Source organism: Pseudomonas sp. WS 5412 (genome assembly GCF_012985615.1).
GTDB classification, from domain to species: Bacteria; Pseudomonadota; Gammaproteobacteria; order Pseudomonadales; family Pseudomonadaceae; genus Aquipseudomonas; species Aquipseudomonas shahriarae.
Window position 1 is genome coordinate 56760 of record NZ_JAARMB010000005.1, and the last position, 56306, is coordinate 113065.

Annotated in this window: 54 protein-coding genes and 1 other RNA gene (1 of these 55 only partly in view); 26 read left to right on the forward strand and 29 right to left on the reverse strand. The window is 61.1% G+C overall.

All coding sequences use genetic code 11. The features are described from left to right. Together argA and argE are read right to left on the reverse strand one after the other, a co-directional pair. Positions 1 to 75, reverse strand: the start of a protein-coding gene (gene argA, locus HBR94_RS08835; protein WP_032858930.1) for an amino-acid N-acetyltransferase. 1224 nt of this gene lie to the left of the window's left edge; only the first 75 of its 1299 coding nucleotides appear in the window; the start codon lies at positions 73 to 75; the stop codon falls past the left edge of the window. A gap of 135 nt (positions 76 to 210) precedes the next feature. Continuing rightward, positions 211 to 1359 (reverse strand): acetylornithine deacetylase, encoded by a 1149-nt coding sequence (argE, locus tag HBR94_RS08840; RefSeq protein WP_169960088.1) that lies wholly within the window; start codon positions 1357 to 1359, stop codon positions 211 to 213. Positions 1360 to 1519: 160 nt separating this feature from the next. Between argE and HBR94_RS08845 the strand changes: the two genes are divergently transcribed. Continuing rightward, entirely contained in the window at positions 1520 to 2887 is a 1368-nt protein-coding gene (locus tag HBR94_RS08845) for a CYTH domain-containing protein (RefSeq protein ID WP_057960932.1), read from the forward strand. Positions 2888 to 2981: 94 nt separating this feature from the next. Here the strand turns inward: HBR94_RS08845 and HBR94_RS08850 are convergent, their stop codons facing one another. Further along, positions 2982 to 3452 carry an Lrp/AsnC family transcriptional regulator gene (locus tag HBR94_RS08850; RefSeq protein WP_057440435.1) on the reverse strand — a complete coding sequence of 157 codons (471 nt, stop codon included), beginning with the start codon at positions 3450 to 3452 and terminating at the stop codon, positions 2982 to 2984. 127 nt (positions 3453 to 3579) lie between these two features. On the opposite strand from HBR94_RS08850, the gene HBR94_RS08855 reads away from it, so the two are divergent. The 6 genes from HBR94_RS08855 (at position 3580) to HBR94_RS08880 (ending at position 8895) form a co-directional block, all read left to right on the forward strand. After that, the gene (locus HBR94_RS08855; protein ID WP_057960933.1) at positions 3580 to 3915 is read left to right on the forward strand and encodes a hypothetical protein; all 336 of its coding nucleotides are present in this window, start codon (positions 3580 to 3582) and stop codon (positions 3913 to 3915) included. A gap of 84 nt (positions 3916 to 3999) precedes the next feature. Beyond that, positions 4000 to 5751, forward strand: coding sequence for a GspE/PulE family protein (locus HBR94_RS08860; RefSeq protein WP_115129239.1), 1752 nt, complete (start codon positions 4000 to 4002; stop codon positions 5749 to 5751). Positions 5752 to 5826: 75 nt separating this feature from the next. Then, positions 5827 to 6747, forward strand: coding sequence for an SPFH domain-containing protein (locus HBR94_RS08865; RefSeq protein WP_027608388.1), 921 nt, complete (start codon positions 5827 to 5829; stop codon positions 6745 to 6747). A gap of 10 nt (positions 6748 to 6757) precedes the next feature. Continuing rightward, complete coding sequence (locus HBR94_RS08870) at positions 6758 to 7204, forward strand: NfeD family protein (RefSeq protein WP_057440437.1); 447 nt, start codon at positions 6758 to 6760, stop codon at positions 7202 to 7204. Between the two features lie 69 nt (positions 7205 to 7273). After that, positions 7274 to 7591 (forward strand): DUF2388 domain-containing protein, encoded by a 318-nt coding sequence (locus HBR94_RS08875; protein WP_057440438.1) that lies wholly within the window; start codon positions 7274 to 7276, stop codon positions 7589 to 7591. A gap of 164 nt (positions 7592 to 7755) precedes the next feature. After that, complete coding sequence (locus HBR94_RS08880) at positions 7756 to 8895, forward strand: DegT/DnrJ/EryC1/StrS aminotransferase family protein (RefSeq protein WP_170044524.1); 1140 nt, start codon at positions 7756 to 7758, stop codon at positions 8893 to 8895. A 42-nt stretch (positions 8896 to 8937) separates the two neighbouring features. On the opposite strand, the gene gcvH is transcribed toward HBR94_RS08880, so the two are convergent. From gcvH to HBR94_RS08925, 9 genes are all read right to left on the reverse strand, one after another. Beyond that, on the reverse strand, positions 8938 to 9321 hold the full coding sequence (gcvH, locus tag HBR94_RS08885; RefSeq protein WP_057440440.1) for a glycine cleavage system protein GcvH: 384 nt from the start codon (positions 9319 to 9321) through the stop codon (positions 8938 to 8940). A gap of 49 nt (positions 9322 to 9370) precedes the next feature. After that, the gene (gcvT, locus tag HBR94_RS08890) at positions 9371 to 10453 is read right to left on the reverse strand and encodes a glycine cleavage system aminomethyltransferase GcvT (protein WP_057960936.1); all 1083 of its coding nucleotides are present in this window, start codon (positions 10451 to 10453) and stop codon (positions 9371 to 9373) included. A 156-nt stretch (positions 10454 to 10609) separates the two neighbouring features. After that, a complete protein-coding gene (locus tag HBR94_RS08895; RefSeq protein ID WP_057960937.1) occupies positions 10610 to 12226 on the reverse strand; it encodes an iron ABC transporter permease in 1617 nt (538 codons plus the stop codon). Positions 12227 to 12418: 192 nt separating this feature from the next. Continuing rightward, positions 12419 to 13423, reverse strand: a complete 1005-nt coding sequence (locus tag HBR94_RS08900) for an extracellular solute-binding protein (protein WP_170044525.1) — start codon at positions 13421 to 13423, stop codon at positions 12419 to 12421. 127 nt (positions 13424 to 13550) lie between these two features. Beyond that, positions 13551 to 14768: a 2-octaprenyl-3-methyl-6-methoxy-1,4-benzoquinol hydroxylase gene (locus HBR94_RS08905; RefSeq protein ID WP_162947810.1), complete on the reverse strand. Its 1218-nt coding sequence runs from the start codon at positions 14766 to 14768 to the stop codon at positions 13551 to 13553. Positions 14769 to 14777: 9 nt separating this feature from the next. Then, positions 14778 to 15263, reverse strand: coding sequence for a DUF4442 domain-containing protein (locus tag HBR94_RS08910; protein ID WP_057444198.1), 486 nt, complete (start codon positions 15261 to 15263; stop codon positions 14778 to 14780). After that, positions 15256 to 16443 carry a 2-octaprenyl-6-methoxyphenyl hydroxylase gene (ubiH, locus tag HBR94_RS08915; RefSeq protein WP_170044526.1) on the reverse strand — a complete coding sequence of 396 codons (1188 nt, stop codon included), beginning with the start codon at positions 16441 to 16443 and terminating at the stop codon, positions 15256 to 15258. Before ubiH ends, HBR94_RS08910 begins: the two co-directional genes overlap by 8 nt. Continuing rightward, the gene (pepP, locus tag HBR94_RS08920) at positions 16440 to 17762 is read right to left on the reverse strand and encodes a Xaa-Pro aminopeptidase (RefSeq protein WP_115129244.1); all 1323 of its coding nucleotides are present in this window, start codon (positions 17760 to 17762) and stop codon (positions 16440 to 16442) included. Before pepP ends, ubiH begins: the two co-directional genes overlap by 4 nt. Before the next feature lie 20 nt (positions 17763 to 17782). Then, the gene (locus HBR94_RS08925) at positions 17783 to 18340 is read right to left on the reverse strand and encodes a YecA family protein (RefSeq protein ID WP_057440443.1); all 558 of its coding nucleotides are present in this window, start codon (positions 18338 to 18340) and stop codon (positions 17783 to 17785) included. Between the two features lie 137 nt (positions 18341 to 18477). Here HBR94_RS08925 and HBR94_RS08930 point away from each other — a divergent pair, with 137 nt between their 5' ends. The 4 genes from HBR94_RS08930 (at position 18478) to HBR94_RS08945 (ending at position 19903) form a co-directional block, all read left to right on the forward strand. After that, positions 18478 to 18687 (forward strand): TIGR02449 family protein, encoded by a 210-nt coding sequence (locus HBR94_RS08930; RefSeq protein ID WP_057440444.1) that lies wholly within the window; start codon positions 18478 to 18480, stop codon positions 18685 to 18687. Beyond that, on the forward strand, positions 18684 to 19001 hold the full coding sequence (locus tag HBR94_RS08935; protein WP_010207385.1) for a cell division protein ZapA: 318 nt from the start codon (positions 18684 to 18686) through the stop codon (positions 18999 to 19001). The genes HBR94_RS08930 and HBR94_RS08935 overlap by 4 nt, the downstream gene beginning before the upstream one ends. A gap of 30 nt (positions 19002 to 19031) precedes the next feature. After that, positions 19032 to 19210, forward strand: a non-coding RNA gene (gene ssrS / locus HBR94_RS08940) — 6S RNA. A gap of 57 nt (positions 19211 to 19267) precedes the next feature. Then, a complete protein-coding gene (locus HBR94_RS08945; protein ID WP_170044527.1) occupies positions 19268 to 19903 on the forward strand; it encodes a 5-formyltetrahydrofolate cyclo-ligase in 636 nt (211 codons plus the stop codon). A 2-nt stretch (positions 19904 to 19905) separates the two neighbouring features. Here HBR94_RS08945 and HBR94_RS08950 read toward each other — a convergent pair whose 3' ends face one another. Then, positions 19906 to 20055 (reverse strand): hypothetical protein, encoded by a 150-nt coding sequence (locus HBR94_RS08950; protein WP_143110453.1) that lies wholly within the window; start codon positions 20053 to 20055, stop codon positions 19906 to 19908. Positions 20056 to 20250: 195 nt separating this feature from the next. Between HBR94_RS08950 and HBR94_RS08955 the strand changes: the two genes are divergently transcribed. From HBR94_RS08955 to HBR94_RS08975, 5 genes are all read left to right on the forward strand, one after another. Further along, positions 20251 to 20700 (forward strand): EVE domain-containing protein, encoded by a 450-nt coding sequence (locus HBR94_RS08955; protein WP_057960942.1) that lies wholly within the window; start codon positions 20251 to 20253, stop codon positions 20698 to 20700. Between the two features lie 86 nt (positions 20701 to 20786). Continuing rightward, entirely contained in the window at positions 20787 to 21752 is a 966-nt protein-coding gene (locus HBR94_RS08960; RefSeq protein WP_057440447.1) for an HlyD family efflux transporter periplasmic adaptor subunit, read from the forward strand. After that, the gene (gene rbbA / locus HBR94_RS08965; RefSeq protein ID WP_057440448.1) at positions 21749 to 24466 is read left to right on the forward strand and encodes a ribosome-associated ATPase/putative transporter RbbA; all 2718 of its coding nucleotides are present in this window, start codon (positions 21749 to 21751) and stop codon (positions 24464 to 24466) included. The genes HBR94_RS08960 and rbbA overlap by 4 nt, the downstream gene beginning before the upstream one ends. Then, complete coding sequence (locus HBR94_RS08970; RefSeq protein ID WP_170044528.1) at positions 24466 to 25584, forward strand: ABC transporter permease; 1119 nt, start codon at positions 24466 to 24468, stop codon at positions 25582 to 25584. The genes rbbA and HBR94_RS08970 overlap by 1 nt, the downstream gene beginning before the upstream one ends. A gap of 145 nt (positions 25585 to 25729) precedes the next feature. After that, entirely contained in the window at positions 25730 to 26170 is a 441-nt protein-coding gene (locus HBR94_RS08975; RefSeq protein WP_170044529.1) for a hypothetical protein, read from the forward strand. A gap of 492 nt (positions 26171 to 26662) precedes the next feature. Here HBR94_RS08975 and HBR94_RS08980 read toward each other — a convergent pair whose 3' ends face one another. Beyond that, positions 26663 to 27070, reverse strand: coding sequence for a flagellar basal body-associated protein FliL (locus tag HBR94_RS08980; protein WP_029289542.1), 408 nt, complete (start codon positions 27068 to 27070; stop codon positions 26663 to 26665). A gap of 149 nt (positions 27071 to 27219) precedes the next feature. On the opposite strand from HBR94_RS08980, the gene HBR94_RS08985 reads away from it, so the two are divergent. Further along, positions 27220 to 28200, forward strand: a complete 981-nt coding sequence (locus HBR94_RS08985; protein ID WP_057440449.1) for an NADPH:quinone oxidoreductase family protein — start codon at positions 27220 to 27222, stop codon at positions 28198 to 28200. A gap of 288 nt (positions 28201 to 28488) precedes the next feature. After that, positions 28489 to 29826 carry a glycerol-3-phosphate transporter gene (glpT, locus tag HBR94_RS08990; RefSeq protein ID WP_057440450.1) on the forward strand — a complete coding sequence of 446 codons (1338 nt, stop codon included), beginning with the start codon at positions 28489 to 28491 and terminating at the stop codon, positions 29824 to 29826. Here the strand turns inward: glpT and HBR94_RS08995 are convergent. After that, positions 29810 to 30475, reverse strand: a complete 666-nt coding sequence (locus HBR94_RS08995) for a gamma-glutamylcyclotransferase (protein ID WP_057440451.1) — start codon at positions 30473 to 30475, stop codon at positions 29810 to 29812. The two genes, glpT and HBR94_RS08995, sit on opposite strands and share 17 nt — an antisense overlap. Before the next feature lie 396 nt (positions 30476 to 30871). Between HBR94_RS08995 and HBR94_RS09000 the strand changes: the two genes are divergently transcribed. Then, a complete protein-coding gene (locus HBR94_RS09000) occupies positions 30872 to 31348 on the forward strand; it encodes a sn-glycerol-3-phosphate transporter (protein ID WP_170044530.1) in 477 nt (158 codons plus the stop codon). A 152-nt stretch (positions 31349 to 31500) separates the two neighbouring features. Here HBR94_RS09000 and HBR94_RS09005 read toward each other — a convergent pair whose 3' ends face one another. From HBR94_RS09005 to HBR94_RS09025, 5 genes are all read right to left on the reverse strand, one after another. After that, entirely contained in the window at positions 31501 to 32469 is a 969-nt protein-coding gene (locus HBR94_RS09005; protein WP_057960948.1) for a CDP-6-deoxy-delta-3,4-glucoseen reductase, read from the reverse strand. Then, positions 32469 to 33935 carry a 4-hydroxy-3-polyprenylbenzoate decarboxylase gene (gene ubiD, locus HBR94_RS09010; protein ID WP_029289556.1) on the reverse strand — a complete coding sequence of 489 codons (1467 nt, stop codon included), beginning with the start codon at positions 33933 to 33935 and terminating at the stop codon, positions 32469 to 32471. Before ubiD ends, HBR94_RS09005 begins: the two co-directional genes overlap by 1 nt. Before the next feature lie 159 nt (positions 33936 to 34094). Further along, on the reverse strand, positions 34095 to 35354 hold the full coding sequence (rho, locus tag HBR94_RS09015) for a transcription termination factor Rho (RefSeq protein WP_003176825.1): 1260 nt from the start codon (positions 35352 to 35354) through the stop codon (positions 34095 to 34097). A gap of 232 nt (positions 35355 to 35586) precedes the next feature. Then, positions 35587 to 35916, reverse strand: a complete 330-nt coding sequence (gene trxA / locus HBR94_RS09020) for a thioredoxin TrxA (RefSeq protein WP_029289563.1) — start codon at positions 35914 to 35916, stop codon at positions 35587 to 35589. 120 nt (positions 35917 to 36036) lie between these two features. Further along, entirely contained in the window at positions 36037 to 36738 is a 702-nt protein-coding gene (locus HBR94_RS09025; RefSeq protein ID WP_057440453.1) for an FCD domain-containing protein, read from the reverse strand. A gap of 255 nt (positions 36739 to 36993) precedes the next feature. Here HBR94_RS09025 and HBR94_RS09030 point away from each other — a divergent pair, with 255 nt between their 5' ends. Genes HBR94_RS09030 through HBR94_RS09045 form a run of 4 tightly spaced genes read left to right on the forward strand, consistent with a single transcriptional unit; the run spans position 36994 to position 39833 of the window. Beyond that, on the forward strand, positions 36994 to 37779 hold the full coding sequence (locus HBR94_RS09030; protein WP_170044531.1) for a transporter substrate-binding domain-containing protein: 786 nt from the start codon (positions 36994 to 36996) through the stop codon (positions 37777 to 37779). A gap of 14 nt (positions 37780 to 37793) precedes the next feature. After that, positions 37794 to 38462: an amino acid ABC transporter permease gene (locus HBR94_RS09035; protein ID WP_057960951.1), complete on the forward strand. Its 669-nt coding sequence runs from the start codon at positions 37794 to 37796 to the stop codon at positions 38460 to 38462. Continuing rightward, on the forward strand, positions 38459 to 39109 hold the full coding sequence (locus HBR94_RS09040) for an amino acid ABC transporter permease (protein WP_057960952.1): 651 nt from the start codon (positions 38459 to 38461) through the stop codon (positions 39107 to 39109). Before HBR94_RS09035 ends, HBR94_RS09040 begins: the two co-directional genes overlap by 4 nt. Next, positions 39096 to 39833, forward strand: coding sequence for an amino acid ABC transporter ATP-binding protein (locus tag HBR94_RS09045; RefSeq protein ID WP_057440457.1), 738 nt, complete (start codon positions 39096 to 39098; stop codon positions 39831 to 39833). Before HBR94_RS09040 ends, HBR94_RS09045 begins: the two co-directional genes overlap by 14 nt. A 4-nt stretch (positions 39834 to 39837) precedes the next feature. Here HBR94_RS09045 and HBR94_RS09050 read toward each other — a convergent pair whose 3' ends face one another. The 4 genes from HBR94_RS09050 to HBR94_RS09065 all read right to left on the reverse strand — a co-directional run bounded on the left by HBR94_RS09050 (position 39838) and on the right by HBR94_RS09065 (position 44385). Continuing rightward, the gene (locus HBR94_RS09050) at positions 39838 to 40383 is read right to left on the reverse strand and encodes a hypothetical protein (protein WP_273871021.1); all 546 of its coding nucleotides are present in this window, start codon (positions 40381 to 40383) and stop codon (positions 39838 to 39840) included. After that, complete coding sequence (locus HBR94_RS09055) at positions 40373 to 42892, reverse strand: fimbria/pilus outer membrane usher protein (protein ID WP_170044535.1); 2520 nt, start codon at positions 42890 to 42892, stop codon at positions 40373 to 40375. Before HBR94_RS09055 ends, HBR94_RS09050 begins: the two co-directional genes overlap by 11 nt. Positions 42893 to 42899: 7 nt before the next feature. Then, on the reverse strand, positions 42900 to 43616 hold the full coding sequence (locus tag HBR94_RS09060) for a fimbria/pilus chaperone family protein (RefSeq protein WP_170044537.1): 717 nt from the start codon (positions 43614 to 43616) through the stop codon (positions 42900 to 42902). Positions 43617 to 43728: 112 nt separating this feature from the next. Further along, a complete protein-coding gene (locus HBR94_RS09065) occupies positions 43729 to 44385 on the reverse strand; it encodes a DUF1120 domain-containing protein (RefSeq protein ID WP_057440460.1) in 657 nt (218 codons plus the stop codon). A gap of 480 nt (positions 44386 to 44865) precedes the next feature. Between HBR94_RS09065 and ppx the strand changes: the two genes are divergently transcribed. Beyond that, positions 44866 to 46368, forward strand: coding sequence for an exopolyphosphatase (ppx, locus tag HBR94_RS09070; protein WP_170044539.1), 1503 nt, complete (start codon positions 44866 to 44868; stop codon positions 46366 to 46368). Positions 46369 to 46371: 3 nt separating this feature from the next. On the opposite strand, the gene HBR94_RS09075 is transcribed toward ppx, so the two are convergent. From HBR94_RS09075 to hemB, 3 genes are all read right to left on the reverse strand, one after another. After that, on the reverse strand, positions 46372 to 47874 hold the full coding sequence (locus HBR94_RS09075) for an amidase family protein (protein ID WP_262383375.1): 1503 nt from the start codon (positions 47872 to 47874) through the stop codon (positions 46372 to 46374). Between the two features lie 140 nt (positions 47875 to 48014). Beyond that, a complete protein-coding gene (gene ppk1 / locus HBR94_RS09080; protein WP_170044540.1) occupies positions 48015 to 50237 on the reverse strand; it encodes a polyphosphate kinase 1 in 2223 nt (740 codons plus the stop codon). A gap of 18 nt (positions 50238 to 50255) precedes the next feature. Continuing rightward, on the reverse strand, positions 50256 to 51269 hold the full coding sequence (gene hemB / locus HBR94_RS09085; protein ID WP_057960958.1) for a porphobilinogen synthase: 1014 nt from the start codon (positions 51267 to 51269) through the stop codon (positions 50256 to 50258). A gap of 218 nt (positions 51270 to 51487) precedes the next feature. Here hemB and HBR94_RS09090 point away from each other — a divergent pair, with 218 nt between their 5' ends. Next, positions 51488 to 52132, forward strand: coding sequence for a DedA family protein (locus tag HBR94_RS09090; protein ID WP_057960959.1), 645 nt, complete (start codon positions 51488 to 51490; stop codon positions 52130 to 52132). Here the strand turns inward: HBR94_RS09090 and HBR94_RS09095 are convergent. Next, positions 52113 to 53348 carry a sterol desaturase family protein gene (locus HBR94_RS09095; protein WP_170044542.1) on the reverse strand — a complete coding sequence of 412 codons (1236 nt, stop codon included), beginning with the start codon at positions 53346 to 53348 and terminating at the stop codon, positions 52113 to 52115. The two genes, HBR94_RS09090 and HBR94_RS09095, sit on opposite strands and share 20 nt — an antisense overlap. Before the next feature lie 114 nt (positions 53349 to 53462). On the opposite strand from HBR94_RS09095, the gene elbB reads away from it, so the two are divergent. Then, positions 53463 to 54128, forward strand: coding sequence for an isoprenoid biosynthesis glyoxalase ElbB (gene elbB / locus HBR94_RS09100; RefSeq protein WP_170044544.1), 666 nt, complete (start codon positions 53463 to 53465; stop codon positions 54126 to 54128). Between the two features lie 91 nt (positions 54129 to 54219). On the opposite strand, the gene HBR94_RS09105 is transcribed toward elbB, so the two are convergent. Beyond that, positions 54220 to 56118 carry an FTR1 family protein gene (locus HBR94_RS09105; protein ID WP_057960962.1) on the reverse strand — a complete coding sequence of 633 codons (1899 nt, stop codon included), beginning with the start codon at positions 56116 to 56118 and terminating at the stop codon, positions 54220 to 54222. Positions 56119 to 56306 lie beyond the last annotated feature (188 nt).

The following is a 56306-nucleotide window of genomic DNA, read 5'->3' on the forward strand; positions in this document are numbered from 1 at the left end:
GACCACAAAGGTGCAGTCACGGTGGGCATTGATGTAGGGCGAAGCGTGACGAAGCCAATTGACGTATTCGGGCATAAAACCTGGGCCTGTAATAAAAAGCAGCCAAAAAAGGATGAATCGCTAAACGCACAGCGGGCTGATGGTTATCGTCGGAACAGGCTTGGCGACACGCTCGCTCTCCTTTTAAGTACGGGATGCAATGGGGTTAATTTATGCAGGCTTGAGGCAGTAATGTTCAATCAATTCCCGCAATAGACGCACTGTAGGCGTCAAGCGTGACATTTCAAGGTACTCGCCCGGCTGGTGGGCGCAGGCGATGTCCCCAGGGCCGAGTACCAGGGTTTCACAACCAAGGCGCTGAAGATAAGGCGCTTCAGTGCCGAACGCTACTGCTTCGGCACGATGACCGGTCAATCGTTCCGCGACCCGCACCAGTTCGGCGTCTTCAGGCTGCTCGAAGGGCGGTACTTCGGGGAACAGCGGCGCGTAGTCGATCTGCACCTGATGGCGCTCGGCGATGGGCCGCAGTTTCTGGCGGATAGCCTCGCGTAACACCTGGGGATCCATTCCGGGCAAGGGCCGCAGGTCGAACTCCAGGGAGCACTGGCCGCAAATGCGGTTGGGGTTATCGCCACCGTGGATGCAGCCGAAATTCAAGGTCGGCTGGGGCACACTGAACTGTGGGTTGCGGTACTCCCGCTGCCAGGCCAGGCGCAGGCCGCGCAGCTCGCCCATGGCGTCATGCATGGCTTCGAGGGCGCTGTGGCCCAGGCTCGGGTCCGACGAATGGCCGCTGCGGCCGAGGATATCAATGCGTTCCATCATCACGCCTTTGTGCAGGCGGATCGGCTTGAGGCCTGTGGGCTCGCCAATCACCGCGGCACGCCCCAGCGGGCGTCCGGCTGCAGCCAGGGCGCGGGCGCCGGCCATGGAACTTTCTTCATCACAGGTGGCGAGAATCAGCAGCGGCTGCTTGAACGGTTGATCCAACAGCGGCAGGACCGCTTCGATGGCCAGCGCGAAAAACCCCTTCATGTCGCAGCTACCCAGCCCTACCCAACGGCCGTCGACTTCCGTCAGCTTCAGCGGATCGGTCTGCCACAGCGCTTCATCGTACGGCACCGTATCGCTATGCCCCGCCAGCACCAGGCCACCGGGGCCGCTGCCGAAGCTGGCCAACAGGTTGAATTTGCCGGGGCTGACTTGCTGGATATCGCAGGCAAAACCCAGGTCGCCAAGCCAGGTGGCAAGCAAGTCGATCACCGGGCGGTTGGTCTGGTCGAGAGACGCTTGGGTACAACTGACAGAGGGCGCGGCAATCAGGGCGGCAAATTGTTCTTTCATGGACGGTAAAGGCATGCGCTGTCTCTCAACTTCCACAGATGAAACCCATCATAGAACCATCTGCGCTGCACAATAAACCCGTTGCGGCACGTTGCCCGGCTCAGTCCTGTACACTGCACGACCTTGGCAGCCACCTATTCTCCCGGCTGCACTCCCGATCCTGGATGTTCCGGCCATGCAAAAAGAAACCGAAATCAAGCTCCGCGTCAGCCGCGAGACCCTCGCCGCGCTGCGTGAGCACCCGCTCCTGAAAAAACGCAACAAAAGTGGCTGGGAACGCCGTGAGTTGATGAACCAGTACTTCGACACCCCCGAGCGCGACCTGGCCCAGGCCAAGGTTGCCCTGCGCCTGCGCAAGGATGGCGACGAAGTGATCCAGACCCTCAAGACCCGCGGCCACAGCGTTGCCGGCTTGTCGGAGCGTAATGAATACGACTGGAAACTGGCCAAAGCCAAGCTCGACGTGAAGAAACTCGACGGCGAATGCTGGCCCGAGCAACTGGCCGAGCTGGACAAAAAGACCCTCAAGCCGATCTTCACCACCGACTTCGTGCGCGAACGTGCCGAGATCGCCTGGGGCCGTGGCAAGGCCAAGGTGGTGATCGAAGCCGCCCTGGACCTGGGCCATGTGATTGCCGGCAAGCAGAAGGAAGAAATCTGCGAGCTGGAGCTGGAGCTGCGCGAAGGCGAACCTGCCGCCCTGCTGGAACTGGCTGCCGAACTGGCCCAGACCCTGGCGCTGATGCCCTGCGATATCAGCAAGGCCGAGCGCGGTTATCGCCTGTTCGACGCCAACAGCTATTCCCTGAGCCTGCCGGCCCCGCAACTGCAACCAGAAATGCCCCTGGACGACGCCTTCGCCGCGCTGACCTGGCATTTGCTGGGCAGCAGCCAGCGCCTGGCCGAACAGTATCGTTTCAACGGTCACTGGCGCCTGTTGCAGGACTGGGTAGACAACCTCGCCGAAATGCGCGCCCTGATCGGCAGCCTTGGCCAGGCCGCGCCACGCCAATCCACCAGCGAACTGCGCAGCGCCCTCGACGCCCTGCTGGAAGACTGGCGCCCGCTGGTCCAGGCCGGTGAAGACGATGAAGACGTGCGCAAGGCCGCGCCGGAACAGTTCCTCGAAGAATTGACCGACGTGCGCTGGGGCCTGTTCTCACTGAACACGTCCCGCTGGCTGCTGGCCCGCACCTGGACCCTGGAGCGCAATGTGCGCGGCAACCGCCAAGGTGCGGCCCAGGTCGCCAACTGGCTGCCACGCCTGCTGGCCGACGAAGCCGTCGCCCTGCGCCTGCCGCGCTACCAGCAACAGCCGGAAGACCTGGCCGAGCAACTGCCGCGCATCGAGCGTCTGCAGGCCTGGCTGCACCATGCCCGTCACCTGCTGGAGGTTCCAGAACTGGATCGCTTGTACGGTGAACTGAACAAGTTGGCGGCACTGGCCAACCAGCCGATCACCGATGAGTCGCTGGATGCGCGGATGCATCAGGTGATTGCGGTGTATCAGAACCGTGCCTGGAAGACCTTGTTGCGCATGTAAGATTGCTTTCGCGGGCAAGCCCACACACATTTGACCGAGCTTTCTAAAGTAGACCGGTTTGAAGGTGGGCTTGCCCGCGATGACACCCGCCCTCTCACCGCAACACTGGCAGACTGGTAGTGGACTTGATCTCCGACAGTGCCACAATCGAGTTGACCTCCTGTATCCCCGGCACCATCGACAGTTTCTCGAAGAAGAAACGCTCATATGCCTCGATATCCGAGGTGACAATGCGCAGTAGAAAATCCACCGACCCCATCAGCACATAACACTCCAGCACTTGCGGGAACCCGCGAATCGCCTCGGTGAATTCCGTGAAGTTGGAACGCCCGTGGGCGTTGAGTTTGACCTCGGCAAAGATCTGCGTGTTAAGGCCGATTTTCTTGCGGTCGAGCAACGTCACCTGGCCTCGAATCACCCCCTCCTCCTTGAGCCGCTGGATCCGTCGCCAGCAGGGCGACTGCGACAGGCCGACCTGTTCGGCAATCTGCGCGCTGGAGAGCGACGCGTCTTCCTGGAGCAGCGCCAGAATCCGGCGGTCGTAGATATCCAACTCACTGTGCATAAAAATACCTTTCAATCCATATTCTGCGAATTGCCTGATTCATTTATAAGGCATATCACTCCAACATAGATAAGAAATACCCCACAGCCCATGTAAAAATTTCTCCAGTCAAACTCGGAGAACGGCCATGCATTCAGTCCCCGCCAGCCCAGCCACGCGCCTCGACGCCTGGGCAGTCAGCAACAGCCATTGCCAGGCGCGCTATCAGATCCTCGCCGAGGCTGAACCCGATGTGCTGTGTCGGATCCTCAATTACTTCGCCTTGCAGTTTTTGGTGCCACAACAGGTGAGCGTGACACGCGACGAAGACCTGCTGAACATCGACGTGGTGATGGATGGCCTGAGCTGGCACCGCGCCCAGGTGATCGGCGAAAAACTTCGTAACCTGATCAGCGTGTGCTCGCTCGAACTGCAACCCGTTGAATCCACGAGGCTGCAAACCGTACAGGCAGTGGCGCAGTAAAAAGCGGCAACAACCCTCGGGGCGACAGCAACCAGGACCGGACTAGCCTTGGCGCTACCACTTGAAACCGCCCAGGAAACCACCATGCCCGCTGCGCCAGAACTTCAGGATCGCAGGCTTTGCCTCGACGAACTGCTGCCCGCCCTCACCGCCCACGGCATGCTCGACAACGCCCTGGCCGAGCGCTTGCGGCGCACCCCGGGCAATGGCTTGCACCCGCTGGAATTGCTTGCCAACCAGTCACTGCCCGATCCCGCCCGGCCCGGCATGGCGCTGTCCCTGGAGCAACTGACGCAATGGCTCGCCAGTCATGTGGGGCAACCCTATCTGCGCATCGACCCGCTGAAAATCGACGTAGCAAGCATGGTGCCCCTGATGTCCCACGCCTTCGCCCAGCGCCACCATATCCTTGCCGTCGCCCTTGATCGCGACAGCGTGACGGTGGCCAGTGCCGAACCGTACCTGCGAGAGTGGGAGGCCGGCCTGGCCCACGTGTTGAAACGCTCGATCAAGCGCGTACTGGCCAACCCCCAGACGATCCGCAGTTGTACCCAGGAGTTCTTCCGGCTGGCCCGGTCGGTCAGCGGGGCCGACCAGACCACCCCCACGGCGGTCCCTGCCGAACAACTGCTGCACCTGGGTGCCGGCGACCAGGAGCCCGATGCCAACGATGCGCACATCGTCAACATTGTCGACTGGTTGCTGCAATTTGCCTTCGGCCAACGCGCCAGCGATATCCATATCGAACCCGGCGGCGACCAGGGCCGCGTGCGCTTCCGTATTGATGGGTTGCTGCACGATGTCTATCAGTTTCCGCCCCAGGTCACGACCGCCGTGGTCAGCCGCCTGAAAAGCCTCGGCCGGATGAATGTCGCCGAGAAGCGCAAACCCCAGGACGGCCGGGTCAAGACCAAAACGCCCACGGGTATCGAAGTGGAACTGCGCCTTGCGACCCTGCCCACGGCCTTCGGCGAGAAGCTGGTGATGCGGATTTTCGATCCCCAGGTACTGCTTCAGGACTTCCCGCAGTTGGGACTGTCGGCCGATGACCTGCAGCGCTGGCAACATATGACCGGCCAGGCCAACGGTATCATCCTGGTCACAGGCCCCACCGGATCAGGCAAGACCAGCACGCTCTATACCACCCTGCGGCAGCTGGCGACCCGCACGGTCAACCTGTGTACGGTGGAAGATCCGATCGAGATGGTGGAGCCCGCCTTCAACCAGATGCAGGTCCAGCACAATATCGACCTGACCTTTGCCAGCGGCATCCGCGCGCTGATGCGCCAGGATCCGGACATCATCATGATCGGCGAGATCCGCGACCTGGAAACCGCTGAAATGGCGATCCAGGCGGCATTGACCGGCCACCTGGTGCTGTCGACCCTGCACACCAACGACGCCCCCAGCGCGATCAGTCGCCTGCTGGAACTGGGCATCCCCCATTACTTGATCAAGGCCACATTAATTGGGGTCATGGCCCAGCGTCTGGTGCGCCGGTTGTGCCCGCACTGTAAAAGCCCGGTGGCACTGAACCAGGACGATTGGCGCAGCGCCACCCAGTCCTGCACGCCGCCCCCCGCCAGCGTATACCGGGCCAACGGATGCGCAGAGTGTCGGGAAAGTGGCTATCGTGGACGCATCGGGGTCTACGAGATCATGCTGATGAATGACGCGGCGAAGGCCCTGGTCAGCGCCGATACCGATCTGCAGGCATTGCGTCGCGAGGCGCTCAAGGGCGGCATGCACAGCCTGCGATTGTCGGGCGCCCACAAGGTTGCGGCGGGGCTGACCACCCTGGAAGAAGTGTTAAGGGTCACGCCTGCGAACGAGTAAACCGTTCTTATCTGCGACAAGCCCGTTACAATCGACAGACTTCGCGTTACCGCCACCACCAGACAAGGAATCGTTATGCAGATCGGAACAGTGCTTCTTCTCTTCGTAGGCTTGGCCATCGCCATCCTGTTCATGGGCTTCAAGGTCGTACCCCAGGGCTACCAGTGGACAGTGGAGCGCTTCGGCCGCTACACCAATACGCTCAAGCCGGGCCTGAATATCATCATTCCGGTGATGGACCGCATCGGTCGCAAGATCAACGTCATGGAAAGCGTGCTGGATATTCCACCTCAGGAAGTGATCACCGCCGATAACGCCACGGTGCAGATCGACGCAGTGTGTTTCTTCCAGGTGGTGAACACCGCCCAGGCGGCGTACGAGGTGAACAACCTCGAACATGCGATCCGCAACCTGCTGCAAACCAATATCCGTACGGTGCTCGGCTCCATGGAGCTGGACGCCATGCTCAGCCAGCGCGACGGCATCAACGAGAAGCTGCTGCGCACGGTCGATGAAGCCACTGCTCCCTGGGGCATCAAGATCACCCGTATCGAGATCAAGGACATCAGCCCGCCTGCCGACTTGATGGCTGCCATGTCCGGTCAGATGAAGGCCGAGCGGATCAAGCGTGCCCAGATCCTCGAAGCCGAAGGCCTGCGGGCTTCTGCAATCCTGACCGCTGAAGGCAAGAAACAGGCGCAGATCCTCGAGGCTGAAGGGGGTCGTCAGGCCGCGTTCCTCGAATCCGAAGCCCGTGAACGTCAGGCCGAGGCGGAAGCCCGCGCTACGCAGGTCGTGTCGGAAGCGATTGCCACCGGTAACGTGCAGGCCATCAACTACTTTGTCGCGCAGAAATACATTGATGCCCTGGGCAAGCTGGCTTCGGCCAACAACAGCAAAGTGATTCTGATGCCGCTGGAGGCCAGCCAGGTCATCGGTGCGGTGGGCGGCATCGGCGAAATCGTCAAGGCTACCTTCGACAACAAGAAAGCCTGAGGCCGGCACCATGTGGGAATTCCTGCAACACCTGTCGTTCTGGGATTGGCTGGCGCTGGGCACGGTGCTGTTGATTCTTGAAGTGTTTGGTGCCGGCGGTTATCTGCTGTGGATGGGGATCGCGGCGGCGGCCGTTGGCGTACTCAAGTTCCTGATTCCGGGGCTTGGGCTGGAACTGCAACTGCTGCTGTTTGCCGTGCTGTCCATACTGACGGCGGTGTACTGGTGGAAGCGCCAGCGCAGCAGTGCCAAGGCCAGCGACCAGCCAGGGCTGAATATGCGCGGATCGGAGCTGGTTGGCCGCACCTTTGTGGTGCATCAGGCAATTATCGACGGTCGGGGCAAGATCAAGGTCGGTGACGGCGTCTGGATGGTCACCGGCCCCGATGCGCCTGTAGGGGCTCAAGTACGGGTGATTGGTCAGGACGGCGTGATTTTACGGATCGAAACTGTTTAGTCAGTCATGGAACTAGGCTGGGTTATCTACAATCAAACCGTTCAGATAACCCAGTCGGAGTCACCCATCATGCGTCTCAAATATGCTGTCGCCACCCTCGCCGTGCTCTCTCTCCCAGTTGGATCGGCCATGGCCGATAGCTTCTGGCGTAATGTCATCTCATCGGGCGCCACCACCGGCTCCACGTACCTGACCTTCAAGGACCACAAGCTGGTAGTCGCCGCCCAGGACGACGCCGGTAGCTTCGTCGCCAGCGACGGCGGCATCCGTGGCCCTTACCTGGAAGCCGCCATGCAGAAAGTGCGTGCCGACAACCCCGGCCTGAAGGCCACTGACATGGAACTGGCCAACGCCATCCTGGCGAAGAACGCCATCGCCGCCGAGTAATACACGACACGCAAAAAAGCCGCTTATGAAGCGGCTTTTTTGCGCTCGTCGTTCGACGATTCGTTCACGGACGACAGGCTATATTCAGTTGCCCCGTGCGACGATACCGGGGTTGATATGAGCTTTTATTCTTAGTTCTTCTTAAAACGGATGCCTTCAACGTCATGAGCCAACTGCCCTTCCTGCCGTTTTCAAAACCTACCATTGATGAAGCCACCATCGCGGCGGTCGGTGATGTGTTGCGTTCCGGCTGGATCACCAGCGGGCCCAAGGTGCAGGCGTTCGAAGCGCAGCTGTCGGACTATTTTGGCGGCCGGCCGGTACGCACCTTCAACTCCGGTACCTGCACCATGGAGATTGCCTTGCGCATCGCCGGTGTCGGGCCGGGGGATGAAGTGATCACCACGCCGATTTCCTGGGTGGCAACGGCCAATGTGATTCTGGAGGTGGGCGCCACGCCGGTGTTTGCCGATATTGATCCGGTGACCCGCAATATCGACCTGGCCCGACTGGAAGCGGCTATTACGCCGCGCACCAAGGCGATCATTCCGGTGTACCTGGCCGGCCTGCCGCTGGACATGCCGATGCTTTACGCGCTGGCCAACAAGTACGGTCTGCGGATCATCGAGGATGCCGCCCAGGCGCTGGGCTCCCGTTGGGATGGCCAGCGCATTGGCGCCACCGGGGATTTTGTCTCGTTCAGTTTCCAGGCGAACAAGAACATCACCTGTTCCGAAGGCGGTTGCCTGGTTTTGAACAATGCTGAGGAAGCGCGCCTGGCGGAGAAGTACCGCCTGCAAGGCGTGACCCGCAGCGGGTTTGATGGCCTGGACGTGGATGTATTGGGCGGCAAGTTCAACATGACCGATATCGCCGCCGCCATTGGCCTGGGCCAGTTTGCCCATATCGAGCAGATAACTGCCCATCGCCAAGCGCTGGCCCGGCATTATTTCGAGTGTTTTGGCAGCGACTTCGAGACAACGTACGGCGCGCAATTACCGCCCGCGGACTTTGAAAACAGCAACTGGCACCTGTTCCAACTGGTACTGCCTGAGCGTGGGGATGGCCTGCCGGCCCGCGCCACGTTTATGGAGCGCATGCAGGCTCAGGGTGTGGGCATCGGCTATCACTACCCACCGATCCACTTGCTGAGTTTGTATCGGGCACAGGGATTCAGGGAAGGCATGTTCCCGGTAGCGGAAAAAGTCGGGCGTTTGATTGTGTCGTTGCCGATGTTTACGGCGATGACCAAGGCGGATGTGGAGCGTGCTGTCGCAGCGGTGAAGCAGGCGCTCAAGCCCTGACCTTTGCAGGAGCCGGCTTGCCGGCTCCTACAGGGGGCGGTGTTACTCGCCGATGGCGGCTTTATAGCCAGCGGCATCCAGCAGCTTGTCCAGTTCGGCGGCATTGCTTGGCTTGACCTTGAAGATCCAGGCTTCGTACGGCTTGTCATTGAGCGACTCAGGGGCATCGGCCAAGGCCTCGTTGACCGCAATCACTTCGCCCGACACTGGCGAATAAATATCCGAAGCAGCCTTCACCGACTCCACAACACCTGCTGCGTCGCCTGCAGCGAACACTTTGCCCACCTCAGCCAACTCAACAAAAACCACATCACCCAATGCTTCCTGGGCGTGATCGGAGATCCCGACGGTCACACTGCCGTCAGCTTCCAGGCGTGCCCATTCGTGGCTTTCGGCAAAACGTAGTGCGGCAGGGATATCGCTCATAGTCTGTGTCCTCAAAAAGAAATGTCAGCGGCCATTGGCCCGGAAAAGATTAGATCAAGGTTTTACCATGGCGCACGAAGGTCGGTTTGACCACTCGCACCGGGTACCACTTACCGCGAATTTCTACCTCGGCACGGTCGGCGGTTGCCATCGGTACACGCGCCAGGGCAATGGATTTGCTTAGCGTAGGAGAGAAACTACCACTGGTGATCTCTCCTTCGCCAACATTGGCGATACGAACCACTTGATGAGCGCGCAAAACCCCGCGTTCTTCCAGCACCAGGCCTACCAGTTTGAGCTGCACCCCGGCCGCACGCTCGGCTTCCAGGGCGGCGCGCCCGATGAAATCGCGGCTGACGGGTTCCCAGGCGATGCTCCAGGCCATGTTGGCGGCCAACGGTGACACATTCAGGTGGATATCCTGGCCGTAGAGGTTCATGCCGGCCTCCAGGCGCAGGGTATCGCGAGCACCGAGGCCGATGGGCGAGATGCCCGCACCTACCAGGTCGTTGAAAAAACCCGGGGCCTGATCGGCAGGCAGGACGATTTCCAGGCCATCTTCGCCGGTATAGCCCGTGCGCGCGATAAACCAGTCACCGTCGGCACGCCCCTCGAAAGGCTTGAGCTGTTGGATCAACACGCCGCGAGACTGGGTGACCAACTCGGCAATCTTGTGCCGGGCCTGGGGGCCCTGGATCGCCAGCATGGCCAGGTCCGGGCGTTCGCGCATCAGCACCTGGTAGCTGCCCAACTGGCTCTGCATCCAGGCGATATCCTGGTCGCGGGTGGCCGCATTGACCACCAGCCGGTAACCCTCTTCGGTGCGGTAGACAATCATGTCGTCCACCACCCCGCCCTGCTCGTTGAGCATGGCGCTGTACAGCGCATGGCCGCAGCCATGCAAACGATCGACATCATTGGCCAACAGGTACTGCAGCCATTCCCTGGCCTGCAGGCCCGAGATATCGATCACGGTCATGTGGGAAACATCAAACACCCCGCAGTCACGGCGCACCTGATGGTGCTCCTCGACTTGCGAGCCGTAGTGCAGAGGCATATCCCAACCGCCAAAATCGACCATTTTCGCGCCAAGGGCGAGATGCAGGTCATACAGAGGCGTACGCTGTCCCATGGGTTTCTCCTTCCGGGCGTGGCGAAGGTGCGGACGGTTGCTGTTCGGGCTACACACCTTGAAATACAAGGCTTGCAGCCACAATCAGCAACCCAACCCGAAAGACGGGCCGCACCGAATGCCGCGCATTGTAGCCTCAAGCCGTAGGACTGACACCTAACCGATTCGTCGCGCCGAACGTCGGATCAAGCCGATGACCGGCAACAGGCCGACCAACACCAGGGTCAGGGCGGGCAAGGAGGCGCGCGCCCACTCGCCTTCGCTGGTCATCTCAAAGATGCGTACCGCCAGCGTATCCCAGCCGAACGGGCGCATCAGCAGGGTCGCGGGCATTTCCTTGAGCACATCGACAAACACCAGCAGCGCGGCGCTCAAGGTGCCGGGCAACAAAAGTGGCAGATACACTTTGCAAAACAGTCGTGGCCCACTTACCCCCAGGCTGCGCGCTGCTTCCGGCAAGGACGGGCGGATGCGCGCCAGGCTGTTTTCCAGTGGGCCGTAGGCCACGGCGAGGAAGCGCACCAGATAGGCCATCAGCAGCGCCGACAGGCTGCCCAACAGCAACGGTTTGCCAGCACCGCCCAGCCAACTGGACACAGGGATCACCAACTCGCGGTCCAAATAGCTGAACGCCAGCATGATCGACACCGCCAATACCGAACCCGGCAAGGCATAGCCCAGGTTGCCCAGGCTGACCCCGGCGCGGATGGCGCGGGTCGGCGCCAGGCGGTTGGCAAACGCCAGCAGCAACGCCACGCTGACGGTGATCAACGCGGCCATGCCACCCAGGTAAAGGGTATGCACGATCAGCCCGGCGTAGCGCTCGTCGAGGTCGAAACGCCCGCGCTGCCAGAACCAGGCCAGCAGTTGAAGCATCGGGATGACAAAGGCGCAGGCAAACACCAGGGCGCACCAGCCAGTGGCGGCGGCGGCCTTGAAGCCACTCAGGTGATACAGCGCCTTGCCCCGCGGTCGCTCGTTGCTCGGGCGGCTGGCGCCACGGGCCCGGCGCTCGCCGTAGAGCACCAGCATCACCACCAACAGCAGCAGGCTCGCCAGTTGCGCGGCGCTGGACAGGCTGAAAAAGCCATACCAGGTCTTGTAGATGGCGGTGGTGAACGTGTCGAAATTGAACACTGACACTGCGCCGAAATCCGCCAGGGTTTCCATCAACGCCAGGGCCACGCCGGCGCCGATGGCCGGGCGCGCCATGGGCAGGGCCACCCGCCAGAATGCCTGCCAGGGTGATTGGCCCAACACCCGCGCCGCTTCCATCAACCCCTTGCCCTGGGCCAGAAAGGCGGTGCGCGCCAGCAGGTAGACGTAGGGATAGAACACCAGCACCAGCACGATGATCACGCCACTGGTGGAGCGCACGCGCGGCAGGCGCAGGCCCGTGCCGAACCACTCGCGCAGCAAGGTTTGTACCGGCCCGGAGAAGTCCAGCAGGCCGACGAAGACAAACGCCAGGACATAGGCCGGGATGGCAAACGGCAGCATCAACGCCCAGTCCAGCCAACGCCGGCCGGGGAACTCACAGAGGCTGGTCAGCCACGCCAGGCTCACGCCCAGCACCGTTACACCGACCCCGACGCCCAGCACCAGGGTCAAGGTGTTGCCCAGCAGACGCGGCATCTGGGTGTCCCACAGGTGCGACCAGATTTGCGTGTCGATGCTTTGCCAGGACAGCAACAACACGCTCAACGGCAGCAGCACCAGGGCGGCGACAGTGAAGACTGGCAGGTACCAGCGGCGTTGGGCGGGGTGGGCCAAAAGGAATTCTCAAGCAGTGGATGATGTGGAGACCTGCACAAAACACTGTGGGAGCGGGCTTGTGTGGGAGCTGGCTTGCCTGAGATGCAGACACCTCGGTTTATCAGCGATACCGGGTGATGCTATCGCAGGCAAGCCAGCTCCTACACAAGCCGCTCCCACATTAGAACTGCGGCGTCCTACAAATTGTACTCAGTTCCAGCCCGCACGATCCATCAGGCGAATCGCCTCGGCCTGGCGCTTGCCCGCCACTTCCACCGGCAGGGTGTCAGCCTTGAACTTGCCCCAGCTCGCCACTTCAGCCGAGGGTTCTACCGCCGGGTTGGCCGGGAACTCCTGGTTGACGTCGGCAAAGATCTTCTGCGCCTCAGGCGTAGTCATCCACTCCACCAGAGCCTTGGCGGCTTCCGGGTGCGGGGCGTACTTGGTCAGGCCAATGCCCGACAGGTTGACGTGCACACCACGGTCGCCCTGGTTCGGCCAGAACAATTTGACTGCCAGCTTCGGATCCTGCTTGTGCAGGCGGCCGTAGTAGTAAGTGTTGACGATCCCCACGTCGCACTGCCCGGCGTTGATTGCCTGCAATACCGCGACGTCATCGGAGAAGACATCGGTGGACAGGTTATTGACCCAGCCCTTGATGATTTCTTCAGTCTTTTCTGCGCCATGGGTCTCGATCAGGGTGGCGGTCAGCGACTGGTTGTAGACCTTTTTCGCGGTACGCAGGCACAGGCGGCCTTCCCATTGCTTGTCAGCCAGGGCTTCGTAGGTGGTCAGCTCTGCCGGCTTCACGCGGTCGGTGGAGTACGCGATGGTCCGCGCCCGCAGGCTCAAGCCGGTCCAGGCGTGGCTGGAAGCGCGATATTGCGCGGGGATGTTGGCGTCGATCACCTTGGAAGTGAACGGCTGCAGAATGCCCATCTGCTCGGCTTGCCAGAGGTTGCCAGCATCGACGGTCAGCAGCAGGTCGGCGGTGGCGTTCTGGCCTTCGGCCTTGATGCGCTGCATCAGCGGCGCTTCCTTGTCGGTGATGAACTTCACCTGCACCCCGGTTTTCTTGGTGTAGGCGTCGAACACCGGCTTGATCAACTCGTCGATACGAGAGGAGTAGACCACCACTTCGTCAGCCGCCTGGGCGGTGGTGCTGGCGATAAGGGTGAGTGCCAGGGCAGTCAGGAGGCGCTTGGGTGCCAACATAGGTGCGGTCTCTCGTAGGAAAAGTGAGCGCAAATGATAAGGACTCACATTTAGCATCTCAACCGAACACTGGCCGGAGGAGTTACGAGATGTTGCACGAGTGCCATTTAAGGTGCGACAGATGGCCTCAGGCCTTGGCCAGATCCGGCAGGTCTCCGGTCAAGCCCAATGCCTGGCGCACAAACAGCGCCTTGGCTTCGGGCATCTGGTCGACCATCTTCAGCCCCGCATTGCGCAACCAGCGCAATGGCAACTGGTCAGCCTGGAACAACCGTTCAAAGCCCTCCATCGCCGCCATCAGCGCCAGGTTGTGCGGCATGCGCCGACGCTCGTAGCGACTGAGCACCTTCACATCCGCCAAGCGCTCACCGCGCTCGCACGCCTTTAGCAGCACCTCGGCCAACACGGCGGCATCGAGGAACCCCAGATTCACCCCCTGCCCCGCCAATGGGTGGATAACGTGGGCAGCATCACCAATCAGCGCCAGGCCTTCGGCGACGTAGCGCTTGGCGTGGCGCTGGCGCAGCGGTACGCACAGACGCGGGTCGGCGCTGACCACGCTGCCGAGGCGCCCTTCAAAAGCGCGCTCCAGTTCGCGGCAGAAACTTTCGTCGTCCAGGGCCATCAGGCGTTCGGACTCACTTGGCGTGGTCGACCAGACGATCGAGCACCAATCTTCCTGGCCATCGCGTACCAGCGGCAGGAACGCCAGCGGACCATGGTCGGTGAAGCGCTGCCAGGCGGTACGCTGGTGCGGCTGGCTGCTGCGTACGCTGGTGACGATGGCGTGGTGCAGGTAATCCCATTCGCGGGTGGCGGTGCCGGTCAGGCGGCGCACAGCCGAGTTGGCGCCGTCGGCGGCGATCACCAGCGGCGCGCGCAAAGTGCGGCCATCGGCCAGGGTCAGCAGCCAGTCATCGCCGGAGCGGCGCATCTGCTCCAGGCGTGCATTGGCCAGCAGGCCCAGGTCGCAGTCGTGCAGGCGCTCAAGCAGGGCGTCCTGGACCACGCGGTTTTCGACGATATGCCCCAGCACCTCGGCATGCACACTGGCCGCCGAAAAGTGGATCTGCCCGGTGCCGCTGCCATCCCACACCTGCATCTCGCCGTAGGGGCTGGCGCGGCGGCTGGCGATGCCATCCCACACACCCAGGCGGTCGAGGATGCGCTGGCTGGCGGCCGACAAGGCGCTCACCCGCGGTTCAAACGGCGCATCGGCGTCGAATGGCTTGACGCTCATTGGGCTGCCGTCGAGCAGCAGCACCTGCAGGCCACTGCCCTGCAACGCCAGCGCCAGGGCGCTTCCGACCATTCCGGCCCCGACAATCAGCACATCTGCGCGCATGTCCATGCTTTATGCCTGTCTCGCTGGCGGCTTGCGCCGCACGTAAAGGGTTTTGTCGACTCGCGCCACCAGGGTGCCGGAGCCGTCGTGAATCTGCACCTTGAGGTGCGGCAAGTATTTCTCGCCGCCCTCGGTCTGCCGTCGCACCTCATCGAGCAAGGCCTGGTCGATGGAAAATTCGGCAAACACCGGGCCTTTGCCCGGCGAGATGAAATCAATGGTCGCGGCCTTGTCCCAGACGATGTAGTCGCGCCCCAGGTTCTCCATCAGCATCAGCATGTAGAACGGGTCGACCATCGAGTACAGGCTGCCGCCAAATTGCGTACCGACGTAGTTGCGGTTGTACCAGCCCAGGCCCATGCGCACCTTCACCTGACGAAAATCAGCGCTCATGTGCTGCACACGGACGCCTGCGCCCAGATACGGCGGATACAGGGTCATGATCCAGCGCAACAACCGCGCCTTGCCCAGGCGCTCCGTCAACCACTTACGCATCGGGACGCGTGCCCAGGCCCATGGCCTGCCGGGCGAACCAGCGCTTGGCCGGCGGCAATAGGTCCAGGCCCAACAGGCCGAGGTTGCGACCCATGGCGACCAGCGGCTGGCCGCTGCCAAACAGGCGGGTGACCTGGTCGGAGAAGCCCACGGTCAATTGCTGGTCCAGGCGCTGGCGTTCGCGGTAGGCCTGCAAGGTCGCCAGGTCGCCCGGCACTTGCGGCCCGGCCAACAGGGCCTCGGCCAGCGCATAGGCATCGCGCAGCGACAGGTTGAAACCCTGGCCGGCAATCGGGTGCAAGCTGTGGGCGGCATTGCCGAGGATCACCAGGTGCGAGCGCACTTGCTCATCGGCCTCCACCAGGGTCAGCGGATACAAGTGCCGCGCGCCAACCTGTTTCAAGGTGCCCAGGCGATAACCAAACACGCCCTGCAACTCGCTGAGAAAACTGCGTTCATCCAGTTGCGCCAAGCGCTGGGCGTCCATGCCGACGCGGGTCCAGACCAGTGCGCAACGGTTGTCTGCCAGCGGCAGCAAGGCCATCGGGCCTTCGTCGGTGAAACGCTCGAAAGCCTCGCCGTTATGGGCTTCGCTGGGGGTGATGTTGGCGATCAGGGCGCTCTGGTTGTAAGGCCGTTGCTTGACGCCAATGCCCAACTGCTCGCGCAGGCCGGAGCGGCCACCATCGGCCAGTACCGCGAGATCGCACTCGATGACAGTTTCATCGTTGAGGGTCAGGCGGTAGCCGTCGGCCAGCGGTTCCAGGCGGCTGACTTCTGCGGGGCAACGCCAACTGATCACGTCTTTGTCCAGGCCTTGCCACAGGCACTGCCCGAGCCAGGCGTTTTCCACCACATAGCCCAGGGCCGGTACGCCCTCTTCGAGCGCCGACAAGCGCGCGGTAGAGAAGCGCCCACGGTCGGAAACATGGATCTGCCTGATCGGCTCGGCGCGCCGGGAAATGTCTTGCCACACACCCAGGCGCTGGTAGATCTGTCGCGCGCCAAAGGACAGTGCCGAGGAACGTGCGTCGTAGCTCGGCTGGTAGCTGTCGCCGGGGGCAAAGGGTTCGATCAGCACGATCTTCCAACCGCGAGCCTTGGCCCCGGCCTGCAACGCCAGCGCCAAGCTGGCGCCCACCAGGCCGCCACCGATAATCGCCAGGTTGACCCGGCTCATCGGGCGGCCGCCATCAGTGCTTCAATCTCGGCCACGGTCTTGGGCACGCCACCGGTCAGAATTTCACAGCCTTGCTTGGTCACCACCACGTCATCCTCGATGCGCACGCCTATGCCACGCCATTTCTTTGCCACGTTCTGGTTATCCGGGGCAATGTAGATGCCCGGCTCCACGGTCAGGGCCATGCCCACTTCCAGCACCCGCCACTCGCCGCCGACCTTGTACTCGCCCACATCATGCACATCCATGCCCAGCCAGTGCCCGGCGCGGTGCATATAGAACGCCTTGTAGGCTTCGCTGGCGATCAACTCGTCCACGTCACCTTGCAACAAGCCCAGCTTCACCAGCCCAGCGGTGATGACGTGCACCGTCGCCTCATGGGCCTGGTTCCAGTGTTTGTTCGGCGCGATCTGCGCAAAGGCGGCTTCCTGGGAGGCCAGCACCACTTCGTAGATCGCCTTCTGCTCGGCGGAAAACTTGCCGTTGACCGGCCAGGTACGGGTGATATCGCTGGCATAGCAGTCGATTTCACAACCGGCGTCGATCAGCACCAGGTCACCGTCCTTGAGCACCGCATCATTCTGCTGGTAGTGCAGGATGCAGCTGTTGCGCCCCGAAGCGACGATGGAGCCATAGGCCGGCATCTTCGCCCCGCCCCGGCGGAACTCGTAGTCCAGCTCGGCCTCCAGGCTGAATTCATGCAACCCCGGGCGGCTGGCCTGCATTGCCCGGATATGGGCCGCGCAGGAAATCCGTGCGGCTTCGCGCATGACCTTCACTTCTGCGGCGGATTTATACAGGCGCATGTCGTGCAGCAGATGATCCAGGGCAACGAATTCGTTCGGCGGCTGCGCACCGAGGTGCGCCTTGGAGCGGATCACGTTGATCCACTCCATCAGGTGCCGGTCGAACTCGGCATTGCTGCCCATGGCCGAATACACCCGGTCGCGACCTTCGATCAGGCCGGGCAGGATGTCGTCGATATCGGTGATCGGGAAGGCATCGTCGGCGCCGTATTCGCGAATCGCGCCTTCGGTACCGGCGCGCAGGCCGTCCCACAATTCGCGCTCGGCATTGCGTTCACGGCAGAACAGCACGTACTCGCCGTGAATGCGCCCAGGCATCAACACAATCACTGCCTGGGGCTCGGGGAAGCCGCTCAGGTACTGGAAGTCGCTGTCCTGGCGGTAGACGTGTTCGACATCACGGTTGCGGATCGCCACGGCGGCGGCCGGCAGGATCGCGATGCTGTTGGGTTCCATCTGCGCCATGAGCGCCTTGCGGCGGCGGGTGTATTCCGCTTTGGGGATATGGATCATGGGCAGGTGGGTTCCCTCTCTTAGTGCAGCGACGGCTTGACTGCTGCGGGTTCAGCAGACTTTTTGGTCTCGGTGAACAGCAGCAGCGGCGCGACGCGCAGGTATTCCATGACTTCCATATAGTCGCCTTCGCCGTCTTCGGACTCTTCCAGGGCGTCTTGCACCTGGGAGATGGCTGCCAGGTCCTGCAACACTTCCTTGGCGTCGGTGCTCAACTCCAGGCCGCCGGCGTTCACGCCAAAGCCATGGAGGAAGCCCTGGCACCATTGACCCAGTGCAGCAGCACGCTCGGTGAGCGGCGCATCATCGGTTGGCAGCAGCAGGACTACGGTGACGTCATCACCGGTCAGCTCGCCTTTAACCATTTCTTGCAAGCCGATCAACGCGTTGCGCACGTTTTCGGTAGGCTCGGTTTCCAGCAGCTCGGCGACGTCGGCCAGCCAGTTGTCGGCGTCAAAGCCGACACCGGTGCAGCTACGGCCCAGCAGCACGCCATGCAGTTCGGCAGGCGAGCAAGGGTGACCGCTGGAGCTCAGCAGTTTGGAAAAAGCGTCGTACGGGGAATTCTGAATAGGCATGATGAGCTAGGCGCCAGGCGGCGCGATGTCTAGAATGAAGCGCTGTATCCTAGCACCGGCAGACGCACCCGACTATCAAGGGCGTCAGATCGTTTATCCTGCAGTTGCCATTCATCAGACAAATCCAGTGGAACCCTATGGAAGACGCCGACTTGCAAGCGCTGATGGCCAGACTCGAATTGCTAATTACCCGGGTCGAGCAACTAAAGAGTCAAAACGGACTCCTATTAGCTCAGGAAAAGACCTGGCGCGAGGAACGCGCTCACCTCATTGAAAAAAACGAAATCGCCCGGCGTAAGGTCGAGTCGATGATTTCGCGCCTGAAGGCCCTGGAGCAAGACTCATGAGTTCAAGCAATAGCGTCACCGTGCAGATTCTCGACAAAGAGTATTCGATCATCTGCCCCCAGGAAGAGCGCAGCAACCTGGTGAGCGCCGCCCGCTACCTGGATGGCAAGATGCGTGAAATCCGCAGCAGCGGCAAAGTCATCGGTGCCGACCGTATCGCCGTGATGGCCGCCCTGAACATTACCCACGATTTGCTGCATAAGCAGGAGCGCCCTGACGTACAGGCCAGCGGCTCGACACGCGAGCAGGTGCGTGACCTGCTGGAACGTGTGGATCTGGTGCTTTCCAGCGATTCAGACGCACCCAAGGGCTGATTGCCGAGTCTGTTTGGGGTATACTCGCCCCACTCCCTGGCGTGCTTGCCAGTCGGCGATGTCCCGGAGCCGATTCGCACTACCCTGGAAGTTGCACGTTGGGCTGGTGTGCATGTCCGCTAGACGGAAAGCCTTAAAGCCTACTGCTTCTTCCACCTTGAACTTTCGGGTTCAAGGGCTTAGTCGACAGCGGTTCTGTCGGGGAGCCTGAATTCCCAAACTCAATGCCAGTCCCCGGACTGGCATTGTTTTATGAGCCGAACACCATGACCGAACCTGCGCCGCTTTCCCGTCCGCAACTTCGACGCATGTTGCGCAATGCCCGCCGCGCCCTGACGCCGGGCGAGCAGCGCCAGGCAGCTCTTGGCCTGTATCGGCAACTGGCACAGCACCCGCTGTTTCGCCGGGCCAAACATATTGCTTTATACCTACCAACGGATGGCGAAATCGATCCGCGCTTGCTGCTGCGCGCTGCCCAGCGCCGGGGCAAGGCCACCTACCTGCCGGTGCTCAGCGCCTGGCCACGGACCAAGATGGTGTTCCAACGGGTACGTCCCCGGGAAAAACTTGCGCCCAATCGCTTCGGCATTCTTGAGCCACAGGTCAATATCGGGCGCCAGCGCAAGGTCTGGGCCCTGGACCTGGTGCTGCTGCCATTGGTGGGTTTCGATGATGCGGGCGGGCGGCTGGGCATGGGCGGCGGCTTTTACGATCGCAGCCTGGCGTACCTGGCGCGCCGCTCGTCGTGGCGCAAGCCGACGCTGCTGGGCCTGGCCCATGAGTGCCAGAAAGTCAAACGACTGGCGCAGGCCAGCTGGGACGTGCCATTGAATGGCACCGTTACCGATAAGAAGTGGTATATCGCAGAGGGGACGCCGCTGGAATCAACGGCGCCGAAATAGCATCAACGCTTGAAGGTTTGTGGCTGCTGCTGTGCAAATTCAACCGGGGCTTCGGTCTTGTTCGACCACAGGCTTTGCGCGTACCCGGTGGTCACGACGCCCAGACCGAACAAAATAACCAAAATCCATAGTAAATCCGGTTTGCGTTTCATCGATTGCCCCCCTTCAGGCCTATCACACACGATGACAGCAACGTTCCAAAGTAGTCCGTTCCAGCTGCGTCAAGCTTAAAATCCCGGCATTCTGCGGTAACGTGAACCAACACGCAAACCTTGACGTCAACCGACCGTCGGTTTGTCATGAAATTGACAGACAACCTGCCCAATCCCCTGCAAAGGAGCAAAACCATGGCCTATTGGCTGATGAAGTCCGAGCCCGATGAGCTGTCCATCAAGGGCCTGGAAAAACTCGGCGAGGCGCGCTGGGATGGCGTGCGCAATTACCAGGCACGCAACTTCCTGCGGGCCATGGCCGTGGGTGACGCGTTCTTCTTTTACCACTCCAGTTGCCCCGAACCGGGGATTGCCGGCGTAGGGAAAATCATTGAGGCGGCTTATCCAGACCCGACAGCGCTGGAAGCTGACAGCCATTACTTCGATGCCAAGGCCACCCCGGAAAAAAATCCATGGAGCGCCATTACAGTGGCGCATGTCGAGACCTTCCCCAACGTTCTCGGGCTGGGCTACCTCAAGCAACAGACGGCCCTGGCCGAACTGCCGCTGGTGCAAAAAGGCAGTCGTTTGTCGGTGATGCCGGTGACGGCCCAGCAATGGGCGGCGGTAATGGCCCTGCGTTAACGCCTAACGGTATTCATTTGACCGGTATCAACGGCTATCGGTTACGATCCCGGCAAACTAGGACGCTAACACCGCAGGATGCACCCATGTCGACGTCACATCGCAGTTCGCACTTCTTTGCCTTTCTCCTGATTCTATTGCTGGTGGCCGCCGGTGGCTTCGGCTATTGGAAGTCCACCCTGGACCGCCTGCCGGAAGGTTTGAACATGGGCAATGGCCGGCTGGAATCCACCGAAGTGCAGATCGCCACCAAGATCCCCGGCCGCCTGGCTGAAGTGCGGGTCGATGAAGGCGACAAAGTGCTCAAGGGCCAACTGCTGGCGCGTATCGACACCCGCACCCTCGAAGCCCAGCGTTCCCAGGCCGAGGCCGAAGTGCTGCGCGCCAAGGAGAACTTCGCCGCCGCCGAAGCCAACGTGCAATTGCGCCAGAGCGAAAACCTGCTGGCCAGCCAGGAACTCAAGCGCACCCAGGAGCTGTACCGCCGCGGCTTCGCCAGCGCACAGCTGATCGACCAGCAACAGGCACGGCAGAACACCGGCAATGCGGCGGTGACGGCAGCCCAGGCCCAGGTCAATGCGGTCAAGGCCGCCATCGGTGCGGCCCAGGCCCAGGTGGCACAACTGACCAGCGAGATCGAAGACAGCAGCCTGCGCGCGCCCATCGACGGCATCATCCAGTTGCGCCTGGCCGAACCTGGCGAAGTGCTCGGTGCCGGCGGGCGCGTGTTGCTGCTGATAGATCCGAATGACCAGTACATGAACCTCTACCTGCCCGCCTCCGTCACCGGTCGCCTGACCGTGGGCAGTGAAGCGCGGATCGTGCTCGATGCGCTGCCGGATCAACCCCTGCCAGCGAAGATCAGCTTTGTCGCCGCCAAGTCGCAGTTCACCCCCAAAGAAGTGGAAACCCGCGACGAGCGCCAGAAACTGGTGTTCCGCGTCAAACTGCGCCTGACTCAACCGAGCGCCGTGCCCCAGGCCAAGCCCGGCATGCCCGGCGCCGGCTATGTGCGCACCGCCGACCTGGACTGGCCGGCCAACCTGCAATGACCGGGCTGGCGCTGCAGGCCACGGGCATCAACCACCGCTACGGCAAGCAACAGGCGCTGATCGACATCGCCTTCAGCCTGCCGGCCGGTACCCGCTGCGGGTTGATCGGCCCGGATGGGGCGGGCAAGTCGAGCCTGTTGGGCTTGATCGCCGGGGTGAAAAAACTGCAGGACGGTGACTTGCAGGTGCTGGGCGGCTCCATCGAAGACCGCCGCCACCGCAACAGCCTGTACCCGTTGATCGCGTTTATGCCCCAGGGCCTGGGCGGCAACCTGTACCCCGAGCTGTCCATCAGCGAGAACATCCGTTTTTTCGCCACCCTGTTTGGCCTGTCCAAAGCCGATTGCGAGCAGCGCATGCACAACCTGCTGCTGGCCACCGACCTGGCACGCTTCGCCGACCGGCCGGCGGGCAAACTGTCGGGCGGGATGAAGCAAAAATTAGGGCTGTGCTGCGCGCTGATCCACGACCCGGACTTGCTGATCCTCGATGAACCCACCACCGGCGTCGACCCTTTGTCACGCCGGCGCTTCTGGGAACTGGTAGAAACCGTACGCAGCGAACGCCCGCAACTGACGCTGCTGGTGGCCACGGCCTACATGGAAGAAGCCGAGCAGTTCGAGCACTGCCTGATGCTCGACCGCGGCAAGCTGATCGCCGATGGCCTGAGCCGCGAACTGGCGGCGGTCACGCCCAGCGGCAAGCTGGATGAGGCCTTCACCCATTTCCAGGGTGACAGCGCGCACAACAACCAGCCGCTGGTGATCCCTCCTCGGGCAAACGACAACACCGACATCGCCATCGAAGCCCACGACCTGACCCTGCGCTTTGGCGACTTTACGGCTGTCAACAAAGTCAGCTTCGCTATTGGCCGTGGCGAGATCTTCGGCTTTCTCGGCTCCAACGGCTGCGGCAAGACCACCACCATGAAAGTCCTCACCGGGCTGATGCCGGCCAGTGAAGGCAGCGCCACACTGCTGGGCAACCCGGTAAATGCCAAGGACCTGGCAACCCGCAAGCGCGTGGGCTTTATGTCCCAGAGCTTCTCGCTGTACGGTGAGCTCAGCGTGCGCCAGAACCTGGTGCTGCACGCACAGTTGTTCGACCTGCCCAAGGCCGACAGCGGCCCGCGCATCGAAGAATTGATCCAGCGTTTTGACCTGGGCAGTGTCGCCGAACAACCCTCCGGCGAGCTGCCCCTGGGTTTGCGCCAGCGCCTGTCCCTGGCCGTGGCGGTGTTGCATCGCCCGGAAGTGCTGATCCTCGACGAACCCACGTCCGGTGTGGACCCCGCCGCGCGCGACGATTTCTGGCGTTTGCTGGTGGAGTTGTCCCGCGAGCAAGGGGTGACGATTTTTCTCTCCACCCACTTTATGAACGAAGCCCAGCGCTGCGACCGCATCTCGTTGATGCACGCCGGCAAGGTGCTGGCCTGCGACACCCCGGACGCCCTGCAGCAACACTTCCACGGCGAGACCCTGGAAGCCGCATTTGTCACCTGTCTGGAACAAGCCCAGGAAGCCCCAGAAGCCGCCGCGCCCAGCGCAACCGTCAGCACACCGACCACGCCGCCAGTCAGCAAGCGCGGCTTCAGCCTGGTCCGCCTGCTGGCAGTGGCCAGTCGCGAAGGCAAGGAATTGTTGCGCGACAAAGTGCGCATGGCCTTTGCCCTGCTCGGGGCGATTTTCATGATGGTGATCTTCGGCTACGGCATTTCCCTGGACGTGGAGAAGCTCGCCTTCGCCGTGTATGACCAGGACCAGACGCCACAAAGCCGCGCCTATCTGGAGGCCTTTCGCAGTTCGCGCTACTTCGCCGAACAGCCGCCGATCAGCGATTCGGCCGAGCTGCACCGGCGCCTGCAACGCTCGGAAATCAAACTCGCCTTGGAGATTCCTCCCGGATTTGGCCGCGACCTGTACGCCGGGCGCCAACCGGCAGTGGCCGCCTGGCTGGATGGCGGCATGCCGTTTCGCGCCGAGACCAGCCGCAACTATGTCGAAGCGGTACACCAGGCCAATCTGCAGCAGTTGGCGGAACTCAACAGCTCCCCGCGAGCCCAGCCCGCCGCCGCCAGACTGGAGACGCGCTTTCGCTATAACCAGGACGTGGTCAGCGTAAATGCCATCGGCCCCGGCGTGATGGCACTGATCCTGGCGTTTATCCCGGCCATGCTCACCGCCTTGGGCATCGTGCGCGAGAAGGAGCTGGGGTCGATCACTAACTTCTACGCCACACCGCTGACCCGCCTGGAGTTTCTCCTCGGCAAGCAGGCGCCGTATCTGGTTATCAGCCTGATCAACCTGGCGCTGCTGGTGGCGATGAACCGCTGGCTGTTCGGCGTGCCGTTCAAGGGCAGTGGCGTGACCCTGGCGTTTGGCGGCCTGCTGTATGTGCTGGCCACCACCAGCATGGGCCTGCTGATTTCTGCGTTCACCCGCACCCAGATCGCGGCGATTCTCGGCACCATGATCATCACCAGCCTGCCGACCATCCAGTTCTCCGGGCTGATCGTGCCGCGCTCCTCGCTGGAAGGGGCGGCCGCGCTGATGGGCATGCTGTTTCCCGCCGGCTACTTCCTGGATGTCGCCGTCGGCACCTTTACCAAAGCCCTGGACCTGCGCCAGCTGTGGCCACAGTGCCTGGCGCTGTTCGGGTTTTTCCTGGGGTTCACCGGGCTGAGCCTGGTGATGCTCAAGAAGCAGGAGGCCTGATGCATAAGTTCGCCCATATCCTGCGCCTGGGAATCAAAGAGCTCACCAGCCTGCGCCACGACAGCGTGTTGCTGCTGTTTCTGTTCTACGCCTTCACCGTCGCCATTTATATGCCAGCGGCCGGTTCAGTGATTGGCGTGCATAACGCCAGCGTGGCCTTTGTCGATGAAGACCATGGCCAATTGTCACGCCAGTTGGCCGAAGCCCTGCAACCACCGGAATTCCAGCCCGCCGTGCCACTGGCCTACGACCAGTTGGATAAGGTCATGGACAGCGGCCAGTACACTTTCGTGATCAACGTGCCGGCCAATTTCCAGGCCGACCTGCTGGCCGGCCGCCAGCCGAGCGTGCAGGTCAATGTGGATGCCACGGCGATGAGCCAGGCCTTTATGGGCGCGGGCTATATCGGGCGGATCTTCCAGCGTGAATTGCTGACCTACAGCGGCCAGGCGGACACCCGCCAGCGCGCACCGGCGGCCCTCACCACCCGGGCATTGTTCAACACCAACCTGGAAGGCGGCTGGTTCCTGGCGGTGATCCAGATCGTCAACAACATCACCATCCTCGCCATCGTCCTGACCGGCACCGCGCTACTGCGCGAACGCGAACATGGCACCCTCGACCATTTGCTGGTCCTGCCGCTGACCGCCCTGGAAATCATGCTGGCAAAAATCTGGAGCAACATGCTGGTGGTGGTGCTGTGTACCTGGCTGTCACTGGAAGTGGTGGTCAAGGGCATGCTCGGCGTGCCGCTGGCCGGCTCATTGAGTCTGTTCCTGCTGGTAACCGCGCTGTATCTGTTTGCCAGCACTGCCCTGGGCATCTTCCTCGCTACCCTCGCCCGCTCGACGCCGCAGTTTGGCTTGCTGGCGATCCCGGTGATTATTCCGATGCTGCTGTTGTCAGGCGGCAGTACGCCGCTGGACAGCATGCCCGAATGGTTGCAATGGGTGATGCAGGGCTCGCCATCCACACATTTTGTGAGTTTGAGTGCGGCGATTCTGTTTCGCGATGCGGGGGTGAGCGTGGTGTGGCCGGATTTGCTGGCGCTGGCGGGGATTGGCTTGTTGTTTTTTGCGGTGGCGTTGGCGCGGTTCAGGAAGAGTCTGGCTTCTTGAACTTTCACTTATAAAAATCACTGAGCTTATTAAAAAACAAAATGAAAAACTGTCAATTCTGACAGTAGCCGGCGTTTATCTCTCGTTATTAACTATAACAATCGACCGCAAATTCATTGCATCGAGACTCTCGGGAGAGTAAAAAATGAGCGACATATCAGGCTCGGACAAGAAGGGCTCCAGCGACGAAGCCCCCTCAGAAACAATAGAGATTAAGGTCGACCGAAATAACCCCACCAGCGTAACAACAGTGAGAGGGGAATATTCATTACATGGATACAAAGGAGCAATCGAGGTTGAAGCCACTTGGAGTAATGGCATTTACATCATACATGCGCTCCGCTATATGTTTGAACGAGGTGCGGTGACGGGAAAAAACCCGCGTTTCGAGATTCACTCTGTTACCTTCGGCGGCCCGATACTAGCAGTCCACCCTCCACAAGATGGCCAATGGCGCGTTTGGGGGTCGTCAACAAAATACACAACATCTAACACAGTAGACACATTCGAGTTCTACTTTGTCTTCGACGCGCCCCCCGATGGGGTATGGCGAACGGATAGAAAAAGAGTGAAAATCTATATATAAGCCCTATTATAACCAGCAACTTAGTTGCTGGTTTTCCAAACTCATTGAACTCCCGCCTATCCGGACTTGTCTCCACGATCCAGTATAAATTTAGTGGACTCAACCAAAGCAGAAATTCGATATTTGAAGTTATATGCCCCAGTGGGGCGGTACTGGCAAGAGTACCTATAAAGGGCGGCAATTGGCATAGCTGGATATCCTCCGAGGATACCCATGTTTCAAAAGGAAAAACTTATCGTTTTACTTTTATATTCGATAATCCTGGATCAGGCGGAGGCCCCACAATTTCCGTCTCCAAAAGCATAACGTTTGCGATAGAAAAACCTCCACAATAGAAACCAACCGAGCCTCTGAATCTTTATCATCATCGTGCAGAGGCGTTACCCCTCCTGAGGTTGGCGCCAAAGTTCGGGTTGCTGACGGTGACGGCCTTGTGAGCGTCGGTAGCTTCAAGGCCCCATCGCCAACAAGCCGACGCCCACAGGATGGGCGCTACTGGATAATCAGATTGTTAAACAACAAATCCTCAACCACCGGCTTGCCCGTCTCGTCATTCATCACTTGCTGCGTCTGCTTCAACGCTTCCTGACGCAACTTTTCCTTACCCTCGACACTGCCCATGCTCTCGACAGTCTGCTGGGTAAACAACGCCACCAGTTGGTTGCGGATCAACGGCTCATTGGCCTTGATCGCCGCCGCCGCTTCGGGGCCGGTCACGCGCAGGGCCACATCCGCTTTGTACACCCGCAGTTTCGGGCCGCCATCCAGGGCATAGTTGCCCACAAAAGGCGGCGTCAGGCTGTAATAGCTGACCTTCGGCGCTTCGCCTTCCTTGGCTTCTTCGGCATGGGCTGCCATCGGCAACGTCAGGGCCAGCATCAACAGGATCCACGCTTTCACAGTTCATTCCTCACATTCGGTTGCCAGTAGCATAACGCTAGCAAGGCAGAGCACAAGCTTATGGCGACTTATCAGGCCGGGGCATGCTCGTTGACCCGTGACCTTACCCACCTACACTTATCGGCCAATACGCCAAAAGGAATAGTCCGATGAAAGCCGTGCTGTGCAAAGCCTTCGGCCCTGCCGAAACCCTGGTGTTGGAAGACGTCGAAAGCCCGGCGATCAAGAAGAACGAGATCCTGCTGGACGTCCATGCCGCTGGGGTGAACTTCCCGGACACGCTGATCATCGAGGGCAAGTACCAGTTCAAACCGCCCTTCCCGTTCTCGCCGGGCGGCGAAGCGGCTGGGGTGGTCAGCGAAGTCGGGGAAAAGGTCAGCCACCTGAAGGTCGGCGACCGGGTCATGGCGCTGACCGGCTGGGGCAGCTTTGCCGAGCAGGTCGCGGTACCGGGCTATAACGTGCTGCCGATTCCGCCGAGCATGGATTTCAACACCGCTGCCGCCTTCAGCATGACCTACGGCACCTCGATGCACGCCCTCAAGCAGCGTGGCCACCTGGCCGCTGGCGAGACCCTGCTGGTACTGGGCGCGTCCGGTGGCGTGGGCCTGGCTGCCGTGGAGATCGGCAAGGCCATGGGTGCCCGGGTGATTGCCGCCGCCAGCAGTGCCGACAAGCTGGCCGTGGCCAAGGCGGCGGGCGCCGATGAGTTGATCAACTACAGCGAAAGCAACCTCAAGGATGAGATCAAGCGCCTGACCGATGGCAACGGTGCCGATGTGATCTATGACCCGGTAGGGGGCGACCTGTTTGACCAGGCCATCCGCGCCATTGCCTGGAACGGCCGTCTGTTGGTGGTGGGGTTTGCCAGCGGGCGTATCCCCGACCTGCCGGTGAACCTGGCGCTGCTCAAGGGCGCAGCGGTGGTCGGAGTGTTCTGGGGCTCGTTTGCCCAGCGCCAGCCGCAGGATAACGCGGCGAATTTCCAGCAGCTGTTTGGTTGGTATGCCGAGGGGAAGTTGAAGCCGCTGGTGTCGCAGGTGTATCCGCTGGACAACGCGGCGCAGGCGATCAATGACCTGGGGCAGCGCAAGGCAGTGGGCAAGGTGGTCGTGCAGGTCCGCCAGTGATTTGAAATGCAATTTATGTAGGAGCTGGCTTGCCTGCGATGGCGGTGGGTCAGCTACGTCTTTGGTAACTGGTCTACCGCCATCGCAGGCAAGCCAGCTCCTACATTTGATCTTCAGTGCGATGAGGAATCTGATCGCGCCCCATACTTATCTATTAGCGACATGTTCGTAAAAGAACATGCAATTACTCCCGTTTCCTGTGTTTGCAGATAAGAGGCGATGCTATTTTCGGTAACGAAACTGTAACATTCGCATCCGCAGTCAAAACAAGAAATTTGGAGCTCTTGAATGTTTGCTTTCTTTCGTCCTGCCCCCCACCAGGCACCCCTGCCTGAAGAAAAGATCGACAGTACCTACCGACGACTGCGCTGGCAGATCTTCGCCGGTATTTTCTTTGGCTACGCGGGTTACTACCTGCTGCGCAAAAACTTCTCCCTGGCCATGCCGTACCTGATCGACGAGGGTTATACCCGTGGTCAACTGGGCCTGGCCATGTCGGCAATCGCCATTGCCTACGGCCTGTCCAAGTTCCTCATGGGCCTGGTGTCCGACCGCTCCAACCCGCGCTACTTCCTGCCGTTTGGCTTGCTGGTATCGGCCGGGGTGATGTTCATTTTCGGTTTCGCGCCTTGGGCAACCTCCAGCGTGACCATGATGTTCATTCTGCTGTTCATCAACGGCTGGGCCCAGGGCATGGGCTGGCCGCCAAGTGGGCGGACCATGGTGCACTGGTGGTCGCAGAAAGAACGCGGCGGCGTGGTGTCGGTGTGGAACGTGGCGCATAACGTCGGCGGCGGTCTGATCGGCCCGCTGTTCCTGCTGGGCATGGCCTGGTTCAACGACTGGCACGCAGCGTTCTACGTCCCGGCCACCGTGGCCTTGGCAGTGGCGGCGTTTGCCTTCATCACCATGCGCGACACCCCGCAATCGGTGGGCCTGCCGCCGATCGAGAAGTACAAGAACGACTACCCGGAAGGCTACGACGCCAGCCACGAAGACGAATTCAGCGCCAAGGAAATCTTCGTCAAGTACGTGCTGCGCAACAAAATGCTGTGGTACATCGCCTTCGCCAACGTGTTCGTCTACCTGCTGCGCTACGGCGTGCTGGACTGGGCACCGACCTACCTCAAGGAAGCCAAGCACTTCACCGTCGACAAGTCGTCCTGGGCGTACTTCTTCTACGAGTGGGCGGGGATCCCCGGCACGCTGCTGTGCGGCTGGATGTCGGACAAGATCTTCCGTGGCAACCGTGGCCTGACCGGCATTGTGTTCATGGCTCTGGTGACCGTGGCGACCCTGGTGTACTGGCTCAACCCGCCAGGCAACCCGATGGTCGACATGATCGCGCTGTTCTCCATTGGCTTTTTGATCTACGGCCCGGTGATGCTGATCGGCCTGCAGGCCCTGGAACTGGCGCCGAAGAAAGCCGCAGGTACAGCCGCAGGTTTTACCGGCCTGTTCGGTTACCTGGGCGGATCGGTGGCAGCCAGTGCAGCCATGGGCTACACCGTGGACCACTTCGGCTGGGACGGCGGCTTTGTGCTGCTGATCGGCGCGTGCCTGCTGGCCATCGCGTTCCTGATCCCAACCCTGTGGCACACCAATAGCGTCAGCTCGGCACGTTAATCGCCGCGATGCCTTTGGCACATCGCTTGAGCCGCGCCTCCAGATTCTTGTCTGGCATGGCGTGGCTACGCAGGGCGTTGACGGTCTGCTCGACATAATCGCGAGTGGTGCCGTAACGCCCGCAAGCGCTGGCAAACACCTGGTTCAGCACACTGTCGGGCAAGTTACCGGCATAGCTGGGCAGGTGTCGCTCCAGCACAAAACCCAATGCCTGCACCTGATTGCCGTCTTCAAGCCGGCAACTGAGCCAGTGTGGCCGATAGGATGGGTAAGGCATCTCGCGCTGCCACAAGGCATAGAGCGAGGCCTCCAGTTGATCTTCCGGCAGGCGGTAAGCAAAACCGCTGCACGAGCCGCCGCGATCCAGGCCAAACACCAGCCCCGGTAACTCCGGCGTACCCCGGTGCTCGTGGGACCACAGGTACAGGCCTCGATGATAGCCATGGACCCGGGCGCGCAGGCGCTGGGTTGCCGAACACTCAGGGCGCCAGATCAGCGAGCCATAGGCAAACAGCCAGACCGGCCCACCCTTGTGCAGACCCATGGTGGCCTGCATCGAGCTCATCAATTGTTCGTGAGTGAGTTGCGGCCCCAGATCAAGCCGCGGCGGGTAAGCCAATTGCAGAAGTTCGGATTCGAGAACGGTCATGGCAGATCGCTTAGGTCTCCTGTGTACTACCAGTTATAGGCGACTTTACCGTAATAGAACGCGCCGCTGTAACCGTAAGGCGAAAAAGTACTATGGGCCAGGTTGCCGCCACTGCTGGCGGTTGATCACTCCGGCCACCGCGTCAGACCCGTAGCGGGCCGACGCACCCTCGCGCAGCGCTTCAATATGTCGACCGCTCCCCATACCGCTCCCCTTGCAATCAATACCTTTTAAAAATATGAAAAAGCATGAGCAATAGGCCCCATTCGTCAGGTTCGCCGCGCAAAACCGCGCTATTTTCAGCGCCCGTTCAGCCTTTATGCCCGACGGGACCTCAAAATAGCGTCACGTCACGACCCACTTAGCCGCGCATTCACCGACTATCGAGGTCGCACCATGAAAAACCGACTTTCCGGCCTGCTGCTCCTGGCGCAGGCCACCACCGCCCTGGCCGCCGAAGCGCCGGCCAACGACGACAAAGGCTTCTGGTACGCCCAGACCAGCGTCTACACCCGGCACTTTGCGCCGGCCCCCGAGCACAATAACCATCAAGACCTGATCGGCCTGGAGCGCAATGACGCTGCGGGGTGGGTGTATGGCGGTGCGACCTTTCGCAACTCGTTTCGCCAACGCTCGTACTACGCCTACGCCGGCAAGCGCTTCGACATGGCCGACTATCCGGTGTATCTGAAACTGACCGGCGGGGCGATCCAGGGCTATCGCGGCAAGTACCGCGACAAGATCCCGCTGAACCGCTACGGCGTGGCGCCGGTGATCATTCCGTCGGTGGGTGCGCACTACGGGCCGGTGGCGGCGGAGTTTGTGTTGCTGGGGTTCAATGCGGCGATGGTGACCACGGGCGTGCGATTCTGACGCCGCACACCTGAGTAGACACAGTTCAATGTGGGAGCGGGCTTGCCCGCGATGGCGGTGTAACAGTGCCAGATTTGTTGGCTGACACTCCGCTATCGCGGGCAAGCCCGCTCCCACAGTTTGATCGGCTTACGAGAATGTTTTCGTAGCGGTCAGGAGCGAGGGGCGTAGGCAAATACGTCAGCGCGCATCTGGTGCGCATCCATCCCGGCATTCACCAGCGCGTCCAGCGTGCCGTAGATCATCGCCGGCGATCCGCTGGCATACACATGCACGGCCTTGAGGTCGGTTATGTCTTCGCACACCGCCTCGTGCAACAAGCCACAGCGCCCTTCCCAACCACACAGGTCGCTGACCACTTTGTGCAGGAACAGATTGGGCAATTGCTGCCACTGTTCCCAATGTTCGACCTGGTAGAAATCCTCAGGACGACGCACGCCCCAGTACAGGTGCACCGGATACTTGAACCCCGTGGCCCGGCAATGTTCGATCAGGCTGTGCATCTGCGCCATGCCGGTGCCGGCCGCGATCAGTACCAGCGGGCCGTCGGGTAGCTCGGCCAGGTGGGTATCGCCAAACGGCAGCTCGACCCGCGCCATCTGGTTACGCTGCAACTGCTCGATCAGGCTGCGGGCGCTGTCTTCGCGTACCAGCACATGCAATTCCAGCTCGCGCCCGGCGTGGGGCGCCGAGGCCAGGGAAAACGCCGACTTCTCGCCGTTTTCGCGCTCGATCATCAGGTACTGGCCAGCGTGGTAACGCACCGCTTTGCCGGCCGGGGCCCGCAGGCGCACGCGCCACACATCGCCACCCAGCTCCACGCACTCGCTCAACTGGCAGGCCAGCGTGCGCACCGGCAACTCCCCCGGCGCCAGCACGCCATCCCACAGCACGATGCAATCCTCCAGCGGCTCGGCGATGCAGGTGTAGAACTCGCCATGGTCACGCACCTCGCCGGCCTGTTGCACCCGGCCCTCGACCAACAGCGCCGCGCACACATGGCACACACCGTTACGGCACGCCTGCGGGCAGTCGTAGCCCAGGCGCCGCGCACCTTCAAGAATCCGCTCGCCCGGCTGCAAGTCGAGGACCGCGCCGGAAGGTTGCAGGGTTACACGCATCAATCTATTCCCAATTCTTTCCACATCGCATCGACACGCGCCGTCACGGCTTCATCCTTGACGATCACCCGGCCCCACTCACGGGTGGTTTCACCCGGCCATTTATGGGTGGCATCCAGGCCCATCTTCGAACCCAGGCCCGACACCGGCGAGGCGAAGTCGAGATAGTCGATGGGTGTGTTATCAATCATCACCGTGTCGCGCTTGGGGTCCATGCGCGTGGTAATCGCCCAGATCACGTCGTTCCAGTCCCGGGCGTTGATGTCGTCGTCGGTGACAATAACGAACTTGGTGTACATGAACTGTCGCAAAAACGACCACACACCGAGCATCACGCGCTTGGCATGGCCCGGATACGACTTCTTCATGGTCACGATGGCCATGCGGTACGAGCAGCCCTCGGGCGGCAGGTAGAAGTCGGTGATTTCCGGGAACTGCTTCTGCAGGATCGGTACGAATACCTCGTTCAGCGCCACGCCGAGAATCGCCGGCTCATCCGGCGGCCGGCCGGTGTAGGTGCTGTGGTAGATCGGTTTGACCCGGTGGGTGATGCGCTCGACGGTGAACACCGGGAAGCTGTCGACTTCATTGTAGTAGCCGGTGTGATCGCCGTAAGGGCCTTCATCGGCCATCTCGCCCGGATGAATCACGCCTTCGAGGATGATTTCGGCGGTGGCCGGCACTTGCAGGTCGTTGCCACGGCATTTCACCAGTTCGGTGCGATTGCCGCGCAACAGGCCGGCGAAGGCGTATTCGGACAGGCTGTCGGGCACCGGCGTCACGGCGCCGAGGATGGTGGCCGGGTCGGCCCCCAGGGCCACGGAAACCGGGAACGGCTGGCCGGGGTGCTTCTCGCACCACTCACGGAAGTCGAGAGCGCCGCCACGGTGGCTCAGCCAGCGCATGATCACCTTGTTGCGGCCAATCACTTGCTGACGGTAGATCCCCAGGTTCTGGCGGTCCTTGTTCGGGCCTTTGGTGACGGTCAGGCCCCAGGTGATCAGCGGGCCGACGTCGCCGGGCCAGCAGGTCTGCACCGGGAGCATCGCCAGGTCGACATCATCACCTTCGATGACCACTTCCTGGCAGACCGCGTCCTTGACCACCTTGGGCGCCATGGCAATGATCTTGCGGAAGATCGGCAGCTTCGACCACGCGTCCTTCAGGCCCTTGGGCGGCTCGGGCTCCTTGAGGAAGGCCAGCAGCTTGCCGATCTCGCGCAGTTCGCTGACCGACTCGGCCCCCATGCCGAACGCCACCCGGTCGGGCGTGCCGAACAGGTTGCCCAGCACGGGGATATCAAAGCCTGTGGGGTTTTCGAACAGCAGCGCCGGCCCCTTGTTACGCAGGGTGCGGTCGCAAATCTCAGTCATTTCCAGGACCGGGGAAACCGGCACCTGAATACGTTTCAACTCTCCGCGCTGCTCAAGTTGCTGCACGAAATCCCGAAGATCCTTGAATTTCATTAACCATGCCACCCGTAAAATAGGCGTACATCGTACCTGCTCTGAGGGCGGCTGGCAGCCCTATCGACGGTGCAATTGCCCACCAGCTGTGGTTAAAGATTTCAGGCAAAAAAAATGGCGCCCCTGGGGGCGCCATTCTTTCGGACCTGAAACGTCGTATTACTTACGTTTCATCGACAGGAAGAACTCGTCGTTGGTCTTGGTGGTTTTCAGCTTGTCGATCAGGAACTCGATGGCTGCCACTTCGTCCATCGGGTGCAGCAGCTTGCGCAGGATCCACATGCGCTGCAGTTCGTCGTCGGCGGTCAGCAACTCTTCGCGGCGGGTGCCGGAGCGGTTGATGTTGATGGCCGGGAACACACGCTTTTCAGCGATGCGACGGTCCAAAGGCAGTTCCATGTTGCCGGTACCCTTGAACTCTTCGTAGATCACTTCGTCCATCTTCGAGCCGGTTTCAACCAGCGCGGTGGCGATAATGGTCAGCGAGCCGCCTTCTTCGATGTTACGCGCGGCGCCGAAGAAACGTTTCGGCTTCTCCAGGGCGTGGGCATCGACACCACCGGTCAATACCTTGCCGGAGCTCGGGATCACGGTGTTGTAGGCACGGGCCAGACGGGTGATGGAGTCGAGCAGGATCACCACGTCCTTCTTGTGTTCGACCAGGCGCTTGGCCTTCTCGATCACCATTTCGGCAACCTGCACGTGGCGGGTTGGCGGTTCATCGAACGTCGAGGCAACCACTTCGCCGCGCACAGTGCGCTGCATTTCGGTGACTTCTTCCGGACGCTCATCGATCAGCAGCACGATCAGGTGAACTTCAGGATTGTTACGCGCGATGTTCGCTGCAATGTTCTGCAGCATGATGGTCTTACCGGCTTTCGGCGGTGCGACGATCAGGCCACGCTGGCCCTTGCCGATCGGGGCGCACAGGTCGATCACACGACCGGTCAGGTCTTCGGTGGAACCGTTACCGGCTTCCATCTTCATACGCACGGTCGGGAACAGCGGCGTCAGGTTCTCGAAGAGAATCTTGTTCTTCGCGTTCTCAGGACGATCGAAGTTGATCGTGTCGACCTTGAGCAGGGCGAAATAACGCTCGCCTTCCTTTGGAGGGCGGATCTTGCCAACGATGGTGTCACCGGTGCGCAAGTTGAAGCGACGGATCTGGCTCGGCGAGACGTAGATATCGTCTGGGCCGGCGAGATAGGACGCGTCTGCAGAGCGAAGGAAGCCGAAGCCGTCCTGGAGAATCTCCAGCACGCCATCACCGGAGATTTCCTCGCCGCTTTTCGCGTGCTTTTTCAGCAGGGAGAAAATCACGTCCTGCTTGCGCGAACGGGCCATATTTTCTATGCCCATTTCTTCGGCCAGTTGGAGCAGGTCGGTAATCGGCTTTTGCTTGAGTTCAGTCAGATTCATATAGGAATGACGTAATCATTTATAGAGGGGGGGAATTAAGCTTTTGGCTTAATGAGGCCGCGCCGCAGAGAAGGCGACAGGATCGCGTACTAATCGAAAGGAATGCGTCGGCGACGGCTTGCAGGGGGCAGTGGAGAAACCAGTGCGGGGCCGAATGTACCACCTGAATTTCAGAGCGTCTAGCCCTGCTTTACGAAAAAGCCCCGCAATTTGCGGGGCTTTTTGACGACGCTTAGATGTTGGCGTCGAGGAATGCAGCCAATTGCGACTTGGACAGTGCGCCGACCTTGGTCGCTTCGACGTTGCCGTTCTTGAACAGCATCAGCGTCGGGATACCACGCACGCCATGCTTGGCCGGGGTTTCCTGGTTCTCGTCGATGTTCAGCTTGGCAATGGTCAGTTTGCCTTCGTAGGTGGTTGCGATGTCGTCCAGGACCGGAGCGATCATTTTGCAAGGACCGCACCACTCAGCCCAGTAGTCAACCAGCACCGGGCCCTGGGCCTGCAGTACTTCGGCCTCAAAGGTCGCGTCGGTGACGTGCTTGATAAGATCGTTGCTCATGGATGTCTCCGGGTTGTAAGCAAAAAAAACGTTGCCCATCATAGCCGCCCTTCCTGCGTTCAGGAAGCCGCTGCTGATTGACTCTTGCTATGGAGCGTCATCATTTTGGATATGGCGGGTTCAAGAGGCCGTCGGAGTCACAAAGGCTATTCCCGTGCGCAACGCAGCGTTACGCACGTGTTCCTGCATAGCTTTGTGCGCCGCCGCGCTGCTGCGCCGGGCCAGGGCCCGGAGGATCTTGCGATGCTCCTGCCAGGTTTCCATCGCCCGTTCCGGTCGGATGAACGGTAGCTTCTGACTTTCCAGAAACACCTCGGCACTGGCGCTGAGGATGCTCATCATCGCCTGATTGCCACTGGCCAACAGGATGCGCTGGTGGAACGCGAAGTCCAGCCGCGCAGCGGCCTCGAAATCCCCGGCCTTGAGTTCCCGGCGCATGGCCTGGACATTGTCTTCGAGCCCATCCAGTTCCTCGGTGGTCAGGGTCATGGCCGCCAGCCCCGCCGCAAAGCCCTCCAGGGCATAACGCAATTGGAAGATATCCAGGGGGCTGGCCTGCGCCGTAAAGGGCCAGGCCACCCCGCTCATGTCGGCCGTCGGTGGCGCTTGCACAAACACGCCTTTGCCCGGCTGCACGCTGACCAGCCCCAGTGCACTGAGCGAAGACAAGGCCTCGCGCAACGAGGCCCGACTGACCCCCAACTGCAATGCCAGGTCGCGCTGGGAAGGCAGTGCATCACCTGGCCCGAAGCCCCGTTGCTTGATCAGTTTGCGGATGGCTTGCAAAGCCGCTTCCGGTACGGCTTGGGCGATGGAATTCATAAAAAACTCAAGATTTCGGTCAACAGTGAGGCTAGTTGTAAATCTATTCTCGCTGGCCGGCAAGCCACGCCCCAAAGGGGCTCGCCGGGTTTTGCGGGCGCTCGAAAAGGGTGCGCAATCGCTTCTGACTGTTCAGACCAGTAAGACCGCTGTACACCTGTAAAACCCTGCCTTGCAGCCGCTTTGGCGCGGCATGGCATGGGCTGTGCACTGGCAATACTCAGAAAATCCCTTCGCCCTTTTCGGAGAGTTGCCATGACCAAGCGTTGCAGCGCCCTGCTCACTGCCTTGTTTGCCAGCCTGATGCTCAGCCAGACGCCAGCCCAGGCCAATGGCCTGGACGATATCGTCGCCCGTGGCACCCTCAAGGTCGCAGTGCCCCAGGACTTCCCGCCCTTCGGCTCGGTCGGCCCCGATATGAAGCCGCGCGGCCTGGACATCGACACCGCAAAACTGCTGGCCGAGCAGCTCAAGGTCAAACTGGAACTGACCCCGGTCAACAGCACCAACCGCATCCCGTTCCTGACCACCGGCAAAGTGGACCTGGTGATTTCCAGCCTGGGCAAGAACCCGGATCGCGAGAGGGTCATCGACTTCTCCAAGGCCTACGCGCCGTTCTATCTCGCCGTGTTCGGCCCGCCTGACGCGGCGATTGCGACCCTGGACGATCTCAAGGGCAAGACCGTCAGCGTGACCCGCGGAGCCATCGAAGATATCGAGTTGAGCGCCGTCGCCCCCAAGGAAGCCACGATCAAGCGCTTCGAGGATAACAACTCGACCATCGCCGCCTACCTCGCCGGCCAGGTGGACCTGATCGCCAGTGGCAACGTGGTGATGGTGGCGATCAGCGAGCGCAACCCCAAGCGGGTGCCGGCGTTGAAAGTCAAACTCAAGGATTCGCCGGTGTATGTCGGCGTGAACAAAAACGAGCCGGCACTGCTGGAGAAGGTCAACCAGATCCTGGTCGCCGCCAAGGCTGACGGCAGCCTGCAAAAGAACGCGCTGCAGTGGCTCAAAGAACCATTGCCTGCCGATCTCTGAAGCGGAGCTGATTGATGGCCTATCAATTCGACTTTGTGCCGGTGCTGGCCAATACCGACCTGTTGTTGCGCGGCGCGCTGTTCACCCTGGAGCTGACAGCCATCGGCGCCCTCCTCGGCGTGGCCCTGGGCATCGTCGGCGCCGTGGTGCGGGCATGGAAAATCCAGCCGTTCTGCTGGCTCTTCGGGGTGTATGTCGAGTTGATTCGCAACACGCCGTTTCTGGTGCAGTTGTTCTTTATCTTCTTCGGCCTGCCTTCACTGGGAGTACAGATTTCCGAATGGCAGGCCGCAGTACTGGCGATGGTGATCAACCTGGGGGCCTATTCCACGGAGATCATCCGCGCCGGGATCCAGGCGATCCCTCGTGGGCAGCTGGAGGCCGCGGCAGCGCTGGCGATGACCCGCTTTGAAGCGTTCCGCCATGTGGTGCTGCTGCCGGCGCTGGGCAAGGTCTGGCCGGCCCTGAGCAGCCAGATCATCATCGTGATGCTTGGCTCGGCGGTGTGCTCGCAGATCGCCACTGAAGAGTTGAGTTTTGCCGCCAACTTTATTCAATCGCGCAATTTCCGCGCCTTTGAAACCTATGCCCTGACCACGCTGGTGTACCTGTGCATGGCGTTGATGATCCGCCAGTTGCTCAATTGGATCGGTCGCCGCTATGTGATGAGGAACAGCCGATGAGTGATTTTTCGTTCTGGGACATCGTGCGCAACCTGCTGACCGGCCTGCAATGGACCCTGCTGCTGTCGCTGGTGGCGTTTGTCGGCGGCGGGCTGATTGGCCTGCTGGTAATGACCCTGCGCATCAGCAAAAAGGCGCTACCGCGCAATATTGCCCGGACCTATATCGAACTGTTCCAGGGCACACCGCTGCTGATGCAACTGTTCCTGGTGTTTTTCGGCATCGCCTTGCTGGGGATTGATATCTCGCCGTGGCTGGCCGCCGCGATTGCCCTGACCCTGTTTACCAGCGCCTACCTGGCCGAGATCTGGCGCGGCTGTGTCGACTCCATCGCCCACGGGCAGTGGGAAGCCTCCGCCAGCCTGGCCCTCAACCCTTATGAGCAACTGCGCTACGTGATATTGCCCCAGGCCCTGCGAATTGCCGTGGCGCCGACGGTGGGGTTCTCGGTGCAGGTGGTCAAGGGCACAGCGGTGACCTCGATCATCGGCTTCACCGAACTGACCAAGACCGGCGGCATGCTCGCCAATGCCACCTTCGAGCCCTTCATGGTCTACGGCCTGGTGGCGCTCGGTTACTTCCTGCTCTGCTACCCCTTGTCCCTCAGTGCCCGCTACCTGGAAAGGAGACTGCATGCCTCTGCTTAGAATATCCGCGCTGCATAAGTATTACGGCGATCACCATGTGCTCAAGGGCATCGACTTGAGTATCGAGGAAGGCCAGGTGGTAGCAATCATCGGCCGCAGCGGCTCGGGAAAATCCACGCTGCTGCGCACCCTCAACGGCCTGGAGTCGATCAACGACGGGGTGATTGAGGTCGACGGCGAATACCTCGACGCGGCCCGCGCCGACCTGCGCAGCCTGCGGCAAAAAGTCGGCATGGTGTTCCAGCAATTCAACCTGTTCCCCCATTTGACCGTGGGTGAAAACGTCATGCTCGCGCCCCAGGTCGTGCAAAAAGTCGCCAAGGCCAAGGCTGCGGAGCTGGCCCGGCAGATGCTGGAGCGGGTCGGCCTGGGGGAAAAGTTCGATGCATTCCCCGATCGCCTGTCCGGCGGCCAGCAGCAACGGGTGGCGATCGCCCGCGCGCTGGCGATGTCGCCCAAGGTGTTGCTGTGCGATGAAATTACCTCGGCGCTGGACCCTGAACTGGTCAATGAAGTGCTCAGCGTGGTGCGCCAACTGGCCAAGGACGGCATGACCCTGATCATGGTCACCCATGAAATGCGCTTTGCCCGGGAGGTCGGCGACAAGCTGGTGTTCATGCATCAGGGCAAGGTGCATGAAGTCGGCGACCCGAACGTCCTGTTTGCCCAACCGCGCACGCCCGAATTGGCTAACTTTATAGGCTCGGTGGAACAACCAGGCTGAGGCTTCAGGCGCCGGGTACCCATTCGAAACTGCCCTGCCCCTCAAAGGCCGTTTCGTCACGCACTGCCAGCCCGACCGCTGGCACAAAGGTCTCGATATTCACCAGCGCTGTAAATCGGCGCCCGTGTATCGGGGCGCCGCCTGCCCGTGCGACCAGCGTCTGGCCGGGCAACAACTGTCCGCTTGGCGGCTCTCCCGACACCCGCAACTCCACCGCCTGCCCATCCACCTGAGGATGCTGCAGGCTCAAGGTGAAATAGCCTTGGCGGCCGAACCGAAAGCCTTTCGACCCGGCAGACACCCCCGTGAAACGCAGGGCCATGGGTGCCGACTCGGCACAGGCGATGTTCAGTTGCAGCGTGCGTTTCCCCAGGGCCAACTGGTCTCCCGCCCGCTCCGCGCTGCGGATCAAACCGTAGTCGACCCGGGGCTGGCTCAAGGACATACGGCATTCACCCGCCAGCGCTTCCCCCGGCATCAGCCCCGCCCACAGCAGCACGCTGCACAGAGCGAGGCCAGGCCCAAAGCGGTTCAGGGATTCACTGCGCACGGCAGACTGCCGAACCTGTTTCGTAGAGTTTGTCGTCATCGGTTTCTGGCTCAGGGTTGAGTTGCAATACACAGGAGGTTGAATCCGGCAGGGAGACGCTCAGGGTTTGCGACTCGTCCAGATTGTTCAGGAACACCATGCCCTCACCCACCACGCTGGTCAGGAAGGCATTGCCCGGGCCGAATACCGAGGCCCCTTGAGGCAAGGGGCGCCCTTGCTCGTCACGCACTTCCAGCAGCAGGCGGCGCACTTTCACCACCTCGAAATCAACGGTATTGAAGGATCCACGACCCGCCGTGAGTGCCTTGGTGCCGTTTTTCAGGTCGACACGCTTGGGCAGGGAGCGGGTCTGCACCTCAACGTTACTGTTGAGGTAGGCCGGCAAACCGGCGATCACCGCCTGCCCGCGATAATCGGTCCAGACCGGGCCCTGGGGGGTCGCGACCTTGACCGCGCCAACATCACCCACCGAGACGATGCCAAAGGTGTCCTGGACGGCGTAGGGCGAGAACGTCACACCGCGTTCATGGGCCACCACGCCGCCCTGCAATTGCCCGGTGTAGCTGGTACTGAAAGAGTCGCGACGCATGCCCAAGCCAACCTGGGTGTAACGCGGTATGGCATTTACCCGGCCTTGAACCGACTGATCACCACTCGTCTGCTCCCGGGCAACACCCACCTCATAATTCACATAGTCGTTCACCCGATCACTGAACGCGCTGCCGAACTCCACCTCGCCCCCGCGCCGGCTGGCATAGGAAGTGACACGACGTTCGCCGCCAAATGGCATGGTGACTTGCAATCGCAGCGACAGCCCTGTCTCGAGAGCATCATTGCGCTCGTGGCGGCGGATATTCCGCTCCTTGCGCGGTCGAGCCCCACCCACCCGGGAGTCGGCGATCAACGACACCTGGGTGCCACTGAAGTCTCGGTTCCAGGAGGCAAAGACATGTTCAGCCGATTGCCCGTCAAATTGCGCACTGTGCGAGTAGCTGATGGAGAAGCCACCCAGCAGCGGGTCAGCCCAGCTCAGGCCCAGGGTGTATTGGTTCTTGAAGCGCGCGTCCAGGTCGTCGCGGGCGCTCGACAGCCCGGCCTCCGTGACTTCGCGATACCCCCGCGTCTGGCGTGTAGCGCTGAGGTTGGCCTCAAGGCTGGCAGACAGCGGGCTACTCAATGAAATGGAGCTGCGAGCGCCGCTGACATTGCCTGAACCATCGCGAGACAGGTTGTGACGCCCGCCCACTGCCAGCCGCTGGAAAAAAACGCTGCTCCATGTTCCGCCCGCGGCCTGGTACTCGTCAGTGCTCAATAGGCCAAAACCCAGCGAAGAACTGCGCCCAAGGCCCCAGGTACCACTGGCCATCGCCACCACCGGGGGCTCCCGCTCGTCCAGCGTTGCGCCCCGCACCTTGCCCATGGAAAAGAAGTAGCCCGGCACCACCGGTACACTCGCGCCAAAGGACGCCGCAGGTACCCTGAAGCTGTGCCCACCGCCACGGGTGCCAATCACGTTTACCTCCAGGTCGCTGGTGCCATTGAGCAACGGCAGGTCAGTCAGGGAAAAAGGGCCTTCCGGTACCAGGGTGGTATGGATCAACACCCCTGACTGGCGCACCTCAACCCTGGACGGGCTGCGAGCCAGCCCTTCGACCACCACCGCGCTGCCGCCGGCCGCGCGCGACTGCCCATCGGGAAACAGTTGCAGGCCGGAGAGCTGCAGCCCGCCGAACACCGGGTTGTTGCTGGAGATCTGACCCACCTGGAAGGTCGAGCGCAGGCCCGCGAAATCACGCTGGGCGTAGGCGTTCACATGCTCGCTGCTGGCCTTGCCATTATCGGAGATATAAAACTGGCGACTGCGCACAATCCAGTTGCCCAGGTTGAACCCCGCCTCGGTATAGGCAGAGACGGAGCGGGAAGAGCCACTGTTGAAACGATCCTCAAAACCCTGCACGTCGTAGTTGAACAAGGCCGCCATGCCACCCTGGGAAGCATTGCCCCCGCCCCATTCAAACTCGCGCATCGACTGGGTGGGCACCACCAGGGAGACTTCATCGCTGCCAGGGCTCAGCCGCACAAGGGTCGCCGGGTACTCACCGACAAAATCATGGCACGCCTGATCGCGCGCGATGCCCTGCCGAGTGACCGTCGCCGGGACGCGCAGCCCGGCCTTTTCCAGCAGGCCGGGGGTAAAACACAGCTGCCCTTCATAGTCGAAACGCGCTTCCACCAAGCCCAGTGGGTTGCCGTTGACCCTCAACCCGACCACATGGACGCCCTCGCGAAAGCGCGCCGCACTGCGAAAATAATGGGCAACCTTCGGGTCAATACCGTTCGCAGACAGAACGGCAAGATCAAACCCCTCCCCCAGTTCCAAGGCATGGGCAGGCCCGCTGCACAGTGAGGCCAGCCCGATGACAATGCCCGAGCCATACGTCAGGGAGCCCGGGGCCCGGAAGAACGATGCGGACTGATTGAAACAACCGGCTTTATCGACAGTTCTCATAGCTCGATCAACCCGCTTCGACAACAACGGGAGCCTGGTAGACGGAGGTCGAATAGCCGTAGACCGTCGCCGGTTGAATCTCGACGGCATTGACCCCTGCGACATTACCCTCAACCGTGGTCCAAAGCGTTTCGCCAGGCAGCACATAGGTGCGCGACAATATTGCCGGGCGCTTGGCCGGCAGCAGCTGCACCTGTAAACCCAAGCGGACAACGTAGGCACTGTCGTTCTGCACGGCCAGGCGATTGCCTTGCAGGGTCCACTTGAGCAACTTCCAGGGATCTTCAAGCCGCGGCAAACCCTGGGGGTGCAGGATCAGCGGCAGGTCCTGGCGAATGGTGATACCAATGGTCGCACGCCCTTCGGCCCTGGCCTGGGGAATCCCTTCAAAAGTGACCCGCTTCAAGCGTTGAGTCTTGAGTGGTTCCTTGAGGGTTGCGATAAAGCGCACTAGTTGTGTTTCGCCAGGTTCCACGCGCGCAATTGGCGGCGTAACAATCAATAATGGTTCCGGGTCTTCAGCAAGATTTTGAATGACCGAATGTAATAAAGCCGGACCGGCATCGGTATTCTTGACATTAATAGTCGCTTCGCCATTTTCTTCATAAAGAATTACAACAGATGTTTCAGGCTCCATACCGTCAGCCAGTACGTTGCCATGTAATAGCAGAGAAAGACTTACGCCCCCTAGCAGGGCAGTAACTGTATTGAAAAGAAAACTCATCAAGTTCTACCCACACACAATTTAAGAGACCGTCAATAGATCCAGGATCTGTAAGCAGCCCGCACGCAGTCGCAACAGCCAGTTACGACTGCAGTGCGGATTTACTACCTGTTTAGATACGAGTAACGACTAAGGTGGCAAGGCCGTTCAAAGGAACATCCTTGCTCAGGTCCAGGGCGCTGCCCCGGTTGATGACGGCCTTGACGTTGATCGTGCCGCTGACAACGTTGACCAGTGCTGGAACCGGGCTGGTGGTGCGGCTCCAGGAGTGCTGGTACGGGAACTTGTCGACCCGGCCATCGGCGCTATACATCCAGGCTGCGACAGAACTGGTCCTTTTGAGCGGTAGCAGGCTGGCACCGGCGCTGGACAGGTTCGAAAGCCTGACCGAATAGCCACCGGTACGCCGGCCATCCACCGCACCCAGGCCAAAGTTCTGGGATTCAGCGAAGCCGGTTCCCAGGATACCCGCAACGGTGCTGGCCGCCTGCGTGTCAGATACCGACAGCGCCATCTGCGTAGCCGCGGTGCCGCAGTTCACGGACAGCGGCAGGGTTTTCTCCTGCAAGGGGTTGAAAGCATTTGGCAAGATAGAAGCTGCACTGATCTGACCATAATCAATGACGCCGCTGCTGATACTGACCGTGCAGGGCGCTGGCTTGATAGTACCAATGACCCTCAAGTTCCCCGAACCACTTGTATCGGCGTGTGCAACCACGCTTGCGGCCAAACAGACAACACCCATTACCAAACCAGATATTTTTTTCATGCTGAACCTGTCACTAGAAGTTATCAGGTGCCTTTATTCCTACCCGGGCAATTGCATTGCCCAACATCCCGCCATCCGTGACAAATGAGCTGTAAATAAATAACACCAAGGCAGAATTGCCGAGTGACAGTCTCTCCCGCATGCACCCCACTAAAGAATAAGACAATACCCTGATTACTGTCAGAACTATAAAAAACAATCGTCGCCTTAACCCAACTCAAGAGTAGTACCAAACAAATAACCAATGGGTATAACTGATCTTAAGATGTAGGTTAAATCAAGAGAAGTTTCCAAATTTTGAAATTCTACTGTTTCCCATAGATCCTACGGAATAATTACAAGGAACCAATGGAGCCCCCCTACATTCCCTACAAACCTGTGTCCCGAACCTCCGTAGGAGAACTCCTCTGCGCACTACGCGTTGGCGTCAGCGTTTGATCGTGGCACGATGGCGAGGTTATCGACCGAGATCCCCTACCCATGCCGCAATCCCAAGCCAAGAATCTGTCCCTGATCGCCGCCATCGACCTGGGCTCCAACAGCTTTCACATGGTCGTGGCCAAGGCCCAGAACGGTGAGATCCGCATCCTTGAGCGGCTCGGCGAAAAGGTACAACTGGCTGCCGGAATCGACGACGAGCGCAAGCTCAACGAAGAATCCATGCAGCGCGGGCTCGATTGCCTCAAGCGTTTTGCCCAACTGATCAACGGCATGCCCCAGGGCGCCGTGCGCATCGTTGGCACCAACGCGTTGCGCGAAGCGCGTAACCGCGGCGAATTCATCCGCCGTGCCGAGGAGATCCTCGGGCACCCGGTAGAAGTGATTTCCGGCCGTGAAGAAGCACGCCTGATCTACCTCGGCGTCTCCCACACCCTGGCCGATACCCCCGGTAAGCGCCTGGTGGCCGACATTGGCGGCGGCAGCACCGAGTTCATCATCGGCCAGCGCTTCGAGCCGTTGCTGCGCGAAAGCCTGCAAATGGGTTGCGTCAGCTACACCCAGCGCTATTTCAAGGACGGCAAGATCACCCCGGCCCGCTACGCCCAGGCGTACACGGCGGCGCGGCTGGAGATCATGAGCATCGAACACGCCCTGCACCGCCTGACCTGGGATGAAGCCATCGGCTCATCCGGCACTATCCGCGCCATCGGCCTGGCCCTGAAGGCCGGCGGCCATGGCACCGGTGAGGTGAATGCCGAAGGCCTGGCCTGGCTCAAGCGCAAGCTGTTCAAACTTGGGGATGCCGAGAAGATCGACTTCGACGGCATCAAGCCCGACCGCCGGACCATCTTCCCTGCAGGCCTGGCAATCCTCGAAGCCATCTTCGACGCCCTCGAACTGCAACGCATGGACCATTGCGATGGCGCCCTGCGTGAAGGCGTGCTCTACGACCTGCTGGGCCGCCATCACCACGAAGACGTGCGTGAACGCACCCTGGGCTCGCTGATGGAGCGTTACCACGTCGACCTGGAACAGGCGGCGCGGGTCGAGCGCAAAGCGTTGCATGCCTTCGACCAGGTCGCTGCAGATTGGGAACTGGAAGACGGGGTCTGGCGTGAACTGCTGGGCTGGGCCGCCAAGGTCCATGAAGTAGGGCTGGATATCGCCCACTACCATTACCACAAACACGGCGCGTACCTGATCGAGCACTCCGACCTGGCAGGGTTTTCCCGCGAGGACCAGCAGATGCTGGCGCTGCTGGTGCGCGGCCATCGCCGTAACATCCCCAGGGACAAGTTCGCCGAATTCGGCGCCGAGGGCATCAAGCTGATTCGCCTGTGTGCCCTGCTGCGCTTTGCGATCCTGTTCCACCACATTCGCGGCACTCAGCAGATGCCGCAAGTCACCCTGCGCGCCAACGGCGACAGCCTGGATGTGGTGTTCCCTAAAGGCTGGCTGGATGAGAACCAACTGACCCAGGCGGATTTCGCCCAGGAAGCCGAGTGGCTGACGCGAGTGGGCTTCAGCCTGAATGTGCACTAACCCCTAGACGCTCTCGGACGACACCGGCGCCCCCGGCAGGAACGCCGGCTCACGAATAGCCTGCGTGGCCTGTTCATAACCATAGGCGACCGAGAGCAGTGTGGCTTCACTGTTGCCCGTACCGTAAAAGTGCAGCGCGGTCGGCATACCCTCATCATCCATGCCCGAGGGCACCGAGATGCCGGGGTAACCGGCGGCGGCGGCAAAGTAGTAACTGTCGGCGCGAAAGTTCGACACGATGGCATCGAGGCGGTGTTCGCTCAGCGGCTTGTCGAGGGTGCCTTTGAAAATCGGCAGAACGGCCGCCCACAGTTGCTCGCGCTGCTCATCCGTCACGTCCAGGCTGTTGATGTGCTCCAGCAACGCCTGGTCCGGTTCCCCGGCTTGCTTGTCGCGCTCGTTGAAGGCAATCAGTTCAGCCAGCGACTTCACTGGCAGCCCTTCCCGGGCGGCCAGGTAGCTGTTCAGGTTTTGCTTGATCCCGGCCAGCAGCGCGTCACTGTATTGATCGTAAGCCTCACGTGAGACACCCGCGTCCAGCCTGCCTATCGGCACCATGACTGCCCCCTTGACCCTGAGCATCGCGATCGCGTCTTCGAAGTGCTTCCGGTCCGCACGCAGGGCCGGGTCCCTGGCGTCTTCAGGCGGCAGCACCGGCAGCGGCGTGTAGCCAATGCGCTTGCCCTGCAAGGCATCCGGTGTGAGCCCGGCGGTGTAGGCCGTTGTTTCGGTCATGGCATTGAGCGCTTCGCCAGCATCGCGCACGTTGCGCGTAAAGGTGCCCACCGCGTCCAGTTTTGAACTGGTCATCACCCCTTCGGTACTCACCAGCCCGGCCGTGGTTTTCAAACCGACCACGCCGTTGTAGGCCGCCGGAGCAATCACCGAGCCATTGGTCTCGATGCCCAATGCCAGCGGCACAAGCCCCTGGGCGACCGCCACCGCCGATCCCGAACTGGACCCTGCCACCTGCCCTCCCAGCCGATGGGGGTTAAGCGTTTGCCCACCACGGGAGCTCCAGCCATCCACCGGCACGCTGGAGCGGAAGTTGGACAGTTCGCTCATATTGGTCTTGCCCACGATCACGGCCCCGGCCTTGAGCAAGTTATCCACAACCTTGGCGTTTTTGCTCGTCGGTGAGCCGACCAGCGCACGGGAACCGGCACTGGTGTGCATTTTCCCACTGGTTTCGAAGACATCTTTCAGGGCAATCGGCACGCCGTGCAAAAAACCGCGCACGGTACCGCTGGCTCGCTCCTGGTCACGCGCCCGAGCCTGTTCACGCGCATCGGGGTTAACCTGCACAAAGGCATTGCCGCCCTGCAGACCCTGATCGATGTTGGCAATACTTTTTAATGAGTCCCGCACCAGGGACTCTGAAGTGGCTACCGCCCCAGCCATATCGGACGCCATGGCCTGTGCACTGCGGTAGCCCTTCGGTGGCAAGGCCAGCGCCTCGAATAGCCCCGCAGTTCCGAACCCGATACCTATGCCTGATCCCACCATCGAAAACTCCTTAACTGCCCTGTACAGGCTATCGTCTGATAGCCCAAGGTCAGTCTAGGAACGGGAGCATGGGATCCCCAACCTGGGAAATCTGACGGTCCTGTCCGATTTCCCAGTGAGGGATGTAGGTCTAGTCGATATCAGCGAACCGCCAGCAACGGGCTGCCCAACCGCTCCAGCAACGTGGCCTGGGCACTGCGCGGGTTCTGGTTGCCCGTCGGGGTGTTGCGCACGTAGCGCCCATCGGACTGCAGGCTCCAGCTGTGGGTGTTATCGGTCAGATAACTCTCCAACTCTTTCTTGACCCGCATGATCAGCTTCTTGCCTTCCACCGGGAAGCAGGTCTCCACACGCTTGTCGAGGTTGCGCTCCATCCAGTCGGCGCTGGAGAGGAACATCTGCTCTTCACCGCCATTGAGGAAGTAGAACACCCGCGTGTGCTCCAGGAAGCGGCCGATGATCGAACGCACGTGGATATTGTGGGACACCCCGGCAATGCCCGGGCGCAGGCAGCACATGCCACGCACCACCAGGTCGATACGCACGCCGGACTGGCTGGCCTTGTACAGCGCGCGGATGATCTTCGGATCGGTCAGCGAGTTGAACTTGGCGATGATGTGCGCCGGCTTGCCGTCGATGGCGAACTGGGTCTCGCGGGCAATCATGTCGAGCATGCCCTTCTTCAGGGTGAACGGCGCATGCAGCAGCTTTTTCATGCGCAGCGTCTTGCCCATGCCGATCAACTGGCTGAACAGTTTGCCGACGTCTTCGCACAGCGCGTCGTCGGAAGTCAGCAAGCTGTAGTCGGTGTAGAGCTTGGCGTTGCCGGCGTGATAGTTACCGGTGCCCAGGTGCGCGTAACGCACGATCTCACCGGCCTCGCGGCGCAGGATCAGCATCATCTTGGCGTGGGTCTTGAAGCCCACCACGCCATAGATCACTACTGCACCGGCCGCTTGCAGGCGGCTGGCCAGTTGCAGGTTGGACTCTTCGTCGAACCGCGCACGCAGCTCGATCACCACCGTGACTTCCTTGCCGTTACGCGCGGCGTCCACCAGCGCATCGACGATTTCCGAGTTGGCACCGCTGCGGTAGAGGGTCTGGCGCACGGCCAGGACATGGTGGTCCTTGGCGGCCTGGCGCAACAGATCGACCACCGGGGTGAACGACTCGAACGGGTGCAGCAGCAGAATGTCTTGCTTGCTGACCACGCTGAAGATGTTTTCGCTGTTTTGCAGCAGTTTCGGAATCTGCGGGGTGAACGGCGTGTATTGCAGCTCCGGATGGCTGTCCAGGCTGGTGATGCTGAACAGGCGCGTCAGGTTCACCGGGCCGTTGACCTGGTACAGCTCGGTCTCGGCCAGGTTGAATTGCTTGAGCAGGTAGTCCGACAAATGTTTGGGGCAGGTATCCGCCACTTCCAGGCGCACCGCGTCACCGTAGCGCCGCGAGAACAGCTCGCCACGCAGGGCGCGGGCCAGGTCTTCGACGTCTTCGGTGTCTACCGCCAGGTCGGCGTTTCGGGTCAGGCGGAACTGGTAGCAACCCTTGACCTTCATGCCCTGGAACAGGTCATCGGCGTGGGCGTGGATCATCGACGAAAGGAATACATAGTTATCGCCAGCCCCCCCGACCTCTTCCGGTACCTTGATGATGCGTGGCAACAGGCGCGGTGCGGGGATGATCGCCAGGCCCGAATCACGGCCGAAGGCATCGATCCCTTCGAGCTCGACGATAAAGTTCAGGCTCTTGTTCACCAGCAGCGGGAACGGGTGCGTCGGGTCCAGGCCAATCGGGGTGATGATCGGCGCGATCTCGTCACGGAAATAGCGACGGACCCAGGTCTTGAGCTTGACGGTCCAGTTGCGGCGACGGATGAAGCGCACTTGGTGCTTTTCCAGCTCCGGCAGCAGGATGTCGTTGAGGATGGCGTATTGGCGATCCACATGGCCATGCACCAGCTCGCTGATCCGCGCCAGGGCCTGGTGCGGCTGCAGGCCGTCGGCGCCCGCCTGTTCACGGGCAAAGGTGATCTGTTTCTTGAGGCCGGCGACACGAATCTCGAAGAACTCGTCCAGGTTGCTGGAGAAGATCAGCAGGAACTTCAAACGCTCCAGCAACGGATAGGACTCATCCAGCGCCTGTTCCAACACGCGGATGTTGAATTGCAGTTGCGACAGCTCGCGATGGATGTACAGGCTGCTGTCATCCAGGTTCGGAATCACGATAGGCGGTGCCGCCACCACCGGCTCCGCGACCACGGCAGGCTGCTCAGGCGCAAGCTCCGGCGGGGTTTCGGCGACCTGTTCAACTACCGGGTGCGCATCTTTTACGGCAACTTCTGTGAGTCCTTCGGTATTCATCGAGTGTTCCTGTGAGGGCTATTGTTGCTCTCTAAGCAATTGGGCGGCACGGGCGGCAAAGTAAGTCAGGATGCCATCGGCACCCGCACGTTTAAAGGCGGTAAGGGATTCCAGGATGACGCCTTCACTCAACCAGCCATTTTGAATCGCAGCCATGTGCATGGCGTATTCACCACTGACCTGATAGACAAAGGTCGGCACCTTGAATTCCTCCTTGACCCGATAAAGGATGTCCAGGTACGGCATACCGGGCTTGACCATCACCATATCAGCGCCTTCAGCCAGGTCCGCCGCCACTTCGTGCAGGGCTTCGTGGCTGTTGGCCGGGTCCATCTGGTACGAGGCCTTGTTGGCCTTGCCCAGGTTCAACGCCGAGCCGACCGCATCGCGGAACGGGCCGTAGTAGGCGCTGGCGTACTTGGCTGAATAGGCCATGATCCGCACATTGACGTGCCCGGCCAGTTCCAACGCCTCGCGGATCGCCTGGATCCGGCCGTCCATCATGTCTGACGGGGCCACCACCTGGGCGCCCGCAGCGGCATGGGACAGCGCCTGCTTGACCAGTGCGTCGACGGTGATGTCGTTCTGCACATAGCCTTCTTCATCCAGGATGCCATCCTGCCCGTGGGTGGTAAACGGGTCCAGCGCCACGTCAGTAATCACCCCAAGCTCCGGGAAACGCTCGCGCAGGGCGCGGGTCGCACGCTGGGCAATGCCTTCGGGGTTCCAGGCCTCGGCGGCGTCCAGGGACTTGAGCCCGGCGGGTGTGACCGGGAACAGCGCCAGCGCCGGGATCCCCAGTTCAACCCACTGCGCCGCCTCTTGCAGCAGCAGATCAATGGTCAAACGCTCGACACCCGGCATCGACGCCACCGCTTCCCGACGATTTTCACCGTCGAGCACAAACACCGGCAGGATCAGATCATTCACCGTCAGGACGTTTTCACGCACCAGACGACGGGAAAAATCATCACGACGGTTGCGGCGCAGACGGGTAGCGGGAAACAGGCGTTGGGCGGGGGTAAAGCTCACGGCAGACTCCTGAGCCCGGCTTGACGGGCGAGCGTGACAGTTATAAGCGGCCATTATGACGAAGGAATGACAGTTGTGCTTACTCATACGACCGGCATGTGACCTGTAGTCGCATTCATGCTTTCCGTAGGAAATGTTCACTTCGTGACACATCTCGATACTTTCATGAATGTTCACGAAGGCGTAGGCTGCGCGTTCATTTCGCCAGCACCCAGACAATGCTCCAACAATTTCTGAATGACTTTGGCTACTTTGCCCTCTTCCTGGGGACGTTCTTTGAAGGTGAGACCATCCTGGTTCTCGCAGGCTTCCTTGCGTTCCGCGGATACATGGATATCAACGTGGTGGTGGTGGTGGCGTTCTTCGGCAGCTACGCCGGCGACCAGCTCTGGTACTTCATGGGCCGCAAGCATGGGCGCAAATTGTTGGCGCGCAGGCCACGCTGGCAACTGCTGGGCGATCGGGCACTGGAGCATATCCGCCGACACCCCGATATCTGGGTTCTGAGTTTCCGCTTCGTCTATGGCCTGCGCACGGTCATGCCCGTGGCCATTGGCTTGTCCGGCTACCCGCCGGGGCGCTACCTGTTGCTCAACGGCATCGGCGCGGCGATCTGGGCAGCAGCACTGGGCGCGGCGGCCTACCACTTCGGCGCTGTGCTCGAAGGTATGCTGGGTAGCGTCAAGAAATATGAGCTGTGGGTGCTGGGTGCCTTGCTGGTACTCGGCCTGGGCTTGTGGCTGCGCCGGCGCATCCGCAACGCCCGCCTGACCCGGGAAAACTGCGCGGCCGAAAAAGCCCGGCTGGAGCAGGAGCAACTGGCCGAGCCGAAAAAGCCCGAGCCTACGACACCCATCGAGTAAGCCGGCCCCTGCAACAGTAGAGGCCGATGACACTGAGTAGGCTATAGCTGGCCAGCCCCGACCAGCCCAACGCACTGGCCGGCCACAACCCGACCAGCGGCGCCAGCCACACCAACGGCACATTCAGCCCCAACCGCAGCAGCTCGGCCTTCAAGGCCCACGGGCGATTTTCCAGGGCCACGCCCAGGGTAAACAAGCCCAGCGCCATCACACTCCAACCCAGCACAAGCGCAGCCGTCGGCATGCCCTCGCCAACATTCATCAGATAGCTGCCCAAACCCACATACGCGGCAAATTGCAGGGCGATGTAAATCTGCTGGCGCGCGTCCAGGGGCACCTCGAATTTACGGAACTGGCTCAAGTCCGGCTTGGCCAGTGGGTACTTGGCCTTGACGTCCGCCGGGCGCCAGCCGGTGCGCATGAACCAGATGCGCAGTTTGTCCCACCCACTTTCGGTACGCCGGGCATCACTCCACAGCTGGGCATAGAACTGCAGGTTGGCCCACAGCGGATTCCAACTGGCCAGAGGCGTGGTCACGCCAAAGATCACCGGCTCGTTTTCGTCTTCTTCCTGGAACGAGCCAAACAAACGGTCCCAAATAATGAACACCCCGCCGTAGTTGCGATCCATGTAGAGAGCGTTCTGTGCATGGTGGGCCCGATGATTGGACGGGGTGACGAAAAACCACTCGAACCAACCGAGCTTGGGCACATGGCGGGTATGCACCCAGAATTGATACAACAGGTTGAGCGACGCCACGCTGATAAACACCAGCAGCGGCACGCCTACGACAGCCAGTGGCAGATAGAAGATCCAGCTCAGCAAAAAGCCCGTGCTGGTCTGGCGCAAGGCGGTGGTGAGGTTATAGTCCTCGCTCTGGTGATGCACCGAGTGCGCCGCCCACAGAATATTGCGCTCGTGGCCGCAGCGATGCAGCCAGTAGTAGCAGAAGTCGTAGAGGACAAAGGCGAACACCCAGGTCCAGACGCTCTGGGCTGGCAGCTCGAACAGCGCCCAATGCTTGAGGGCGAAGGCGTAGGTCAGCAGGCCCACGCCTTTGGTCAGCAGCCCAGTGGTGGTGGACAATACACCGGTGCTCAAGCTGTTGATGGCGTCAGCCACCCGGTAGTTGCGCTCGCCGCGCCAACGGTCAGCCAACAGTTCGACCACAATCAAGGCAATGAAAAACGGTACCGCGTAAGGGACGAAGTCCATGGGCCAGTCCGGTCAATTATTGTTACATCAAGGTTAGGCCAGTGACCGGATATCCCAATGGCAATGCGAGACAAATAAGTAGACATTTAACGCCATAAATCAGGAGAAATGCCCATGAGCAAAAAGATTGCAGTGATCCTTTCCGGCTGTGGCGTGTACGACGGCGCTGAAATCCATGAAAGTGTTATCACGCTGCTGCGCCTGTATCAGCGCGGCGCTCAGGTTCAGTGCTTTGCCCCGGACATCGCGCAGCTGCATGTGATCAATCACCTCACGGGCGAAGAAATGCCCGAGTCGCGCAATGTATTGGTGGAGTCGGCGCGCATCGCCCGAGGCGAGGTGAAAGACATTCGCGAGGCCCGCGTGGAAGAGTTCGATGCGCTGGTCGTGCCCGGCGGTTTTGGCGCGGCGAAGAACCTGTCGAACTTTGCCATCGAAGGCGCCGGTTGCAGCGTCAACCCGGACGTACTGGCACTGGCCGAAGCCTTTGCCGAAGCAGGCAAGCCCGTGGGGCTGATCTGCATCTCGCCGGCCCTGGCGGCAAAAATCTACGGCCCAGGCGTGACCTGCACCATCGGCAACGACGCCGACACCGCGGCCGCCCTGGACAAGATGGGCGCCACCCACCAGGAATGCGCGGTAGACGAAATCGTCGAAGACAAGGCGCGCAAGCTGGTGAGCACGCCGGCCTATATGCTGGGCAAAAACATCAGCGAAGTGGCATCGGGGATCAACAAGCTGGTGGACCGGGTGCTGGAGCTGACCCACGAGAGCGACTGAATGGGCGACACCGATTAAAAATGTGGGAGCTGGCTTGTGTGGGAGCCAGCGCCCACACAAGCCAGCTCCCACGATTTGACCGCCAGGACCTTCAGGAAGCCGCCACCCGGCGCTTATCGGCCAACCGGCTGCGGCTGTACAGCACCACAATCGCAATGATCGCCACGGCCTGGGCACTCAACGAATACGCATCGGCATGGATGCCCAGCCAGTCGAAGTCAAAGAACGCCACCGGCCGGGTGCCGAAGATGCCGGCTTCCTGCAACGCCTTCACGCCATGCCCGGCAAATACCACCGACAGCGCGCACAGCAACGCCGCGTTAATCCCGAAGAACAGCGCCAACGGCAGCTTCGCCGAGCCGCGCAGGATGATCCACGCCAAGCCCATCAACAGCACCAGCGCCGTGGCGCCACCGGCCAGTACCGCGTTATGCCCGGCAGGACCGGCTTGCAGCCACAGGGTTTCGTAGAACAGGATCACTTCGAACAGTTCGCGGTACACCGAGAAGAACGCCAGGACCGCAAACCCAAAACGCCCACCACCGCCGACCAGGCTGCTCTTGATGTAGTCCTGCCAGGCCGCCGCGTGGCGCCGGTCGTGCATCCACACCCCGAGCCACAGCACCATCACGCTGGCAAACAGCGCCGTACAGCCTTCGAGCAGTTCACGCTGGGCGCCGCTGACGTCAATCACATACGCCGCCAGGGCCCAGGTCGCCGCACCGGCGACCAACGCCAGGGCCCAACCGACGTTGACACTGCGCACCGCCGATTGCTGGCCGGTGTTACGCAAAAAGGCCAGGATTGCCGCCAGCACCAGAATCGCTTCCAACCCTTCACGCAGCAGAATCAGCAAGCCCGAGATGTAGCTCAACGACCAGCTCAGGCCGTCGCCGCCCAACAGGCCGGCCGCTTCAGTGAGTTTGCCCTTGGCCACGTCCAGGCGCTGCTGGACCTGCTCGATCGGCAAGCCATCCTGCAACGACTGCCGATACGCCATCAGGGCTTTCTCGGTGTCCTTGCGCACGTTGGCATCGACGTTGTCCAGGGAGCTTTCCACCAGCTCGAAGCCTTCCAGGTACGCCGCTACCGACAGGTCGTAGGCCTGTTCGTGCTCACCGCTGCGGAACGCTGCCAGGCTCTTGTCCAAGGTGGCAGCGGTGTACTCCAGCAACTGCGCCGGGCCACGCTGGACCTGGGGCGGCTGGGCGCGCTGGGCGCGGAACACCCGGACCGCGTCCGGCCCCTCGGCGGCCAGCACTTCTTCCGGGGTCTGGCGTGCCAGGTCGGCCAGGTTGAAGGATTTTTCGCTTTTCGCGGCGGCCGGGTCGGCAGTAAAGCCGGCGATGTAGGTGGCCAGGTCCCAGCGCTGCCGGTCATCCAACTGGTCGGCGAACGACGGCATGTCGGTGCCTTCGACGCCCAGGCCCAGGGTGTTGTAGATGCCGTAGAGGCTCAGGCGGTCCAGACGCTGGGCATCGCGCAGGTTGGCCGGCGGTGGGGCCATACCGACACCGGCCGGGCCATCGCCCGCACCGGCGTCACCGTGGCACACCGAACAGTGCTGGGCGTACAGCGGCGCACCGCGCGTAGGGTCCGGGGTAATGGCCGGCGCCTGGCTGACCTCATAGGCGGCCGCCAGTTGCGCACCCAGTTGACGCGCCTGGCGCGCTACCGCGTTGCCATCCTGGCGGTTAGTGACAGCGGCCAGCAGCTCATCGACGCCTTTGACCAGGCTCGCGCGCTCGGGCTTGTCGGGCAGCTCTGCCACCAGCCCCTGCAACACCCCGAGAAACTCCACCTGTTCGCGGTATTCGGAGTCGTCGACCACCTTGCCCGCCTCCACCGTCGGCGGATAGTCAGCGCCAATGTAGTCCAGTAAATGCAGGGCCTGGGGCGCACCCTCTGCGGTAGCAGCCAGCAGATTGAAGCTGCACGACACCAACGCCGGCAGCAACAGCCAGGCGAGAAAACGGGAGGGGGCAGTCATGAATGAATCCCAAATGGAAACAAGAAGTAACACATTGTCGAATGTTAATCGGTTTGACTCAAGACGTTAGTGCTTTGGCCGCTGAAATGACTCGCTCAGGTAGGGGCCAACCCTCAAATAAAGCAGCGGAAAAGCCATTGTTTTGCCAGTAACGAGGCCTATAATGCGCCGCCTTCGTTATCGCGAAA

Coding starts and splice junctions, on each gene's coding strand:
- argE (WP_169960088.1), bottom strand. CDS start 1,359: ATGCCTTTACCGTCCATGAAAGAACAATTTGCCGCCCTGATTGCCGCG.
- HBR94_RS08845 (WP_057960932.1), top strand. CDS start 1,520: ATGCAAAAAGAAACCGAAATCAAGCTCCGCGTCAGCCGCGAGACCCTC.
- HBR94_RS08850 (WP_057440435.1), bottom strand. CDS start 3,452: ATGCACAGTGAGTTGGATATCTACGACCGCCGGATTCTGGCGCTGCTC.
- HBR94_RS08855 (WP_057960933.1), top strand. CDS start 3,580: ATGCATTCAGTCCCCGCCAGCCCAGCCACGCGCCTCGACGCCTGGGCA.
- HBR94_RS08860 (WP_115129239.1), top strand. CDS start 4,000: ATGCCCGCTGCGCCAGAACTTCAGGATCGCAGGCTTTGCCTCGACGAA.
- HBR94_RS08865 (WP_027608388.1), top strand. CDS start 5,827: ATGCAGATCGGAACAGTGCTTCTTCTCTTCGTAGGCTTGGCCATCGCC.
- HBR94_RS08870 (WP_057440437.1), top strand. CDS start 6,758: ATGTGGGAATTCCTGCAACACCTGTCGTTCTGGGATTGGCTGGCGCTG.
- HBR94_RS08875 (WP_057440438.1), top strand. CDS start 7,274: ATGCGTCTCAAATATGCTGTCGCCACCCTCGCCGTGCTCTCTCTCCCA.
- HBR94_RS08880 (WP_170044524.1), top strand. CDS start 7,756: ATGAGCCAACTGCCCTTCCTGCCGTTTTCAAAACCTACCATTGATGAA.
- gcvH (WP_057440440.1), bottom strand. CDS start 9,321: ATGAGCGATATCCCTGCCGCACTACGTTTTGCCGAAAGCCACGAATGG.
- gcvT (WP_057960936.1), bottom strand. CDS start 10,453: ATGGGACAGCGTACGCCTCTGTATGACCTGCATCTCGCCCTTGGCGCG.
- HBR94_RS08900 (WP_170044525.1), bottom strand. CDS start 13,423: ATGTTGGCACCCAAGCGCCTCCTGACTGCCCTGGCACTCACCCTTATC.
- HBR94_RS08905 (WP_162947810.1), bottom strand. CDS start 14,768: ATGCGCGCAGATGTGCTGATTGTCGGGGCCGGAATGGTCGGAAGCGCC.
- HBR94_RS08910 (WP_057444198.1), bottom strand. CDS start 15,263: ATGCGTAAGTGGTTGACGGAGCGCCTGGGCAAGGCGCGGTTGTTGCGC.
- ubiH (WP_170044526.1), bottom strand. CDS start 16,443: ATGAGCCGGGTCAACCTGGCGATTATCGGTGGCGGCCTGGTGGGCGCC.
- pepP (WP_115129244.1), bottom strand. CDS start 17,762: ATGATCCATATCCCCAAAGCGGAATACACCCGCCGCCGCAAGGCGCTC.
- HBR94_RS08925 (WP_057440443.1), bottom strand. CDS start 18,340: ATGCCTATTCAGAATTCCCCGTACGACGCTTTTTCCAAACTGCTGAGC.
- HBR94_RS08930 (WP_057440444.1), top strand. CDS start 18,478: ATGGAAGACGCCGACTTGCAAGCGCTGATGGCCAGACTCGAATTGCTA.
- HBR94_RS08935 (WP_010207385.1), top strand. CDS start 18,684: ATGAGTTCAAGCAATAGCGTCACCGTGCAGATTCTCGACAAAGAGTAT.
- HBR94_RS08945 (WP_170044527.1), top strand. CDS start 19,268: ATGACCGAACCTGCGCCGCTTTCCCGTCCGCAACTTCGACGCATGTTG.
- HBR94_RS08950 (WP_143110453.1), bottom strand. CDS start 20,055: ATGAAACGCAAACCGGATTTACTATGGATTTTGGTTATTTTGTTCGGT.
- HBR94_RS08955 (WP_057960942.1), top strand. CDS start 20,251: ATGGCCTATTGGCTGATGAAGTCCGAGCCCGATGAGCTGTCCATCAAG.
- HBR94_RS08960 (WP_057440447.1), top strand. CDS start 20,787: ATGTCGACGTCACATCGCAGTTCGCACTTCTTTGCCTTTCTCCTGATT.
- rbbA (WP_057440448.1), top strand. CDS start 21,749: ATGACCGGGCTGGCGCTGCAGGCCACGGGCATCAACCACCGCTACGGC.
- HBR94_RS08970 (WP_170044528.1), top strand. CDS start 24,466: ATGCATAAGTTCGCCCATATCCTGCGCCTGGGAATCAAAGAGCTCACC.
- HBR94_RS08975 (WP_170044529.1), top strand. CDS start 25,730: ATGAGCGACATATCAGGCTCGGACAAGAAGGGCTCCAGCGACGAAGCC.
- HBR94_RS08985 (WP_057440449.1), top strand. CDS start 27,220: ATGAAAGCCGTGCTGTGCAAAGCCTTCGGCCCTGCCGAAACCCTGGTG.
- glpT (WP_057440450.1), top strand. CDS start 28,489: ATGTTTGCTTTCTTTCGTCCTGCCCCCCACCAGGCACCCCTGCCTGAA.
- HBR94_RS08995 (WP_057440451.1), bottom strand. CDS start 30,475: ATGACCGTTCTCGAATCCGAACTTCTGCAATTGGCTTACCCGCCGCGG.
- HBR94_RS09000 (WP_170044530.1), top strand. CDS start 30,872: ATGAAAAACCGACTTTCCGGCCTGCTGCTCCTGGCGCAGGCCACCACC.
- HBR94_RS09005 (WP_057960948.1), bottom strand. CDS start 32,469: ATGCGTGTAACCCTGCAACCTTCCGGCGCGGTCCTCGACTTGCAGCCG.
- ubiD (WP_029289556.1), bottom strand. CDS start 33,935: ATGAAATTCAAGGATCTTCGGGATTTCGTGCAGCAACTTGAGCAGCGC.
- rho (WP_003176825.1), bottom strand. CDS start 35,354: ATGAATCTGACTGAACTCAAGCAAAAGCCGATTACCGACCTGCTCCAA.
- trxA (WP_029289563.1), bottom strand. CDS start 35,916: ATGAGCAACGATCTTATCAAGCACGTCACCGACGCGACCTTTGAGGCC.
- HBR94_RS09025 (WP_057440453.1), bottom strand. CDS start 36,738: ATGAATTCCATCGCCCAAGCCGTACCGGAAGCGGCTTTGCAAGCCATC.
- HBR94_RS09030 (WP_170044531.1), top strand. CDS start 36,994: ATGACCAAGCGTTGCAGCGCCCTGCTCACTGCCTTGTTTGCCAGCCTG.
- HBR94_RS09035 (WP_057960951.1), top strand. CDS start 37,794: ATGGCCTATCAATTCGACTTTGTGCCGGTGCTGGCCAATACCGACCTG.
- HBR94_RS09040 (WP_057960952.1), top strand. CDS start 38,459: ATGAGTGATTTTTCGTTCTGGGACATCGTGCGCAACCTGCTGACCGGC.
- HBR94_RS09045 (WP_057440457.1), top strand. CDS start 39,096: ATGCCTCTGCTTAGAATATCCGCGCTGCATAAGTATTACGGCGATCAC.
- HBR94_RS09055 (WP_170044535.1), bottom strand. CDS start 42,892: ATGAGAACTGTCGATAAAGCCGGTTGTTTCAATCAGTCCGCATCGTTC.
- HBR94_RS09060 (WP_170044537.1), bottom strand. CDS start 43,616: ATGAGTTTTCTTTTCAATACAGTTACTGCCCTGCTAGGGGGCGTAAGT.
- HBR94_RS09065 (WP_057440460.1), bottom strand. CDS start 44,385: ATGAAAAAAATATCTGGTTTGGTAATGGGTGTTGTCTGTTTGGCCGCA.
- ppx (WP_170044539.1), top strand. CDS start 44,866: ATGCCGCAATCCCAAGCCAAGAATCTGTCCCTGATCGCCGCCATCGAC.
- HBR94_RS09075 (WP_262383375.1), bottom strand. CDS start 47,874: ATGGTGGGATCAGGCATAGGTATCGGGTTCGGAACTGCGGGGCTATTC.
- ppk1 (WP_170044540.1), bottom strand. CDS start 50,237: ATGAATACCGAAGGACTCACAGAAGTTGCCGTAAAAGATGCGCACCCG.
- HBR94_RS09090 (WP_057960959.1), top strand. CDS start 51,488: ATGCTCCAACAATTTCTGAATGACTTTGGCTACTTTGCCCTCTTCCTG.
- HBR94_RS09095 (WP_170044542.1), bottom strand. CDS start 53,348: ATGGACTTCGTCCCTTACGCGGTACCGTTTTTCATTGCCTTGATTGTG.
- elbB (WP_170044544.1), top strand. CDS start 53,463: ATGAGCAAAAAGATTGCAGTGATCCTTTCCGGCTGTGGCGTGTACGAC.
- HBR94_RS09105 (WP_057960962.1), bottom strand. CDS start 56,118: ATGACTGCCCCCTCCCGTTTTCTCGCCTGGCTGTTGCTGCCGGCGTTG.